Raw genomic sequence first — 56,271 nt, 5'->3', positions numbered from 1 at the left:
TCTATCAAAGGAATGCAAAGGCGAATACCACGTTCAACCCCCACGGGATTCCGGACTGAATTTCCAAGCCGATGAGGACCAAAAGACAGTGAGTAAGTTTGTACATATCACGATATCGTGATAGGTTTGCCGCAACTGATACGTCCAAGAGGCCAACTTCAGGCTCGACGACCAAGGCAGTGTGAACAGGTAGTGCCCGCGCGGAGCAGTGTTGTTTTACGCAGCTTTTCTTGGGGGGCTATCATGACAGAATGGGTTATTCAGGGCGAAGAACTGGCCAATTGTAATTGCAATTTCGGCTGTCCCTGCCAATTCAGCGTTCTTCCATCACACGGAAATTGCGAGGCTGTTGTCGTTTTCGACATCGAAAGCGGGCATTATGGCGATACTGATCTGGCCGGTTTGCGGGCAGCAGGTGTTTATCACTGGCCGGGACCGATCCACGAAGGCAATGGTCAGATGCAACTGATCATTGACGAAAGTGCTAAAGCCGAACAGCGCGCAGCATTGCAGGCCATCATGACCGGCGAAGACACCGATGAAATGGCGACCATGTGGTACGTTTACAGTGCGATGGCCCCGACGAAATATGATACGCTTTTTGTCCCAATCGAATTGAACTGGAACCGCGATGATCGTAGCGGCTACGCCAATGTTCCGGGGGTCTTCGACGTCGAGGTCAGCCCGATTCCACATATCGTATCGGGCGCCGCGCACAGGGCATCGATCCAGTTGCCGAACGGCTTTGAGTACCGCCACGCAGAGGCTGCCTCGGGGTCGGCCAAAACAACGGGCGGCGAAATCAGCCTTACCTTTGATGCCACGCACGCCCATCTCGCACATCTGAACCTCTCGGGTCACGGTGTTCTGGGCGCGTAGCCGGAGACTCTTTCATGACCAGACAGAGTGCGACAGCCCCTGCCGGGGCGATTGAGCGGCTGTTGAAGCAGGACAATGCAATCGTGTTGGGCAGCGTCCTTCTGATCATTCTTGCTGCCACCTGGTACACAGTTGCCGGCGTCGGGATGAAAATGTCTGCGGTCGAAATGACCCGCATGGCAGGGCCGGTTGGGGAGCCCATGCAGATGGGTTCCGCAACCGCCTGGAGCTTCGGTTACACTCTGCTCATCTTCCTGATGTGGTGGATCATGATGATTGCCATGATGACCCCAAGTGCCGCGCCAGCCGTGCTTTTGTTTGCAGCGACAAAGCGCATGGGCCCTGAGAAAGACCGCGCCGCAACGTTCAGCCTGTGTTTCCTGTTGGGCTATCTGGTGACCTGGGGTGCGTTCAGCCTGACTGCAACGGCATTGCAGTGGGGACTGGAACATATCGGGCTGTCGAGCGGGCCGATGATGACAATCCGCTCTGGCCCTTTCGCGGGAAGTGTTCTGCTGGCTGCCGGGTTCTATCAGTTTTCAAGTTTGAAGAATGCGTGCCTTCGTTACTGCCAAAGCCCCGCAAGGTTTCTGGCCGGTCACAACCGGCCCGGACCCTTCGGCGCGCTCAGAACCGGAGCCCTGCACGGCACGTATTGCCTGGGATGCTGCTGGGCGTTGATGCTGCTGCTGTTCGTCGGAGGGATCATGAACCTCTACTGGATCGTTGGCATTGCCGCCTATGTCGCGCTGGAAAAGCTTCTGCCGACAGCCCGGTGGCTGGCGCCGGTGTCAGGTGTGGCGCTTATCGGAGCAGGTCTTTGGCACATCGCGGCACCGTTGATCTCCGGTATCTGACGCAAGACGGCCCCCGGGGCGGCTGACTGAAAGGCCCTGTGATTTCTCGTTAAAAAGGAGGTACCAATGCCTGTTTTCATTACCTACGCAACTTATTCGCAAGCTGGCGTCAAAGGCATGTTGCAAAAGCCCGAGAACCGCACCGGCCCGGTGAAAGCACTGCTGGAGAAAGTCGGCGGCCGACTGCTGTCCTTTTACATGACAACCGGCAGCAATGACGTGGTCGTGATCAGCGAAGCGCCAGACGGAACAGATGCTGTGGCGGTTGGCATGGCAGTCGCGGCATCGGGTGCGGTCACGAACATAGAAACGGTTCGGGCCTGGACTGCGGACGAGTTCGTTTCGGTCACTGAGAAAGCCGCAAGATTGGCGGGGACCTACACGCCGCCCGGAGGATAAGTAGATACGCGCGGAGGGCCTGTAAGCCGGATCTTGTTCCGGGGTTGCCCCCTTCGATGACCATTCCTCTAGGCCGTGCATTGCTGCACGGCTCAAGCTGCCAACCCGGTCCCTCTCGGCCAAGACGCGCTTAGCGGCGGTATCGGCTTGCGCCGACCGGCCCGCGCGGGGACCCTATTTGGCATTGCTCCCGGTGGGGCTTGCCGTGCCGCCACTGTTGCCAGCGGCGCGGTGGGCTCTTACCCCACCGTTTCACCCTTACCCGCGGCCGAGGCTCTGGGCGGTCTGATTTCTGTGGCGCTTTCCGTCGGGTTGCCCCGCCCGGGCGTTACCCGGCACCGTTGTCTTGTGGAGTCCGGACTTTCCTCTCGGGCATACGCCCCAGCGGCCATCCGGCCCTCCGCGCCCGGGCTGGGTAAGCTTTGCGGTCTGCGGCGTCAAGAGCTGACAGGCCCGAGAAGGGGCCAGCCCCTTCTTGGCCTGCGGCCAATTCAACCCCGGGATATTTTTGGCCAGATGAAGAGCGGATCAGGTTGTTGTGTCCGACGGGGTGACCGCATTCATATCCGCCATGTCCAGCGGACCTTTCGCCCAGGGGCGAAATCGCAACCGGACAGCGGCCAGCAGTTTTGCATCGTCCACGGGGGCGGTGAAACCTGCCATCCGAGCAGAGGCGCGAAATGCTTCTGCATCGGGTGACATCGGATCAACTCCTGTGCCGCGCGGTTTGGCCAGCGCCTGCTTTTCGAGCCTGTTCCAGTCAAAGCGCGGCCCAGGGTCGGATTTTCGCCCGGGCGCCATGTCGGAATGCCCGATAACCCCGGACGGAGTAATGGACCAGCGGGTCATGATCAGGGGCAACAACTGTTCCAGCACCGCCATTTGCGGCTGCGAGAACGGATGTTTGCCGGTGTTTTCCAGTTCGATCCCAACCGAGCGCGAGTTGATGTCGTCCTTGCCGTCCCATTCCCCTGCCCCGGCATGCCAGGCGCGATCTTCTTCACGCACCATTTGCCACAGGGTGCCATCACCCCCGATCAGGTAATGAGCCGAAACTTCGGAAGCCGGGTCGCACAGACGATCCAGAGCCGCCTGCGCGCTGTCCATGGCCGTATAGTGGATCACGATCAAGGATGGCAACAGCCCGCCCCGGCGCTTGCCGAAATTCGGAGACGGATGCCAGATCGGCGTAAGGGTGTCAGTTGTTAACGGCACTGCGGAACGGGCTGGGGTCCCAGCCACAGGCATAGCCGTCGCCGTCCGGGTCCAGCCCCTTGCGGTCACGTTGCGGACCGCCGTTGGACAGGAATTCGATCTGAGCCTGATCCGGTGACGGGAATTGCGCGCAGTTCCTCTGTGCCTTGGCTTGCAGGTTGAAACCGGAACGGCTGTAAAGTTGTGTGCCCACCGGATTGGAGGTGCTCAGCGCATATTGTACGATATTCGGTTGGCCGCTCGCCGTGCGCTCAGGCACGGCGGTTGGAGCGACGACTTCGTAGGTCTGGCGGTTTTGCGCAATCCGGGCGGCATCGGATTGGATGCTGCGCCTCTCGGACACGGCTGCGAAGTCCTGCTCGTCAGAGATTGCGCTGCTGTTGGAGCCGGCAGCCGACGACGCGGAGACCGAGGATTGCCCGGACGTGCTGGCCAACGCTGCGGCGGTCTGGTTGGCGATGTCCGCATTCTCACCTGTTGCAAAGGTCGATGATCCCGGTGTGCCCAGTGGTTGCTGGGAAACATCGACCGGAGCCAGCAGCGGATTGACCGCCCCGCCCTGACCCGCCAATTGAGCCTCGCGCTGTGCCTGATATTCAGGCGTGTTGAAACCCGTGCTGGTCAACGGCGCGACATTGGTGCAGGCCGCAGCCAGTGTCAGGGCCGGGACCAAAAGCAAAACACGCATTGATTGGCTCCGTCTTCAGTAATTCACTTGCCCGAAGGCTTACCACCATTTGCCGGGCTTGGCCACAAAACCGGCTGCGTTTTCCAGCGCATAAGCGGTATTGAGCAAGTCACCTTCTTCCCATGGGCGCCCGATCAGCTGCAACCCCAACGGAAGACCTTGTGCATCCAGCCCTGCGGGGACCGAGATACCGGGCAAGCCAGCGAGGTTCACGGTAACTGTAAAGACGTCGTTCAAATACATTTGAACAGGGTCCGCCTCGGTCATTTCACCCAGACCGAAAGCCGCCGAAGGGGTTGCCGGTGTCAGAATGGCATCGATGCCTGCGGCAAACACGTCTTCGAAGTCTTTCTTGATCAATGTCCGGACCCGGCGCGCGCGATTGTAATAGGCGTCATAGAAACCTGCGGACAGCACATATGTGCCGACCATCACGCGGCGCTGCACCTCTGGGCCAAAGCCTTCGGCGCGGGTCTTTTCGTACATCTCGGTGATGCCATCGCCCTGCGCCAGCTGTGCGCGGCGGCCATAGCGAACACCATCATAACGGGCGAGGTTCGAAGACGCCTCGGCCGGGGCAATCACGTAATAGGCGGGCAGTGCGTATTTGGTGTGCGGAAGCGAGATGTCGACAATCTCGGCACCCGCAGCTTTCAGCATCGCTGCGCCATCGGCCCAGAGTTTTTCGATCTCGGCGGGCATGCCGTCCATACGGTACTCTTTCGGGATACCGATCTTCTTGCCCTTGATGTCACCGGTCAGCATGGCCTCGAAATTCGGGACGGACAGTTCGGCACTGGTCGAATCCTTGGGGTCATGCCCGCACATGGTTTCCAGCATGATCGCTGCATCACGTACGTTCTTGGTCATTGGTCCTGCCTGATCCAGCGAGGACGCAAAGGCGACGATGCCCCACCGCGAGCAACGACCATAGGTGGGTTTGATGCCCGTGATGCCGACGAAGGCCGCAGGCTGGCGGATCGAGCCTCCGGTGTCGGTACCTGTCGCAGCCAGGCACAAATCAGCAGCCACGGCAGATGCAGACCCGCCAGACGAGCCGCCCGGTGTCAGTTGCGCATCATCGTTGCCACGGCGCCACGGGCTGACCGCATTGCCATAGGTCGAGGTTTCGTTGGACGATCCCATGGCGAATTCGTCCATGTTCAGTTTACCCAGCATCACCGCGCCTGCATCGGCCAGTTGCTGAGAAACGGTGGATTCGTATTCCGGCTTGAATCCTTCCAGGATTTTCGACGCCGCCTGCGACGGCACACCCTTGGTGCAAAACAGATCCTTGATGCCGATCGGCAGGCCACACATCGACGGTGCGTCGCCACGCTGGATCCGCTCATCCGCGGCCTTGGCGCGCTCCATTGCAAGTTCGGGTGTCTTGTGGACAAAGGCGTTCAGCGCATCTGCCTCGTCAATGGCTTTCAGGCAGGCGTCGGTCAACTCGACAGATGTGACGTCACCGGAACGCAGGGCATCGCGCGCCTCGGCCAGACCCAGTTTGTTCAAATCGCTCATGTCTTACTCCACCACTTTAGGAACAGCGAAGAACCCTTCGCGGGCGTCAGGCGCGTTGGCCAGAACCTTGTCCTGCTGGTTGCCGTCGGTCACCTCGTCCTTACGGCGTTTCAGCCGCATCGGCGTGACCGAGACCATCGGCTCGACACCGTCGACGTCCACTTCGTTCAGCTGTTCGATGAACCCGAGGATGGTGTTGAACTCGGATGCCAGCGCCGGCAGCGCGTCATCCTCGACCTTGATCCGGGCCAGTTTGGCCACTTTGGCGGCGGTGCTTTGGTCAATCGACATCGGCTTCCCTCATCTACGTTATGGGGCGTTTACCTGTCTGTCGCGGCAGTCGCAAGACCGCTGCGCCATGGGCCGTACCGAGTTTAAGTTTCGCCGCGTGACACCCGCCATTCAAAACTGAATGAGTGGTATGCAAAAAAGTAAACTGAATAGTTCAATATTGATCTTGAAAACTGAACTATATTGTTCATTTCTAGTTATGCGACACAACGCAAACCGGAGAAAAACATGAAACCCCTGATGATAGCCGCAGTCTTGTCCGCCACCATTTTGGCCGCACCGGCCATGGCATTGGGTATCGACACAAGCAACCTGACACGTACGTTGACCTTCCCCTCGCCCGTGACGGAACCGGTCACACAGGACAAGGTTAAACCTGCAAAGTGACGCGCAGGTCCCGGCCGGGTTGGATTTCCCCTCTCTGACCCGGCCATAGCGCATATTCGAGGGTGCACAGCCCTAAGCGAGTCGTTAGCATTGCTGCAAATACCAACAGGGAACTGCATAGGTCGCTTGCGGTTCTGACAAGCAAGTGGAGCAGTTGATGAACACGCAAAAACAAGCGGTCCTGGATGCCATCGATGCAGCCAACGCAAATGACCCCAATCGCGATGATGGCCGCCCCAAAGCGCAGCTTTACGGCGAACGTATGAGTGCAGAGCTTGACCGCCTTTTTCCGGGTGCGTCCGACGCCTTGCAGATTGCGGCGCGTGGTCAACATGTGGAGCGGTGGAAACTTGCCCGCAGTGAATTCCCGGAAGGCCGGGCGGGTTATCTGGCCTGGCGAAAGGCGCAGGGTGTACATCACGCGGACGTGGTGATGAGTTTGATGACTCAAGAAGGCTATGACGCCGAGCAGGCCGAAGCTGCGGGCCGCATGTTGCGCAAGCAAGGCATCAAACGCGATGCAGAGGTGCAGGCGCTTGAAGATGTGATCTGCTTTGTGTTTCTGAAATGGTATTTCCAGCCCTTTGCGGCGAAACACTCAGCCGAGAAAATCCAGAGCATTGTTGAAAAGACTGCCCGCAAGATGTCGCCCGAGGGCCGCGCACGGGTTTTAAGCGAATTCGACCTGCCGGATCATCTGGCCGCAGCCTTTCAAGACTGAGAAAAGGCCAACGCCGTTTCATCGACCGAATAATAAGTCTTGAGGTTGGTAACGACAGGCCTCCGCGCCATATTCTCATGACCCATGAGTTTGGGTGACACGACCCCTGATGAGGGCTGCACAATATACTTCGATCATCCAGCCCAACATGATGGCATTCAGGATATGCCACATGAAGTGTGTCCCCACGGGCCATTGACCACAGAGACACATATCGAGGGCACGAAAGATAATCGACAGGATCAGGATCAACGCCCCGATTTTCAGCCCTTTGGCCAGAATCGGATCACGGCCGCTCAAAAGAACAGCATAGATCAGGATCAGCAAAGGGACCGGTGCATAAACCGCCGACCCTTCAAGCCCCGGAACCATTTGGAACAGTGGGACAGCAGCCGTCGCATAGGGAAGAAAAAGAAGCATACCCCCGAACGCCAACCACGAAGGCATCTTCCAGATGTCTTTGTTCACCGCAAAAATATAGACCAATATGAACAACAGTATGGGCGCGACATCCGCCAAAGCCGCCCATACCTGCGCATGCGTGTGGAACAGGTAACTGCCAAACCCGACGATCGCCAGAAGCGCCACCAAAACCTTGGCCAGCGGCATGTTCTGATTGCGCACGCGCCTCCACATGACCCATGCGCAAATCAGAAAAGCAGCGTTTGTGACCGCGTTAACGGGCTCGGCCCAGTAGGCTGGAGACAGCCGCTCGCAGTACCCGTCTATTTCACGAAACCAATCCATGGAAATTTACTTATCCGATGTTAGGCTGCCGCCAACAGAATGATTGGGAGGAAATAATTATGAACATTATCTGGTTGGGCCATGGAAGTTTCCGTATCGAAACCCAGGGACAGGTGCTGCTAATCGACCCCTGGCTGACCGGCAACCCGGTCTTGCCCGAGGAACAGCATGACGCCGCCGTTGGTGGCGCCACCCACATCCTTCTGACCCATACGCATTTTGACCATGTCGTCGACGTTCTGCCTTTGGCCAAACACCTGAAGATTCCGGTTGTGGGACAATATGACCTGATGGGGTACTGGGCCGAAGCCGAAAGCATCGAGACCATTGGTTTCAACAAGGGCGGCACGGTCAACCTGAACGGGGTCATGGTAACAATGGTCCCGGCCTCTCACAGCTCGACCTTTTCGACACCGGACGGCCTGCGCACGGGCGGCAGCGAGGTCGGCTTTATGATCAGTGCCGAGGGGCGCATGCTTTATGTTTCAGGTGATACCGACATCATGGCCGACATGGACTGGTTGGGGGATTACTACAAACCCGATATTGGCATCCTGTCAGCGGGCGGGCATTTCACCATGGATATGAAAGCTGCCGCCTACGCCGCCAAAAGATACTTCAACTTCAAGACGGTAATTCCCTGCCACTACAAGACCTTCCCGATTCTTGAGCAATCCGCTCAGGCTCTGGCAGGTGCTTTGCCGGGTGTAGACGTCATCGAACCGCAGGTTATGCAGGCGATAAAGCTGTAGGGATGATATGACCAGCGACATTGTCCCTTCACCGGAACTGATCGCAGTTGTACGGCGATGGAATCAAGCCGTTCATGACAAGGATCGGGCTGTGCTGGTCAACATGCTGTCATCCTCGGAACACCTGCGGTATCAGGGCTCGGCGGATGAAGAGGCATGGTCCGGGCAGGTGTTTCGGCGTGGCTTCGCCGATCACACCAACGAAATCCCGGACTATGACTGGCAGGAACATTCGCTGGAAGCCTTTGAATGTGGGGATGTAGGCTGGGCATTTTGCGAAGCGACGCTGACCTTTCATTCGAACGGCAATTCAGCCTGGCACCGCTTTACATTTGTTCTGCATCTGGAAGACGGCGTCTGGAAAATGGTGCAGCTGCATGTGTCTAACCCGACCTCGAACATGGAAAAGATCGGCATCGAGCATTCGGTGTTGAATGCACTGATCGAAGCCGCAAAACAGGAGTTCACACAGGATCAGACCGAGGGAACCGCTTCGGTCATGTTCACTGACATTGTCGGGTCGTCAGATATCACCCGGCACTTGGGTGACAAAAAATGGGCCCAGCTTATTTCCGGTCATTTTGATCTGGCTGAACACCTTATCCAAGCCCATCAGGGACGACTGGTCAAATCCCTTGGGGATGGCACGATGTCGATCTTCCCGACGGTCCAGGATGCGATTCAGGCAGCAATCGAGCTGCAAAGAAAGAACGCATTGGCAAATTCCGAAACACCTCTGGGTCTGCGGATTGGAATTCATACCGGCGACGTCATACAGAAAGATGAGGATTTCTTCGGGTCCGTCGTCAATAAGGCCGCGCGCGTGACAGACGTAAGTGGCCCGAATGAAATTCATGTCACCGACGTGACCAGATTGCTGGTCAGCCCGGAGGGCGGTCTGAGGTTCAGCTCGCCAAAATCGGTCGCACTGAAAGGGTTCGGCGGGCAGCAGACAGTGTATCGCCTGGACTGGAACTGACAGTGGCCGTCCTGTCAGATCACGGTCATTTTTCTATTCGTTTTTCCGCGAAAAAATCCAGCAGCAGGTTTTCACATTCTTTGGCGGCTATGCCGTCATAGACCTCGGGCTTGTGATGTGCTTGCGGGTGGGAAAAAACCCGCGCGCCATGGGCCACGCCGCCGGATTTGGGATCGGACGCCCCATAGTAAACGCGCCGGATGCGCGCGGCCGCCAGTGCCGCTGCACACATGGCGCAGGGTTCCAGTGTCACATAGATATCATATCCGGGCAGTCTTTCAGATCCGGCATAGGCACAGGCCGCGCGCAAAGCCAAGATTTCTGCATGCGCAGTAGGATCGTTCAACTCACGCGTCCGGTTTCCTGCCTGCGCCACAACAGAGCCATCCGGCCCGACAATGACCGCGCCAACGGGCACTTCGCCGCGATCCGCTGCTGCGCGCGCCTCACGCAGCGCCTGTTCCATATGCGATTTGAATACCATGCCCCTGACTGCATCAGAAACCTGCCTTTCGCAAGCGCGCGGGATAGGGTATGGCCCAGACATGAACAAGACCCCTCCTCCCGGCGACCGGATCGCCAAAGTCCTGGCCCGCGCTGGCGTCGCGTCGCGGCGCGAGGCCGAGCGCATGATCGAAGCTGGCCGCGTGGCTGTGAATGGCAAGACCATCGACAGCCCCGCCCTGAACGTGACGGCAAAAGACAAGATCATTGTCGACGGCAAACCGGTCTCGGAACCGGAACCCTCGCGTTTGTGGCTGTATCACAAGCCTGCTGGGCTGGTTACGACAACCCGCGACGAAAAAGGGCGCGATACGATCTTCGACAAGCTGCCCGAAGACATGCCTCGGGTGATGAGCGTTGGTCGGCTTGACCTGAATTCCGAAGGTCTGCTGCTGCTGACTAATGATGGTGCTATCAAGCGCAAGCTCGAACTGCCCGCGACCGGCTGGTTGCGCAAATACCGTGTGCGGGTAAACGGCCGCCCGAAAGACGAAGATTTCGAACCGTTGCGCAAAGGGCTGGTGATTGAGGGAGAGCGGTTCCAGCCGATGACCGTCACGCTGGATCGCCAGCAAGGGGCCAATGCCTGGCTGACCATCGGTCTGCGCGAAGGAAAGAACCGAGAAATCCGTCGGGCCATGGAAGATATCGGTTTTAATGTGAACCGTTTGTTGCGGGTTTCTTACGGCCCGTTCCAATTGGGCAATCTGAAGCCGGGCGAAGTCGAAGAAATCCGCCGCCGCGTTATGCGCGATCAACTTGGGCTGGATTCGGATGCCAAACCCGAAGCGGCCCCCAAACGCCCGACGCGACCACAAAGAAAACGCCCGCCCATCGGCAAGAATCCCCGCAAGTGATGCAGGTTCGGCAACCTTCCCCCTAGCGCCAAGCCTGCGTATCCCCTAAATTTTCTGTGATTGCTGCTAATTGGGGAGCGTGATGTCCGGAAGCGGAGTGCAAAAATTCGCCTACGCCGTATTGCTGGCGCTCTTGTTTGGCGTGTGCACAGGCGTGCTTGGGGGCTTGTAACGCATGGCAAAGCGATTTGGCGGCAAGTACAGCCCTCAGGATGATACGTCCGGCGACACTCTTCAGCCCCGTGGACAATTCGATGGCGCGCGGGTCGAACCTGCGGGCGCGCGTGCCAATGTCCTGTTCATACCGGCCATCCCATTGGTATTTCTGTCGCTGAACGACGGCGCGATTGGCATGACCATAGGTCTGATCGCAGCTGGCCTGCTGACGGCAGCTGCGTTCTTGCTGCGCGAAGGTCTGCGGGCCGAAGCCGCGTTTAACGCCCGTAAAACCGCACGCCGGCCTGCGTTTCCGCGTAAAATCTTTGCCAGCCTTTTGACAGGGCTGGGCGCCGGTCTTGCGTCCTACCGGACCGAGTTTCTGAATGCTGAAGCGGTATCGCAAGTCAGCCTGCTTGCCCCTGTCTTGTTCGGCGTGGCAGCAACCGTGCTGCATTCGGCCTCCTTCGGGTTTGATCCGATGAAGAACAAGGGCATGGAAGGAATTGACACCTTTCAGCAAGATCGCGTTGCCCGGGTCGTTGAGGATGCGGAAAACCGTCTTTCCGAGATGACGGACGCCATCAAACGCGCGGGTGATCGCCGGATCGAAGCCCGTTTGGAACGGTTTCAGGACACCGCACGTGACCTTTTTCGAACGGTCGAGGAAGACCCCCGCGATCTGGCGGGCGCGCGAAAATACATGACGGTTTATCTACAGGGCGCGCGTGATGCGACGGTCAAGTTTGCCGATGTTTACGCCCGGACCCGTGATGCCCAGGCGATGACAGACTATGTCGCCTTGCTGGATGATCTGGAACAGAATTTTGCCGCGCGTACGCGGAAAATGCTATTGGATGACCGCAGTGATCTGACGGTCGAAATCGACGTGCTGCGCGAAAGGCTGCAGCGCGAAGGCGTCCGGTTGGACTGACCGGCCATTATTTGAGCGAGGAACATCCCCATGTCCGATGAGATCAAGAACAAGGCGGCTCAGGCCGAAACACTGGTGCAGGAAGTCACCGCAGTTGCCCTGCCCGAACCAAAGGCCGAGGTAATCTCGCTTGAAGAAGCCGACGAACCTGTGAGTGCCGAGATTCGTAAGCGCATGGACGAGATCGACATGAGCAACACCAATTCGATTGTTGCTTTCGGGTCTTCCGCTCAGGCCGAATTGCAGGAAATCAGTCAAGCCATGCTTGCGGATGTGCGCAACAAGGATGTTGGCCCGGCAGGCGACAGCCTGCGCAATATCGTGACCACCATCCGCGGTTTTTCAGTCAGTGAACTGGATGTGCGCCGCGAGCGCAGCTGGTGGGAAAGGCTGCTGGGCAGGGCCGCGCCATTTGCGAAATTTACCGCTCAGTTCGAAGAAGTTCAGGGGCAGATCGACCGCATAACCGACGATCTTCTGGGGCATGAGCATACACTGCTCAAGGACATCAAATCGCTGGACCTGCTTTATGAAAAAACTCTGGGTTTCTACGATGAACTGGCGCTGTACATCGCAGCGGGTGAAGAAAAGCTGACCGAGTTGGACAGCCATGACATCCCCGAAAGGGAAGCCGCCGTTCAGGCCGCGCCAGAAGAAGAACAGGTGATGAAAGCGCAGGAACTGCGGGACATGCGCGCCGCGCGTGACGATCTGGAGCGCCGCGTGCACGATCTGAAACTGACGCGTCAGGTCACGATGCAGTCGCTGCCGTCGATCCGGCTGGTGCAGGAGAACGACAAGTCGCTGGTCACGAAGATCAACTCGACGCTGGTGAACACCGTGCCGCTGTGGGAAACGCAACTGGCACAGGCCGTCACCATTCAGCGCAGCGCCGAAGCTGCCGCCGCGGTGCGCGACGCCAACGATTTGACCAACGAGCTTTTGACTTCGAATGCTGCCAATCTGCGCCAGTCGAACAAGATGATCCGCGAGGAAATGGAACGCGGCGTGTTCGATATCGAAGCTGTCAAAAAGGCCAACGCAGACCTGATCGGCACCATCAACGAAAGCCTTGCCATTGCGGATGAAGGAAAAGCCAAACGTGCTGCCGCCGAGGCCGAGTTGCAGAAGATGGAAGCGGAACTGCGCGACACTCTGGCGTCCGCCAAGGCGCGACGAGACGGGACCGGCGACAACGCTGGAACCGCTGTCCCCGGCTGAGGCTGAACTGGGCGTGCGGGATATTACATATCTGAAACTGGGGTTGGGGATGGCGGCGTTTTTGGCTTTGGCCAATTGCGAAGAAACACTGACATCCTCGATTGCACCACAAGCGCGCCCGGCGCCTGTTTCTGTTGCGGCGAATGCCTATGTACCGCCATCTGCCGCAAGTCAGGATCTGGCGCGGTTTTACCAGCGTGTCGAACGCGACCTTCTGGTCCGGGGGTTATTGCGGACAGACGGGGGCGGCCCCGATACGCCTTATGACGCCCAGGATCTGGCGCGAAATTTCGAAGCGATTGCGTTCTACAGCGAATATCCGACCCAAAACGTTTCCATCGGTTCCCGCCAGACAGACGGGCAACTCAGCCGGTGGTCGGGGCCGGTGCGCATCCAGACCGAGTTTGGGCCTTCCGTGCTGCCCGCTGTTCGGGAACAGGATGCGGAACGGGTTCAATCCTTTGCCACGCGCCTGGCGAGGCTGACGGATCATCCGATTTCCGTGGTCTCCCGAAACGCTAACTTCCACGTCTTCTTCGCGGGCAAGGACGACAGCACCTATGTGGTGTCCCGACTGAAACAGCTGATCCCGAATATCAGTCAGGCTTCGCTTGATCTGGTCGCAAATCCGAGATCGAATTTCGATTGTTTTGTTTTTGCCTCGGCGACAACGGCGTCTCCGTACAAATATGTGCGCGCCGTTGCGTTGATCCGGGCCGAGCTGACCGATCTGGTCCGCCGCAGCTGTATCCACGAAGAAATCGCACAGGGACTGGGATTGTCGAACGACAGCCCGGCAGCGCGCCCATCGATCTTCAATGATGATGACGAGTTTGCCCTGCTGACGAGCCATGACGAAAAACTGCTGACAATGCTTTATGATAAGCGGCTTGAGCCCGGCGTGACAGTCGATCAGGCCCGCCCCATCGTGCATGTCATTGCCCAGGAATTGATGGGGCAGCCGCTCTGACCCCAAGGACAGGAGAACCCAAATGGGAATATTCGATTTTCTGACCGGAGAATTCATTGACGTCATCCATTGGGTTGACGACACTCGCGACACCATGGTCTGGCGGTTCGAGCGTGAAGGCCATGAAATCAAATACGGTGCCAAGCTGACGGTGCGCGAAGGTCAGGCGGCCGTATTTGTGCATGAAGGGCAGTTGGCGGATGTGTTCACGCCAGGTCTCTATATGCTAGAGACCAACAACATGCCGATCCTGACCACGTTGCAGCACTGGGATCATGGCTTTCAGTCGCCGTTCAAGTCCGAGATCTACTTCGTCAATACGACCCGGTTCAACGACCTGAAATGGGGGACCAAGAACCCGATCATGCTGCGCGACCCCGAGTTCGGGCCGACACGCATACGCGCCTATGGTACCTATACCGTTCGGGTCAAAGACCCGGCCAGGTTCCTTGTGGAAATCGTCGGAACCGACGGCGAATTCACCATGAGCGAGATCAGCTTTCAGGTCCGCAACATCATCGTGCAGGAGTTCAGCCGCGTTATTTCGGGGTCAGGTATTCCTGTATTGGACATGGCGGCGAACACGGCTGATCTGGGCAAATTGATCGCGGCTGAAGTTTCCCCGGTGTTGGAAGGCTATGGGCTGGAGATGCCGGAATTCTACATCGAGAATATTTCGCTTCCTCCGGCGGTCGAGGCCGCATTGGACAAGCGGACCTCGATGGGATTGGCCGGAGATCTGGGCAAATTCACACAGTATTCCGCAGCAGAGGCAATGACGGCTGCGGCCAGCAACCCCAGCCAAGGCGGTGGCATGGGCGCAGGTCTTGGCATGGGAATGGGCATGGCGATGGCACAGCAGATGTCAAACATGGCAGCGGCCCAGCCAAGCGGCCCGTGGGGATCGCCCGCCCCCGCTGCCCCACGACCGTCAACTCATGCGGCCCCGCCGCCGCCGCCGGTCGAGCATGTTTGGCATATCGCCGTGGATGGGCAGACCAGCGGCCCATACTCCAAAGCCAGGATGGGCCGAATGGCCAGCGAGGGTGATCTGACGCGCGACACCTTTGTTTGGACCGCGGGCCAGGACGGCTGGAAAAAGGCCGGTGACGTGCAGGAACTGGCGCAACTGTTCACCATTCTGCCGCCACCGCCGCCGGGGGCCTGACCGAAGCGCAAGACTCCTCCATCTGACCTGACACTATTGGGTAACGTATGACAAACGCCCCTGACCTTGCAGAGCACCGCTTTCCCTGCCAGCAATGCGGTGCGGATTATCGGTTCAGCCCTAGCAATGGTACGCTGACATGTGATCATTGTGGTCATTCGGAACCAATCGGATCGGGCCCATGGCAAGGTGCCAGCCTGCGCGAACTGGATTTTGACGCGGCCATTGCGGACCGTCTGCCTGACAGCGAGCTGGAACAGACGCGCGTTCTGTCCTGCCCGAACTGCGCGGCGCAGGTTGAATTCGACCCCAACACGCACGCTGCGGAATGCCCGTTCTGTGCCACGCCGGTGGTAACTGACACCGGCGTGAACCGGCATATCAAGCCAAAGGGTGTTCTGCCTTTTGCTTTCGACGAGCGCGAGGCGCACAAGGCGATGAGCGATTGGCTGGGTCGGTTATGGTTCGCGCCAAACGGGTTGAAGGACTATGCCCGCAAGGGCCGCAAGATGCAGGGCATCTATGTTCCGTACTGGACCTTTGATGCCGACACCAAGTCCGCCTACCGTGGTGAGCGCGGCGTGATCTATTATGAAACCCACACAGTGATGCGGGACGGTAAACGGGTTCAGCAGCAGGTTCCAAAGGTGCGCTGGTCGCCCAAATCGGGTCGTGTTGCGCGGTTTTTTGATGACGTCCTGGTGCTGGCCTCGCAGTCGCTGCCCAAGGCTTACACCGACGCGCTGCAGCCTTGGGATCTGCCTGCGCTGGAGCCTTACCAGCCAGAATACCTCGCCGGGTTTCGCGCCGAAGCGTATACGGTCGAATTGAAAGAGGGCTACAGCGAGGCCCGCGCGCACATGGCGCGCGTGATCGAACGGGATGTTCGTTTCGATATTGGGGGCGACAAGCAGCGTATCCACACGGTAGACACCGAGGTACGAGACGTCACGTTCAAGCATATTCTGCTACCGATCTGGCTGGCGGCATACAAATATCGCGGGCAAACCTATCGATTTGTGGTGAACGGCCGAACCGGGCGGGTTCAGGGGGAACGCCCCTGGTCAGCCATCAAGATCACGATTGCCGTTATTCTGGGCCTGCTCGTAGCCGGGGTTGTCGGGTATCTGGCAGCCAACGGGCAGCAATAGCGGTCTCTTGTACATCTGGCGTGGCATGATCATCCTAAGTGTCGAGACGTAGAAACGAGGCGCCCGTGTCATTTGCAGAACTGAATAACCTTCTGAAAAATCGCCATTCCTGCCGGGCCTTCCTGCCCGACCCTGTACCAAACGAGCAGATCGAACAAATCGTGGCCAGCGCGGCCCGGGTCCCAAGTTGGTGTAACGCGCAGCCGTGGCAATTGGTAATCACAAGCGGCGCAGAGACCGACAGGTTTCGTGCTGCGATGCAAAACGAAGCTGAAACAGGCGTACCGGCCCCCGATCTTCCGTTTCCCGCGTCATACTCCGGCGTCTATCAAGACCGCCGCCGCGCGTGCGGTTGGGCGCTCTATGAAGCCGTCGGTGTGGAACGCGGGGACCGGGCAGGATCGGCCCAACAAATGATGCGCAATTTCGCTCTGTTCGATGCACCGCATTGCGCCATCGTCTCAAGCCCGGCGGAACTTGGGCCATATGGCGCAATGGATTGCGGAGGGTTTGTTACGGCTTTTTCGTTGGCAGCGCAGGCGTTGGGAGTGGCAACCATTCCTCAGGCCGCATTAGCCGCGTATGGCCCTTTCCTGCACAGATATTTTCGGATCCCGGAAGACCGCCTGATCCTGTGCGCGATTTCCTTTGGGTATTCGGACAGAAAGCACCCCGCAAATAACTTTCGCACAGATCGTGCCGCGCTGGGTGACTTTGTCGACTGGCGCGGCTAAACCATCGCTCAGGCAAGATAATCGCCAAGAGGGGGGAACCACGTGCGCGCGTTGCTGCAAAGAGTTTCGCAAGCCAAAGTATCGGTCGATGGCAACGTCATTGGCGCATCCGGTCCGGGGCTTTTGATTCTTGTCTGCGCCATGCAGGGGGACGATGAGGCTCAGGCTGAAAAACTGGCCCGGAAAACCGCCAGACTCAGGATCTTCAAGGACGACGCGGGCAAGATGAACCGCTCGCTTCTGGATGTAAAAGGGTCAGCCTTGGTGATCAGCCAGTTTACATTGGCGGCAGATACAACAAGCGGTAACAGGCCGGGGTTTTCAACTGCAGCACCGCCCGAACTGGGCGAGCATCTGTATAACACCTTCGCAGACCACCTTGCTGCGCAAGGTGTAGCGGTGGAAACTGGACAATTCGGGGCCGACATGGCCGTTGAACTTGTCAACGACGGACCGGTCACAATCTGGGTGGAGACTTGATGGATACTGAAAAGCAAGCCGTTCAACTTTGGCGCGCCGGGGTTGAGGCCGTTGATGGATACACCGCCACCGAGGCCGCCCTGCACGACATCCCGAAACCGGACCGTATTCTGGCCGTAGGCAAGCCCGCCGCCGCCATGGCACGGGCGGCCTTGGCGCGGTTCGGCACGGTTCCCACGCTTGTTGTGACCAAGGACGATCACGGCCGTGACTTGCCGGACACTGTCGAGGTGATCGAAGCTTCGCACCCGGTTCCGGACAACCGCAGCCTTGAAGGCGGGCGTGCTCTGCGTAAGGCGCTGGAACAGATGGACCCCGGATCACATGTGCTGCTTCTGGTGTCGGGTGGCGCATCTTCGCTGGCCGAAGACCTTTTGCCCGGAAAATCACTGAGCGATCTCGAAGCATTGAACCGCAAGTTGCTTTCAGAGGGGATGGATATCGGTGCGATGAACGCTGAGCGGCGCAAACTGTCCCGCATCAAAGGCGGGGGGTTACTGTCGCACTTTGCGGGCGCGCGCGCGACCGTTCTGGCCATCTCGGATGTACCGGGCGACGACCTCAATGTCATTGGATCGGGTATCGGCGCTTTGCCTTCCAGCCACACATTTGGGGCCACCACTCGGATCGTGGCCTCAAACGCCCATGCCCGCAATGCGGTTGTGCAAGCCGCCGAAGCAGCTGGGCTAAAGGTTTGGGCCAATGAAGAGGCGCTGCATGATGACTATCTGAAGGTCGCCGCACATCTTGGCCAACTGCTGCGCGGAATGGAAAAAGGCGTGATGGTCTTCGGTGGGGAACCGACTGTGGTCTTGCCGGATCACCCAGGGCGCGGTGGACGAAACCAGGCACTGGCACTTGCGCTGGCGCAGGAGATTGCCGGGCAGTCAAACCTGACAGTTGTTGTCGGCGGAACGGACGGCACAGACGGACCGACCAATGCGGCAGGGGGAATCATTACCGGTGCAACATGGAACGACAGCGGGATGACTGCGCTTATAAATGCTGACAGCGGGTCGTTTTTGGACAAAGCCCAAGCCTTGCTGACAACCGGGCCAACTGGCACCAATGTCATGGACTTGGTTGTCGCAATACGTGGATGAACTGACGCATATCACACCACCCCAGACCGTAAAGGCCCGGAAACTGGCCTGAAACAGAACTGTATCATAATATTCTTGTGGAAAGGGCATCGCGCCAAACAAAGTTACTTGCGCTTCGGCCTTCGGCATCAAGGAGAAATATCCTTGCCCGGTCCGCCGAAATAAGTCAACGTTGACTCATGCGTCAACAAAAACCCGAAAAGGGTTAAAACCACTCGATAGGGAGAATACTCGATGAACGAACAAATCACGCATATGGCCGGTCAGGTCACAGCCGGAAAAATGACCCGCCGCGAATTCATGGGGAAAGCCGCGGCGCTGGGTGTTTCGGCTGCGATGGCCAGCACAATGTTCGCAGACGCCGCTCGGGCTGCTGGCCCGAAAAAGGGTGGTGACCTGAAGCTGGGTCTGTTTGGCGGTGAATCCACAAACTCACTGGACCCGGCAACCTATGCCAGCTCGGTCCCATATATGAACGGCCGTCACTTTGGCGACACGCTGGTTGAGGTCGCGCCTGATGGCTCGATCGAGCCTCGTCTGGCGGAAAGCGTCGAAGGCAGCGCAGATGCCAAGGTTTGGACTTTCAAGTTGCGTCAGGGTGTCGAATTCCACAACGGCAAGACCTTGACCAGCGAAGACGTGCTGAAAACCATGCAGCGTCACTCGAACGAGGACTCCAAGTCTGGTGCTCTGGGCGTCATGAAGGGCATCGAGTCCATGAAGGCAGATGGCGACACTTTCCAAGTGACGCTGGTCGAGGCGAACGCAGACCTGCCCTATCTGATGTCGGATTACCACCTGGTCATTCAGCCTGATGGTGGCATCGACAATCCCGCGGCGGGTATCAGTACTGGCCCCTATCAGCTTGAGGTCGATGAACCTGGGATCCGCCACGTGTTCACCAAGTTTGCGAACTATTGGAACGATGACGCGCATTTCGACAGTGTCGAAAACGTGGTGATCAACGACGCAACCGCCCGGACAGCCGCGCTGCAAGGTGGTCAGGTCCATCTTGCGAACCGGATCGAGCCCAAAGTTGCCGACCTGCTGGGTCGTGCACCCAATATCACCGTGAACTCAACTCCGGGTCGTGGCCATTATGTGTTCATCATGCATTGCGACACCGCGCCGTTCGACAGCAACGAACTGCGTTTGGCTTTGAAATATGCCATCAACCGGCAAGAACTGGTGGACAAGGTTCTGCGCGGCTATGGATCGGTCGGGAATGACATGCCGGTAAACGCGGCCTACCCGTTGTTCGACGCCTCCATCGCCCAGCGCGAGTTCAGCGTTGAAAAAGCGGCCGAGCACTACAAAAACTCGGGCCACGACGGATCGCCGATCATCCTTCGAGTAGCAGACGGGGCCTTCCCTGGCGCAGTAGACGCTGCGGCACTGTTCCAACAGACGGCCGCTCAGGCTGGCATCCCACTGGAAATCAAGCGCGAGCCCAATGACGGCTACTGGTCCGAGGTCTGGAACGTACAACCCTTCTGCGCCTCGTATTGGGGTGGCCGTCCGGTGCAGGACCAGATGTATGCAACCGCATACCTGTCAACCGCAGACTGGAACGACACACGCTTCAAAGTTCAAGCCTTTGATGACATGCTTTTCGCGGCCCGTGCCGAGTTGGACACGGAGAAACGAAAAGGTATTTACAGTCAGATGGGCCAAATGGTCCGCGATGAAGGTGGCCTGATCTGCCCGATGTTCAACAACTTCGTCGATGCATCCAGCAATGTTCTGGCAGGCTGGGAAGAAGATCCCAACGGCGAGATGATGAACGGCCAGGTGTCGCGCAAGTTGTGGTTCGCGTAAAGCAGGCCACGGATCATGCATCCTATCATCAAACTGGTTTCCCAGCGCTTAGCGCTGGGACTCCTATTGCTGTTTGGCGCTTCGGCCCTGATTTTTGGCCTGACCGAAGCCCTTCCCGGAGACGCAGCGCAAGCCGTCCTGGGGCAGTCCGCAACCCCCGAGGCCCTTGCAAACCTGCGCGAAGAAATGGGCCTGAACCGGCCTGCCCTGACCCGCTATTTCGAATGGCTGGGCGGTATCGTTCAGGGTGATCTGGGTCAGTCCCTGACCAACAAGCTCGACATTGCTGAAAGCATTGGCAAACGGTTGGGCAACACATTGTTTCTGGCATGCGCCGCGGCCGTGGTTTCGGTTCCCCTTGCCATCTTTCTGGGCCTGCTGGCAGTCCGCTACCGCAACCGCTGGCCAGACAAGCTGATCTCTGCCATCACATTGACAACGGTTTCGATCCCCGAATTTCTGATCGGTTATGTGGTGATCTACTATGTCTCGGTAAAGCTGGGCTGGTTTTCCTCGCTTGCGATGATCAACGACTCGATGTCATTCGGGCAAAAACTCAATGCGATCGCGTTGCCCGCTTTCGTGCTGACGCTGGTGGTCTTGGCGCAGATGATGCGCATGACCCGCGCGGCGATCCTCAACCTGATGCAGTCGGCCTATATCGAAACGGCGGAACTGAAGGGGTTGTCAAACTTTCAGGTCATTGCGCGACACGCCTTTCCGAACGCGATCTCGCCCATTGTAAACGTGGTGATGCTGAACCTGGCCTATCTGGTCGTGGGCGTTGTCGTGGTCGAAGTGGTGTTCGTTTATCCCGGCATGGGGCAATACCTGGTGGACTCGGTGACCAAACGTGACGTGCCGGTCGTACTGGCGTGTGGTGTGGTCTTTGCCGCCGTCTATATCGGGCTGAACATGGTGGCCGATATCGTATCGATCCTGGCCAACCCAAGACTGAGGCATCCGAAATGATGAAAAATATTCCAATTTCGGCAATGATCGGTCTGTTGTTCACAGGTCTCTATTTCTTTGTCGCCTTGGCTGCACCGCTTATTGCGCCCTACGGTATGGCCGAAGTGGTTGGCGATGTGTGGGAGCCATCAAGCGCAGAACATCTGTTGGGCACAGACAATATTGGACGGGATCTGCTCACACGCATGATCTACGGCGGGCGCACGACGATCTTCATTGCGGCTGCGGCTACGATCCTCAGCTTTGTAACCGGCACGTCGCTGGGTTTGCTGGCTGCGGTTCTGGGCGGTTGGGCTGATCAGGTTCTCAGCCGGGCGGTTGACCTGGTCATGTCGATCCCGACGCTGATCCTGGCACTTGTCATTCTTGCCATCGTCCCGGTGACGGTCCCGATCCTGATCCTGGTGATGGGCCTTCTGGACGCGACACGCCCGTATCGCCTGTCGCGATCGGTTGCTGTCGACATCAACGTGATGGATTATGTCGAGGCCGCCAAATTGCGCGGCGAAGGCCGTGCCTGGATCATCTTCCGTGAAATCCTGCCGAACGCCCTGTCACCGCTGGTGGCCGAGTTCGGGCTGCGGTTCATCTTTATGGTCCTCTTCATCTCGACCCTTTCGTTTCTGGGGCTGGGCGTCCAGCCCCCGCTGGCCGACTGGGGCGGCATCGTGAAAGAGAACAAGGATGGCATCGTGTATGGCATTGGCGCAGCTTTGTACCCGGCTGTTGCCATCGCGACGCTCGCGATCTCGGTCAACCTTGTGGCTGACTGGATCCTGAACCGAACCACATCGCTGAAAGGAGGCCGGGGATGAGTGATACCCTTCTCAAGGTCCGTGACCTCAAGATCGGTGCAACGGTCTATCCACCGGGTGAAAAACCCCATGACATCGAAATCGTGCACGGGGTCAGTTTTGACCTCGAACGCGGCAAGGTGCTGGGGCTGATCGGAGAATCCGGTGCCGGTAAGTCCACCATCGGCCTCGCTTCCATGGCCTATGGCCGGGGTGGTGTTGAAATCACCGGCGGCGAGGTTTGGGTAAATGGGCGCGATATCCTGAAATCGTCACATGGCGATATCCGCAACCTGCGCGGGGGTGAGGTTGCGTATGTGTCGCAATCCGCTGCCGCGTCGTTCAACCCGGCCAAGAAGATCATGGATCAGGTTGTCGAAGCTGCGGTCGAGCACAAGAAGTTTTCGCGAAGAGAGGCCGAAGGCCGCGCGCGGGAACTGTTCGCCAAACTAGGCCTACCCGACCCGGATAATATCGGTGACCGCTACCCGCACCAGGTTTCAGGCGGACAGTTGCAGCGATGCATGACTGCGCTGGCGCTGTGCCCCGAACCCGATCTGGTGGTGTTCGATGAACCTACCACGGCGCTGGACGTGACCACGCAGATCGACGTGCTGATGGCGATCAAAGAAGCCATTCGCGATACCGGTGTTGCTGCTCTTTACATCACGCACGACCTTGCGGTCGTGGCGCAGGTCAGCGACGAAATCATGGTTCTGCGGATGGGAAATACGGTTGAATACGGGTCAACCGATCAGATCATCAACAACCCGCAGGAAGAGTACACGCAAGCTCTGGTCTCGGTCCGTTCGATCGAGCACGAAGAAAAACAGCCCACAGCGGAACCACTGTTGAGCGTTGACGGTATCACCGCGCGCTACAAGGGATTGAATTTCGACGTGCTGCACAACGTCAATGTCGAGCTTCATCCGGGGCAGACGCTGGCAGTTGTGGGCGAATCCGGTTCTGGTAAGTCGACACTCGCCCGGGTGATCACCGGCCTGTTGCCGCCGCGCGATGGCGAGATTACGTTTGCCGGACGCAAGCTTTCGCCTGATCTTGCCGGACGATCCCGCGAGGACCTGCGCGAGTTGCAGATGATCTATCAGATGGCTGACGTGGCAATGAACCCGCGCCAGACCGTCGGCACGATCATCGGGCGCCCGCTGGAGTTCTACTTCAACATGCGCGGTGCCGAAAAACGCAAACGGGTTGTCGAGTTGCTGGACGAGATCGAGTTGGGCGAGAAGTTCATCGACCGTTACCCAGCCGAGTTGTCCGGTGGCCAGAAGCAACGCGTGTGTATCGCGCGGTCTTTGGCGGCCAAGCCCAAGATGATCATTTGTGACGAGGTGACATCGGCACTCGACCCGCTTGTGGCGGACGGTATCCTCAAGCTGCTGCTGGATTTGCAGAAGATCGAGGATGTGGCCTACCTGTTTATCACCCACGATCTGGCGACGGTTCGGGCGATCAGCGACAGCATTGCGGTGATGTATCAGGGACGCGTGGCGCGCTATGGCCCAAAGAGCCAGGTGCTCAGCCCGCCATTCGACGACTATACAGACCTTCTGCTGAGCTCGGTGCCCGAGATGCATCTGGGCTGGCTGGAAGAGGTCGTTGCCCATCGCAAAATGGAAAGCGCGGGGAACTGATCTCTGCGCCTGTAACATCACTTTGAAGAAATGGATTCCCGGCGTTTGCATCTTGGCTGACGTCGGGAATTTATTATTTGGGACGCGATTTGGCGGGCGCATGGTTTCAACTCGCGTATCGTCCGCATGAAATACTCAGATCAAAAGGCCGAACCATGGACCGTAAACTACTATTGATCATCCTGGACGGAGTACCATACCGGAATTTCCGCCGCCTGTTCGGCAACCTGGAAGGTTGGGTCGACAGCGGCGAAGCTCGGGTGTGGAAGCACCGCGCGGTGCTGCCTTCAACTTCGGCCAGTTGCTATGCATCGATCCATACGGGCGTAACCCCGCAAGAACACGGCTGCACCGGAAACGGCAACGTTTTTCGCCTGAGCCACAAGGATATCTTTAGCCAGGTACGTGAGGCCGGCGGCGTGACTGGGGCAGTAACGCACAGTTTTTGGTCGCAGTTCTTCAACCGCCACCCGTTCGACTATGTCCGCGACGTCGAATATGACGAGCCAGAGAGCCAGACCATCAATCACGGTCGCTTTCACAGCATGACCGGTTACGGCAAAGACAATCAGATGACCCCGTCCGACGTCGATCTATTTGCGACCCTGACCAATCTGTGTCTGCGCTTTGGGTTGGACTATGGCATCCTGCACACCTGCACATTGGACAGCATGGGTCACCGTTTCTATCACGACTGCGAGGAAATGGATCATGCCTGTTTTGTTGCAGACGAGATGCTGGCCCCGTTCATCCCACGCTGGCGCCAATTGGGGTATGAGGTGATCGTCACCGCCGATCACGGCCAAGACGAGCGCGGACACCACGGAGGGCGCAGCCCACTGCAACAGGAAACCGCGCTGTATTACTTCGGTGATGCCGACGGGCCTGACACGGAAACCGTAATCGACCAGATCCAATTGGCCCCGACCATTCTGAACCGTTTGGGTGCACCCCTCGCAGAGACGATGAAGGCTAAGCCTTTCCTGAAGTAGCTGGCTGGCGTCAGTCGTAGGGCCAGATTTCTTGCCCAAGTGCTTCGATTGCGATCGAGATCCGTTCGAAACTGTCTGCTGCGCGCTTTACCGAGGTTCGCGCGCGTAGGTACCCATGGACAAGGCCAGGTTCGTTGATCCAATGGGCCAGACCACCAGCTGCGCTGATCCGCTCGCAATAGTCCTTCCCGTCATCACGGAGCGGATCACAATCAGCAGTAATCACAACAGTAGGCGGCAGTTTCGAGAAATCATTGTCCTGTAAGGGCGCGTAAGTCGGATCGCCCTGAGGCGGGGTACCTGCGTATCGGACGGTTTCGTAGAATTTAATATCGTCCAGTGTCAGTAAAGGAGCATGGGCGTGCTCAAGATATGAGCCGCGCGATTGGTCTCCGCCAAAACCGGGGTAGATCAGCACCTGCCCCAGTATATTGTCCAGCCGCCCGCGCGCATGGTGGGCGATAGCTGCTGCCAGATTTCCTCCCGCACTATCCCCGGCCAGAACAAGCGGGTCGCCATACTCAGCCGCCGCCCATTTCACAGCCGTCCAGCAATCCTGGAACTGCGCCGGATGCACATGTTCAGGGCACAGCCTGTAGTCAACTGAAACGACGCGGTATCCCGTTTGGGCACAGAACTCGGCACAGACATCATCATGGCTGTCCAGCCCGCCAACAACAAAGCCACCACCATGAAAATAGACGACCGTTCTGGTCGGATGTCCGGCGGTATAATGGCGGACCGGCACGCCATCGGCGTACAGGTCCTGGGTTTCGACACCGGCAGGGCGCGGTTGGCGAAACTGCTTGCACATCGTGTCATAGACCCGACGCTGGTCCTCGATGGACAAATCGACCGCATCATCCGGATAGCTTTCGGCCGTGCGGCGTATGAACGCCCAGGTTTCTTCGTCGATCAGGCGTTCATAGTCCATTGTTCCTCCGGCTTATTTGGACCACTCCCAGGGCCGGGTAAATGCGCCCAGGACTTTCGCGACATCGTCTTCCGAAGATCCGTTCGCGTCAAGCTGCGCGACAAGGCCACGCTTTTTATCGTCGATCACCAGAACAACCCGCGCAGCAAGCCCCGCAGCGTCAAGAGCACCGTTGTAAATGCGGGTGATGGCCTGTTTGCGCAGGTCCGGCTTGAACACCTTGCCGACGGCAGTTTTCGGCAACTCGTCAAGAATGGTTATATGCTTGGGTTGCGCGGCACGCTCATGCACGTGAACCTTGCAATACTCCAGCAGCTCATTTTCAGTGACCGAAGCCCCATCGACCAATTCAACAAAGGCACAGGGCACTTCGCCCGAATGCGCGTCCGGCTGACCGATCGCCCCCGCGAAGGCAACTGCATTATGACCCAGCAGCGCCTCTTCGATTTCAGCAGGATCGATATTGTGACCACCGCGAATGATCAGGTCCTTGGCGCGACCGGTGATCCAAAGGTAGCCGTCTTCGTCAAACCGTCCCAGATCGCCCGTACGCAGGTATTTGTCAAAGTGATAAAGACCAATGTTCTTGTCGGCCTCAGTATACGTGTTGCCTGCGTACACACCGGGGTTCGAGATGCAGATCTCACCAATCTGATCAGTGCCGCACTCTGTCGGCCCATCCGGCCCATCCAGCAGGATTTTGACATCCGTATAGGGGAACGGAATACCGATCGAACCGATCTTTTTCTCGCCATCCACGGGGTTGCACGAGACCAGACAGGTGGCCTCGGTCAGGCCGTAGCCTTCGACGATGGTGACGCCCGTCGCCTCTTCGAAGCGGCGGAACAACTCCACCGGCAGCGGCGCCGAACCCGAAAAGGCGGTTTTCACACTTGAGATATCTGCGTCCACCGGGCGTTGCATCTTGGCTGATATCGCGGTTGGAACAGTGATGATAAAGCTCACCTTCCAGCGCTCGATCAGCTTCCAGAAATTGTCGAATACACCGTCACCGCGATAACCTGCAGGTGTCGGGAATATCACATGCGCACCCGACGACACGGCGGCCATAACGATCACATGCACTGCAAAGACGTGGAACATCGGCAGCGGGCACATGATGACGTCATTCTCGTCAAACAACAGTGTTTTGCCCAGCCAGCCGTTGTAGATCAGGCCCGAGTATTTATGCTGCGCCACCTTGGGCATCCCGGTGGTCCCACCAGTGTGGAAGAAACAAGCAACGCGATCGTCCTTGCTGTCCTCGAATGTCAGCGTCGTTGGTTGCTTAGCGAGTTCCTTGTTGAAACTCTTGTAGTCCGCATGTGCCAGTTTTTCCTTTTCGCCCATCTTGGGGCGCAGGAAGGGAACCAGCCACGATTTGGGCGGCGTCAGGTACCGATTCAGGTCAATTTCCAGAATGGTGTTGACCTTGGGCGCGTGGCGCACCGCCTCTTCCACCTTCTGGGCAACATCCGTTTTCGGGAAAGACTTCAATGTAACAACCACTTTGGCGCCTGTCTCACGCAGGATCGCCGCAATCTGCTCGGGCTCCAGCAGCGGATTGATCGGGTTCACAATCCCCGCAACTGCACCGCCCATCATGGTAATCAGTGTTTCGTTACAGTTTGGCAGCACATAGGCCACCACGTCTTTTTCACCCACACCCAGCGAACGAAACAGGTTTGCCGCCTGATTGACCTTGCCCAGGAGTTCAGACCAGGTCAGGGTTTCGGCTTTGTCATTGGGGCCAGAAAAAAGCTGAAAACTGATGGCATTGTGGTTCGGGAACTTCCCCGCCGTGCGCGACAGGAGCTGATGGAAGGTGACAGGCAGATCCCGATCCTCCCACGACATTTCCTGTTCCATGCGCGTCTTGTCTTCCAATCCCACAAAGGCCATGTGGTTCCTCCCGTTTTTCTCCCGTGTTTTTGCACGAGCTTGTTGTTCGCAACCAAGATGGAAGCAAAACAACCCTCGCGCAAGCGAGGCCTTAGCCTTCAAAGGGGGTAAAATGTAGAATGACGCTACGGCGAATTGACAAATGCCCGCGCGTCACTCCTATTCTGCCGCAACGCCATCTGTGAACTGCAGTCGTGCAAGGCGTGCATATAGCCCATCTTGGGACACCAGATCATCATGACTGCCCTGCGCCACGATACGGCCTTCTTCCAGCACGACAATACGGTCGGCTTTCTTTACGGTCGCCAATCTGTGCGCAACAATCAGGGTCGTGCGGCCGGCACGCATCTGATCCACGGCGCCCTGCACCGCACGCTCACTCTCCGCATCAAGGGCCGAGGTCGCCTCGTCCAGCAGCAGCACAGGTGCGTCGCGTAAAATGGCGCGAGCGATTGCGATACGCTGTTTTTGCCCACCCGACAGCATGACACCGCGTTCGCCGACAAAACTGTCATACCCATCGGGCAAGGCGGCAATGAAATCATGTGCGATGGCGGCACGGGCTGCGGCTTCTACTTCGGCATCCGTTGCGTCCAGACGACCGAAGCGAATGTTTTCGCGGGCTGAGGCGGCAAAGATCACCGGATCCTGCGGCACCAAAGACATATACTTCCGGAAATCTGTGCGATCCAATTCCCGCAGATCATGGCCATCCAACATCACCCGGCCTGAGTTCGGGTCATAAAACCGTTGAATCAATTGAATGATCGTCGTCTTGCCCGCCCCTGACGGCCCGACAAAGGCAACGGTCTCGCCCGGGTTTACCTGAAGCGACAAGTGATCCAGCGCGATTGTATCAGGGCGCGCGGGATAGCGAAAACTGACATCTTCGAACCGGATTTCGCCTCGGACGTCCTTTGGCAAAGGAGCGGGGTTAACGGGGTCCGAAACCGTATCTTCGGCATTCAGCAATTCGACAAGACGCTCGGTGGCTCCGGCTGCGCGCTGAAGCTCGCTCCAAATCTCGGACAGGGCCGCAACAGAACCCGCCATGATGATCGAGTAGATCACGAATTGAATCAAAACGCCTTCGGTCATCACACCGTTGCGCACGTCATTTGCACCCATCCACAGAACGCCGACGATACCTGAAAATACCAGAAAGATCACAATCACCGTCAGCACTGCACGGGTCTGAATCCGACGCAGTGAAACAGTATAGGACATCTCGGTCATCTCATCGAATTGCTGGCGGCTGGCTTGTTCGTGGGTAAAGGCCTGCACCGTCTGTACCGCCCCCAATGCCTCGCCCGCGTTTCCGGATGACGCCGCAATCCAATCCTGGTTTTCGCGGCTGATCACGCGCAGACGCCGACCCAGAATCAATATCGGCACCACCACCACGGGGATAAGCAGCAAGACAAGCCCGGTCAGCTTGGCCGAGGTCAACAGCATCAGAACCAGCCCGCCGATAAACATCAGCATATTGCGCAGCGCGATGGAAACAGATGAGCCAAGAACCGATTGGATGAGGGTCGTGTCGGTGGTAATCCTGCTCAGCACTTCACCGGTCATAATACGTTCGTAGAATTCGGGGCTCATGCCGATCACGCGATCGAACACAGCCTTGCGGATATCGGCAACCACACGTTCCCCCAACCGTGTGACCAACGCATATCTGATACCGGTTCCCGCAGCCAGAACAGCGGCAATGCCCAACGCTGCCAAAAAGTACCAGTCCAGCAATTCACCGTCCTGAATGCGGAAATTGTCAACCACGCGTCGCACGGCCAATGGCAGGGTCAACGTCATGCTGGCCGTCAGGATCAGAGCCAGTGTCGCCCCGATCATCAATAACCTGTAAGGCTTCATAAAGGGCCAGAGCGACCCCAGCACCCCGATCTTCCTTGAGCGGGCCCGCTCTTCGCTAGCGCCAGGAGCCGCTGATTGTGCTGGTTTATTGGCGGTCTGTCTTGCCATGTCCGGCCCTTGTGTATTGAACGCTACAAAGTGAACGCTTTCTTGGCCCCAGCCGCCGTTCCGGTCAAGCATTCCTGCCAGAAACAGCCAACCATAAGGGCCATTTGACGCAGAAATCAGTGGGGATTGGAGCGGGTAGACGGAATCGAACCGACATAGCCTGCTTGGAAGGCAGGGGCTTTACCATTAAGCTATACCCGCAAATGGTTTGCGCTGGTTAAGTCATGCGCCGGGGCGCGTCAAGCGGGAAGTGTGAAAATTCGCGCGACCAAAACCGTGATATTTCCCGGTGGATGTACGGCCTTCAATCGTGACTGCGGAATATCCGCGTCGAGGAGAAAAACCGCTCAAGTTCCTCGATGCGTTCCTTGCTTTCTTCCCACCGTGCCTCTTGCACTTCAGCGATCAGGGTCTCCGATATCAGCTGTAGCGCTATTGTTGAATCCCAGCTGGATGGTGCCTCGACCAGTGCGTGAAAGGTGTAATTGGCGGTCTTGCCTATCGGTGATCCCCATTGGTCGGTGAACAGGATAACCGTCACACCGCGGCTTGATGCGACCTGCGCCAATTTCTCGAGATAGGCCTCGTATCGGCGGATATCAAAAATCACCAGAACCGAGGTTTCATCCATATCAAGCAGGTACTGCGGCCAAACGTTTGCCGAATTGCCCAGCATCGTCACATTGGGTCGAATAATCTGCATGTGATTGAACAGATAGTCCGCATTTGAACGCGTGATACGCCCGCCCACGACGTAAAGATGGCGATCCGTATTTGCCAGAAGCTGGGCAACGGTGTCGAACATCTCTTTGTCCAGACGTTCCAGCGTGTGGCGCATATTTGTCCAAACAGCCTGCGCAAACCGCGTTGTGGGATGCTCCGCCGCGTCATCCACAACCCAGGCATCCCGTTTCGAGATCGGCTTTTTGATCTGTGCCGCCACCTCTTCTCGCAGGGCGTCCTGCAGGGCGGGAAAACCGTCGAAACCCAGCTTGCGTGCCATACGTATGACCGTCGGGGTCGAGACCTGCGCGGCAGCGGCCAGCTTGGTGATCGATTGCAAGCCGGTCATTGGATAATCCTGCAAAAGTACCGAGGCCAGCTGCCGTTCTGACCGTGTCAGATCGTCAAGCTCTTCCTGTATCCGCTGTTTGACAAGTTTCGCAACGGTGGCCATCGGCACCTTCATTTCTCAAATTTTTTACAGGATATGATTGTTTGTAATTTTGTCTACAGTAATTTTCTTGACAGGTCTGAGGTTGCTGTAACAAATGCTTCTTATGCACCACGATTCCGAGACACCAATGCTACTACCAACCGAAGCTCCGGCAGCCCGCGTGCAGAACGCCAACGGCCGGGCACAATGCGTTTTGGTATGCGAACATGCTAGCCGATTCATCCCAGCGTCACTGAACGGATTGGGCCTGACTGAAGACGCCGCATTGTCTCATGCAGCTTGGGATATCGGCGCATTGGCGCTTTCGGTCGAACTGACGAAGGCCTTGGACGCGCCGCTGGTTCATTCCTGCATCAGCCGACTTGTTTACGACTGCAACCGCTCACCTGAACGTGCAGATGCAATGCCGCAGGTAAGCGAAGTGTTTTCCATCCCCGGCAACGAAAGCCTGACGGACGCTCAACGTGCCCAAAGGATCCGCGAGGTTTATGAGCCGTTCAAACAACTGTTGTCGTCTACTCTGGACGCACGGGAGCGGCCGCCTGTCGTAGTCACGATGCACAGCTTCACGCCCGTCTACAATGGAAAGACCCGATCAGTCGAACTGGGCATTCTTCATGACGAAGACGACAGGGCGGCCCAACTTATGCTGCGCTGTGCCAAGGGCTCGGGTCTGAAAGCCGCGTTGAACGAACCTTACTCTGCCACGGATGGCGTCACGCATACATTGCAGGAACATGCGATCAGTCGGGGGCTTCCGAATGTCATGGTCGAGGTTCGAAACGATCTCATCGACACTCCAACGGGAGTCGACCGCATTGCCGGGATCCTGACGCCGATCCTGCAAACGGTAATTGATGCGTATTCGCACACAGAGGCGAAACAATGAGAGCTGGGGTATCGAGATGAAGTTCTTGCGGGGCTACGTGGCGGTCATTGATCGAACGAACCGCTGGATCGGGCGCGTCGTCATGTACGGCATATTCGTCATGATGGGTATTCTGTTCTGGTCTTCGGTCTCGAAAACTTTTTTCGTGCCGTCCCTCTGGACGCTCGAGATGGCTCAGTTCGCCATGGTGGCCTACTACATGCTTGGTGGCCCTTATTCGATCCAGATGGGGTCAAACGTGCGAATGGACCTGCTTTATGGCGAATGGTCTCATCGCCGCAAGGCCTGGACGGATGCCTTCACAGTCGTATTCCTGATCATCTATCTGGTCATCTTGCTGTGGGGGGGATGGGACAGCCTGATGTATTCCTTCCAATATGGTGGTGAGCGCAGCGCGACCATCTGGCGACCCTACCTTTGGCCGGTCAAGCTGATCATGGTTATCGGTATTTCCTTGATGCTGCTGCAAGCCATATCAGAATTGTTCAAAGATATTCTGCGCCTGTGCGGCGACGATATCCCGCGTGAGGTAATCTGATGTCATACGAGATGATTGCCTTGCTGATGTTCGCATCAATGATGCTTATGATGCTGACCGGCCAGCGCGTCTTTGGTGCAATCGGCTGTGTCGCTGTGGTTTCAGCCTTGTTCCTATGGGGGGATAGGGGCGGCTACGACTTGGGTTTTGCCGCTGCGATCAAAGTCATGAAGTGGTACCCGCTGCTGACACTGCCCATGTTCATCTTCATGGGATACATCCTTTCCGAAAGTCGGATCGCAGATGACCTTTACAAGATGTTCCATGTCTGGATGGGCGGCTTGTCCGGTGGTCTGGCTGTCGGAACCATCGGGCTGATGGTTCTGATCTCGGCAATGAACGGGCTGTCCGTTGCAGGAATGGCAATCGGCGCTACGATCGCCTTGCCGGAATTGCTGCGCCGGAACTATGACAAGCGCATGGTGACCGGCGTCATTCAGGCCGGATCATCCCTTGGGATTCTGGTGCCACCATCCGTTGTTCTGGTTCTTTATGCCATGATCGCGCGGCAACCCGTTGGCCAGCTATGGCTTGCCGGAGTGATACCCGGGCTGATGATGGCGGCCATGTTCATCATCTACATTGTCATCCGCTGCCGCATCAACCCGTCGCTCGGCCCGGTCCTGCCCGCGGAAGACCGCGACATTCCGTTGCGAGAAAAGCTGCTGCTGTTGCAAGCCGGATTGTTACCCTTGGGCATTTTCATGGTGATGATGGTCCCTTTTGTTAACGGCTGGACTTCGTTGGTGGAATCCTCCGCCATCGGCGCCACTACGGCCATGCTGGCTGCCTTTCTGAAAGGGCGGCTGACACGCACGGTTTTCGAGAATTCAATTCGGCACACCCTGGGCATCTCGTGTATGTTCATGTGGATCATTCTGGCGGCTCTGGCTTTTGGCGCTGTCTTCGACGGGTTGGGTGCGGTCAAGGCAATCGAAAGCCTGTTCACCGAAAAACTGGGTCTTTCCCCGTGGATGATCCTGGTTCTCATGCAGCTCAGCTTTATCCTGATGGGTACGTTTCTGGACGATACTGCCATGCTGGTTATCGTCGCACCGCTTTACGTTCCGCTGGTGGGTGCGCTTGGTTTTGATCTTATCTGGTACGGCGTGCTTTATACGATCACCACGCAGATCGCATACATGACGCCGCCATTCGGCTATAACCTGTTCCTGATGCGCGCGATGGCCCCCCCGGAGATTTCGCTGCGCGATATCTACAGTTCGATCGTTCCTTTTGTTCTGGTGATGGTCTGCGCCTTGGCCATAATCATCATCTTTCCTGAAATCGCGCTTTGGCTGCCGAATTATGTCTATGGAAATTAAGTCACAAGACCCCGGCAAGGGGCGAAGTTCAGCAAGACTAAACAGAGGAGAAAGACAATGACTACAAGACGCAGATTTCTAAGTTCCGCCGGTCTGGCGGGGGCCGCCACATTGGCCTCTCCTGCGATCGTCAAAGCGCAATCCGCCATCAAGTGGCGGTTCCAGACCTATGCCGGTGGCGCATTGGGCGAACATGTGACCAAGCCAGCCATCGATTACATCAACGCCAATGCCAATGGCGAACTTGAGATCGAACTGTTCTATGCGGACCAGATCGTTCCGACAGGTGAACTGTTCCAGGCCCTGCAACGCGGCACGATTGACGGTGTGCATTCAGACGACGATTCCATGGCTTCGCCTACTCCGCTGCGTCAGTTCGGTGGTTATTTCCCCTTCGCCACCAAGCATATTCTGGACGTTCCGGTGCTGTTCAACCAGTACGGTCTGGCTGATATCTGGCGCTCGGAATATGAGAAGGTTGGCGTGACGTGGCTGTCGGCAGCGGGTCAGGACCCCTGCAACTTCAACACCAAAAAGGAAATCAAGAGCCTTGGCGACCTGGATGGGCTGAAGCTCTATACCTTCCCGACGGCCGGGCGTTTCCTGGCCAAGTTTGGTGTTGTGCCGGTCAATATCCCTTACGAAGACGCGGAAGTGGCGGTACAAACCGGTGAGTTGGACGGAATGGCCTGGTCGGGTATCACTGAAGATTACACTGTTGGCTGGGCCAATGTGACCGACTATTTCCTGACCAACAACATCTCAGGCGCGTGGATCGGATCCTGGTTTGCAAACCAGGAACGCTGGGCCGAGTTGCCTGACCACCTGAAATCGGTTGTGATGGCAGGTGTCGAAGCAGGCCACACCTATCGTAACCAGTGGTATTGGGGCGGCGAAGCGGCCTTACGCGCGAATGGCGACAAACTGCAGTTGCGACAGGTTCCGGCGGCAGAATGGAAAGAAGTGGAAAATGCCGCTATCGAATTCTGGGACGAGGTCGCACAGGAAGGCGAAATTCACCAGAAGATCGTTGGCATCTTCCGTGAGTACAACTCGGTCATCAACCAGGCCGGCGCTCCTTACACTTTCGATTGATATCAAAACAGGGGCGCTGTCATGCGGCGCCCCTACTCAACGCATGAGGTTTGTTTCATGACCGCAACTCTGACTTTCGAAACCCTGAAATCGCTTGTCGCAGACGGCGCGATCGACACTGTATTGGTTTGCATGGTTGACATGCAGGGTCGGTTGATGGGCAAGCGTTTTCATGCAGGTCATTTTGTGGCTGGCGCGTGGGAAGAGACCCATTGCTGTAATTACCTGCTGGCCACGGATCTCGAGATGGCGACGCCGGATGGGTATGCCTCGACCAGTTGGGAGCGGGGTTATGGCGACTATGTGATGAAGCCAGACCTGAGCACATTGCGCCCGGTGCCCTGGCTGGAGGGCACCGCGATGGTGATGTGCGATATGCTGGATCACCACACCCATGAGGAAGTGCCACATGCGCCGCGCTCGATCCTGAAAAAGCAGGTGAACCGCCTGAAGGCGATGGGGTATGAGGCGATGTGCGCCACCGAGCTGGAATTCTTCCTGTTCGCGAAAAGCTTTGATGCGATCCGCAAGGAAGGGTTCCGCGATCTGGAGCCGATCTCGGGGTATAACGAAGATTATCACATTCTGCAGACCACCAAGGAAGAGCATGTGATGCGCCCGATCCGGAACCACCTGTGGGATGCGGGTATTCCGGTCGAGAACACCAAAGGTGAAGCCGAGGCCGGACAGGAAGAACTGAATATCAAATACGCGCCTGCGATGGACACGGCAGAGTATCACTCGATCGCCAAGAACGCGGTGAAAGAGATCGCCTGGCAGCAGGGTCATGCGGCGACCTTCCTGCCGAAATGGCATCATGAAAGGGTTGGCAGCTCGTCGCATGTGCATCAGTCGCTCTGGGCGGATGGCAAACCAGCCTTCTATGATGCCGGGGATGAACTGGGCATGTCGGCGCTGATGAAAAGCTATATGGCCGGCCTGCTGAAATACGCCGCTGATTACACGTATTTCATGGCGCCGTACATCAACAGCTACAAGCGGTTCATGAAGGGCACCTTTGCGCCGACGCGGATCATCTGGTCGGTAGACAACCGTACGGCAGGGTACCGCCTGTGCGGGGATGGCACCAAGGCGATACGGGTCGAGTGCCGTATTCCGGGATCGGACATGAACCCTTATCTGGCGATTGCAGGGATGCTGGCGGCCGGGATCGCGGGGATCGAAGAAGGGCTGGAGTTGCAGCCGCCGACCAAAGGCGATGTCTATCAGGGCGAGACGGGAAAGATCCCCGGCACCCTGCGTGCGGCGCGGGATGCCCTGCACGGCTCGGCCATGTTGCGCGCGGCCATTGGCGATGACGTTGTCGATCACTATACCCGCGCGGCTGAGGTCGAAATCGAGGAATTCGAACGCGTGGTAACCGATTGGGAAATTGCCCGCGGGTTTGAGCGGGCTTGAGATGGAGGAAGCGAGGGGCCGGCCCCTCGCGCACCCCGGAATATTTATGGCCAGATGAAGCAGGGATCCTGCTCTCTTTAGAGATGGAGTGACTATGGGGCAGATGTTGCAATGTGTCTCGCCGATCGATGGATCGGTATTTGCCGAACGAGAAGTACTGTCTCGGGATGCTGCGTTTGAAATTGCTGACCGTGCGCGGGCGGCGCAGGCCGGATGGGCAGCGCGTCCGTTGCAGGAGCGGATTGATCTGGTGATGGCGGGCGTCGCGGCGGTCGGCGCGATGAATGATGAGATTGTTCCGGAACTGGCCCATATGATGGGCCGCCCGGTGCGCTATGGCGGCGAGTTTGGGGGATTCAACGAACGCGCCAGCCATATGGCAAAGATCGCCGAGACGTCACTGGCCGATATTGCCGTGGGCGAGGATGAAACCTTCAAACGCTATATCAAACGTATTCCGCATGGGGTGGTCTTTGTAGTTGCCCCTTGGAACTATCCTTACATGACGGCGATCAACACGGTGGCGCCCGCGCTGATCGCGGGCAACACGGTTGTTCTGAAGCACGCGACCCAGACCTTGTTGGTTGGTGAGCGGATGGCGCAGGCGTTCCATTCGGCGGGTGTGCCTGAAGACGTGTTCCAGAACGTGTTCCTCAGCCACGACGTGACCAATGATCTGATCGCGGGCAACGCGTTCGACTTTGTGAACTTCACCGGTTCGGTTGGTGGCGGTCAGGCCATGGAGCGTGCGGCGGCGGGGACTTTTACAGGCGTCGGCACAGAATTGGGCGGCAAGGATCCGGGTTATGTCATGGACGACGCCGATCTGGACGCGGCGGTTGACACGTTGATCGACGGCGCGATGTTCAATTCGGGCCAATGCTGCTGTGGGATCGAGCGGATTTACGTTCACGAAAGCCTTTATGACGACTTTGTCGCCAAGGCCGTAGAAATCGTGAAAGGCTACAAGCTGGGCAATCCGCTGGACACCGAAACCACGATAGGCCCAATGGCAAATGTCCGTTTCGCTGACGAGGTGCGCGCACAAATTGCCGAAGCGGTTGAGGACGGCGCGGTCGCGCATATCGACCCCTTCCCCGAGGATGATGGCGGCGCGTATCTGACGCCGCAGATCCTGACCAATGTCACCCATGATATGCGGGTGATGCGGGACGAAAGCTTTGGCCCAGTTGTGGGCATCATGAAAGTGTCCTCGGATGCCGAGGCCATCGCGCTGATGAATGACAGCGAATTTGGCCTGACTGCCAGCCTTTGGACCCGCGATGTGGATCGCGCGGCGCGTGTGGGCGACCAGATCGAGACCGGCACCGTCTTCATGAACCGGGCCGACTATCTGGATCCTGGGCTGTGCTGGACCGGTTGCAAGAATACCGGACGCGGCGGTGGTCTTTCGGTCATCGGCTATCACAATCTCACCCGTCCAAAATCCTACCACCTGAAGAAGGTCACGGGCTAAGGACGACGGCCTGCTCGGGTCTGACCCCCTCGCCCGAGCAGGTCTCAAATCACAAAGGAAACCTGACATGTCACTTGTTGGAAACTGGTCCTATCCGACCGCAATCAAATTTGGTGCCGGGCGCATCAAGGAAATGCCCGCAGCCTGTGCCGCAGCCGGGATGAAGAAACCCCTGCTGGTCACGGACAAAGGGTTGGCCGATCTGCCGATCACATCGGCGACGCTGGATATCATGGAGGCGGCCGGTCTGGGCCGCGGTGTATTCAGTGATGTGGACCCAAACCCAAATGAGAAAAACCTCGACGCGGGCGTTGCGGCATACAAGGCCGGTGGGCACGATGGTGTGATTGCCTTTGGCGGCGGCTCGGGGCTGGATCTGGGCAAGATGGTCGCCTTCATGTGCGGCCAGACGCGCCCGGTATGGGACTTTGAGGATATCGGTGACTGGTGGACCCGCGCCGACGCGGATGCAATCGCGCCGATCATTGCGGTTCCAACGACTGCGGGGACCGGGTCCGAGGTTGGTCGTGCCAGTGTCATCACCAATTCCGAGACCCACGCCAAGAAGATCATCTTCCACCCCAAGGTCCTGCCAACGGTGGTGATCTGCGATCCTGAACTGACGGTTGGGATGCCCAAATTCATCACCGCAGGCACCGGCCTGGACGCCTTCGCGCATTGTGTCGAAGCCTATTCGAGCCCGCATTATCACCCGATGAGCCAGGGCATCGCACTGGAAGGCATGCGTTTGGTGAAAGACTATCTTCCGCGCGCCTACGCAGATGGCAGCGACATTGAGGCCCGCGCCCAGATGATGAGCGCGGCGGCCATGGGCGCGACCGCGTTCCAGAAGGGACTGGGTGCGATCCACGCCATGAGCCACCCGGTTGGCGCGCACTTTAACACCCATCACGGCACCACAAACGCGGTCTGTATGCCTGCCGTGCTGGACTTTAACGCCCCCGCCATCGCCGACCGGTTCCAGAACGCTGCCGCCTATCTGGGCATCAACGGAGGGTTCGATGGCTTCCGCGCCTTTGTGCAGGAATTCAACGACAGCCTTGGTATCCCGCGAAAGCTGGCAGACCTCGGCGTGACCGAAACCTCAGTCCCAACCCTCGTCGAAGGCGCAATCATCGACCCTTCATGCGGCGGGAACCCGATTGAGTTGACCAAAGAAAACCTGACACAGCTGTTCAAAGCAGCACTGTAAAAAAACAAGCGCCCGGCAAGGAACCTGCCGGGCGCTTTAAGAACTGTTCTACTGGTGCCGGATCAATGCCCGGTCAGTACCAGAGTGTTGACCGGCATCAGGATCAGGCGCAAACGCAAACCTGCCGCATGGACCACGCCAATTGTGTCAACCACATGCAGGAAAGCAGCTTGCCAAAAGCCCAAATCCTCGTGTTCCAGACGGTCATGGTTGTCGGTGTAGACATTGGCCAGACAGTTGCTGCCTGGAGGAATGTCATCGGCCATACCTTTATACAGCGGCTCCATAAAGACCAGAATTGATCCGGGATTAGTATTGTTCTGTACATCCCGCAATTCATCTGATGGACGGATCTGGCCGGACGGTATGACATCCTGCACCTCGACCACCACAGTGGGGATAACGGTGAAAGGCTTGGTCATGCAGCCCAACTCACCGATCATACCTGGCTTGATCACCTGAGCAGACAGTTGGTTGAAAGCCGCCTGAAAACGGTCATGTCCGGTATGCGATGGAACGAGGATGCCAGCAGGGCGCAACAAGGGGCTCACGTAATCACCGACTTGCAGGCTAAACTGCTCGACCCGTCCGGTAACACCGGCGACAATCAGTGTTTTGTCCAACTCGGTCTGCGCGGCGTCCAGCTGTGCAATGGCACTGGCCAGTTGCGCGGGGATCAGCTCCTCGATCTGCTGTTCAACTGCCGCACGTCTGGATTCGGCCGCAACAACCTGCGCCTCACGCTCGGCAACAAGGTTTTCCAACCGCTCAATCTCGGTCAGTCGGACAGCGCTTGAACCTTGGTCGCGCAGGGTCGTATTTCTTTCAAGATCGTCCAAGGACTGCGCCAAAGCCGCCTTGGCACCGGCAATACCGGCATCAGCCTCGGCCAGATCAGTTTCAGCCACGCGCAGCGAGGCCTGAACCTGTGCAATCTGTGCATTTGCCGCCTGAACCTGCGCTGCCTGGCTGAAATCTTCGATCCTGAAAATCGGCTGACCAGCGGTTACCAACTCGTTATTCTTGACGAATATTTCCGAAACGCGCCCGCCAAGTTGCGGCAGGATCGTCACGGTTCGAAAATAGGACGCTGCGGTTTTACTGGCTGGGTGAAAATAGAACAGCGTGGTGATTACCGTCAGCGCCAGAATGGCACAGGTCGTAAGGCCCCAGCGCAATTCGTACCACATGGTGAAAAGGGTGATCTCGTGACCGATACGTTTGCCCTGAACAAACCGGCGGAACAGATAATCGGGCAGCACCGTGATCAGGGCGCAAAGCAGAGTCTCAATCATGTGTTTTGCTCCTGCACGTCGGTGACTTCTGAAACGCCAGGGGTTGGAGCAGGTGCCTCGGGCACCGGTTCCGGAGCAATTGCACCTCCAAGAGAACGAATGGCATCGGCGATGTTTCTAAGTGGGGAGGCGAAATCCGGAAACTGGAATCCTGCGACCAGTACAGCGGCAATCCAGAATATCCCGTTATGTGTAAACAGGGCCAGCAGTGCCAGAATGCCCACCAACTGAAATTGCGGATGGTTGTTCTCGTGCGCCATTTTTTCCGGAACCGAATGAAGCGTCAGGTACCCAACACCGATCAGCACCACGAGAATGACAAAGAAGACGACCATAGCCGAAAAAAGGTAATCGCTTCCGTCAGCTGCGACGACGTATCGGGGAATGTGCCCAGTGGCCATTGGATGAAGATCTGCTGCGGTCACCTTGCCCTCCTGTTCGTTTTGATACTTCTTTGAACGGGTTGAAGCCCAAATTCAAGGCTGCATATATTTTGGAGATTCTTCGAAATGCCAAGTGCTTGACCCAGAGAGCTAAATGAAACCCAGAAAACTTGTGGCGAACCTGCTGCGGAAGGAACACAAATAATGATCGATTTCCTCGTCATCGGGGGCGGAATTGCCGGGTTGAGTGCGGGCGCGCGCTTGTCGGAACATGGAACCGTGATGGTTTTGGAGGCCGAAGACGCCTTGGGGTATCACGCGTCGGGTCGCTCGGCAGCCCTGTTTGAGCAAAGCTATGGTCCGCCATCCGTGGTGGCGCTGAACACGGCTGGGGCCGCGTTCCTGCACACACAGAACGGTGGGTACCTGACACGGCGCGGACTGATGTTGATCGGTTCGTTTGACCAAAGCGAGGTTTTCGAAGCCGACCGCAAGGATCTGAACATGGAAAGAATTCCCATCGATCAGGCGGTTTCGAACGTTCCGATCCTGAACCTGGCCAAGGTGGGTTTCGCGGCTATCAGTGAAGCTGCGTTTGACATCGATACCGATCGCCTGTTGCAAGACTTCGCGCGGGCCATTCGCCAGAACGGAGGAACCGTTGCAACGAAAAGCAAAGTAACCGGTATTCGAAAAGAGCGGCATTGGCTGGTCGAGGCCGGGCAAATCTTCGAAGCCCGCAATTTGGTGAATGCGACCGGTGCATGGGTGGACGAGATCGCCAAGCTTGCCGGGATACCACCTATCGGCATCTCTCCTCGCCGCCGATCCATGGCGCGGCTGCCCGCCCCCGGGGGCCATGATGTATCCGGATGGCCCATGATGCTGGGCACGGGTGAAACATGGTACGCCAAACCGGACGCGGGCAAGCTGCTTGTTTCGCCTGCCGAAGCCGACCCGGTACCACCTCAGGACGCCTATGCCGACGATATGGTGCTGGCCGAAGGTCTGGCGCGCTATGAAGAATTGATGACCGAACCAGTAACACGCGTCGAAACAAACTGGGCAGGATTGCGCAGTTTCGCACCAGATGGAACCTTGGTGCTTGGGCCTGACCCGATTGATCCATCGTTCATCTGGTCTGCGGGTCAAGGCGGGTATGGTTTCCAAACAGCACCGGCAGCTTCGCAGTTGTTGTGTGATCTGGTGGTTGGAAACACGCCGGTGCTGGATCCAGACAGTGTTAAGTCGCTGACCCCAAACAGGTTGAACAGATGATCAAACGCAATCTACCGCCCTCCGCGAGTGTCGCCAACGCGGGTGAGGATGGAAAACTGGTGGCCCCGGCAGCGACCCGAAACTTGGATGCGCTTTGTGTGTTGCTACAAGACTGGGCACCGCGCCGCGGGCACGCGCTGGAGATTGCAAGCGGAACCGGTCAGCATGTCTGTGGATTTGCTGATTTGCTGCCCGATCTGACGTGGCATCCCACCGAACCTGACCCTGAGCGCCGCAATAGCATCGACGCCTATGCCAGCGCCTTACCCAATGTGGCAGGCGCCGAACATCTGGACGCAACGAATTCGGGCTGGCATACGCGCTTTCCTTCGCAGGACCTGATCGTCTTGATCAACCTGATACATTTGATCAGTTGGCAGGACACCAGAACCATTTTCGCCGAAATCGCTCAGTCCCTGACTGAAAATGGGCGGTTCGTTTTGTACGGCCCATTCAAACGCTCGGGCCAATTGACAAGCGACGGGGACAAAAGGTTTCACGAGGCTCTGATCGGGCAAGATCCAGACATTGGATACAAGAACGACGAAGATATGCTTGGCCTGTTTCAGGACGTAGGGTTGCGCGTGCTGAAAACCATCGACATGCCCGCAAATAACCTTGCATTTGTTTCCGAGCGCCCGGCCAACTGATCGAGATCAAAGTCAAATTACCACTGCCTGCACATATTCCCGTTATCTTATATGAAAAAGGCACTCAATATGGCTTGGCAAGAAAAGCTCTCGGCGACGCGCACCAGTTTGCGCAACCTCAACGGGGCCATTCCCGACACTTCGCGCGCATTCGGCGCGCTTGGGAAGGCTGTGAAGGAAGGCGGAACGCTCGACTATAAAACCAAGGAATTTATTGCGTTGGGCATGTCGGTGTCGCTCCGCTGCGAGCCCTGCATTACTCTGCACACCGATGCGTTGGTCAAAGCGGGCGCAACGCGTGAAGAGGTGTCCGACGTTTTGGGTATGGCTATTCAGATGGGTGGTGGACCAGCCATGATGTATGCTGCCAAGGCGTTGGAATGTTTCGACGAACTATCCGCGTAACCAACAGAAAAGGCCCCGGAAATTCCGGGGCCTTAGATTGATCAGCCGTCCTTGCGGATGGTTTCGTTTTTCGGATCATAGGGGCTGTCGCATGTCACGACAGCATCCCACAACTTGTCCTGCATCTTGACCTTCAGCTTGGTGCCTTCGACCGCCAGATCAGGCTTCACATAGCCCATCCCGATCGACTTCTCGAACGCGACAGAATAGCCGCCCGAGGTCAGTCGACCTACACGCTCGCCTTCCGGCGTATACAGCGCCTCGCGGCCCCACGGGTCAGCATCGGCCGGACCGTCGATCAGCAAGGTGCAGCACTTGACGCGCACACCGGTCTCTTCCAGCTTGGCCTTGCCGTGGAAGTCCTTGGACAGGTCGACAAAGCGCGGCAGGTCGGCTTCCAGCGGGGTCGCATCGCGGCCCAGCTCGGTGCCAAAGGCGCGATAGGATTTCTCCTGACGCAGCCAGTTCTGGGCACGGGCACCGACCAGTTTCATGCCGTGCTTTTCACCGGCTTTTTCCAGCAGGTCGAACAGGTAGTTCTGCATCTCGATCGGATGGTGCAGTTCCCAGCCCAGCTCACCGGTATAGGCCACGCGGATCGCGTTCACGGGGCACATGCCCAGTTCGATCTGACGGGCCGACAACCATGGGAAGCGCTTGTTGGACAGTGCGGTTTCCGGATCGGCGTCCTTGATGACTTCTTTCAGAACGTCACGCGACTTGGGTCCGGCGATGGCGAAGACGCCCCATTGCGTGGTCACGTCCTGGATTTCGATGTAACCGAACTCCGCCATCTTGTCCTCGGCCGCTTTACGCAGGTAGTCGGCGTCGTACTCAGTCCATGCACCGGCAGAGACGATGTAGTAGTTGTTCTCGCCATTGCGGACGATGGTGTATTCGGTGCGGGTGGTGCCATTCGAGGTCAGCGCGTAGGTCAGGTTGATACGACCGACCTTGGGCAGCTTGTTGCAGGTGAACCAATCCAGGAACTGCGTGGCACCGGGGCCTTTGACAACATGCTTGGTGAAGGCCGATGCGTCGATCAGGCCAACGCCTTCGCGGATCGCTTTGGCCTCTTCGACGGCATATTGCCACCAGCCGCCACGGCGGAACGAGCGTGCTTCCTTGTCGAAATTCTCGGGCGCGTCCAGCGGGCCGTAATAGTTCGGGCGTTCCCAGCCATTCACCCAGCCGAATTGAGCACCGCGGGCTTTCTGGCGATCATAGGCCGGAACGGTCCGTAGCGGACGGCAGGCTTCACGCTCTTCATCCGGGTGGTGCAGGATGTAGACATGCTCGTAGCATTCTTCATTCTTGCGTGCCGCGAACTCGGTGGTCATCCAGTTGCTGCTGTAACGCTTAGGGTCCAGCGATGCCATGTCGATCTCGGCTTCGCCATCGACCATCATCTGTGCCAGATAATAGCCGGTGCCGCCCGCAGCGGTGATGCCAAAGCTGAAACCCTCAGCCAGCCACATGTTGCGCAAACCCGGAGCCGGACCAACCAGCGGGTTGCCATCCGGTGTATAGCAGATCGGGCCGTTGAAATCATCCTTCAGTCCGGATTCGGCACAGGACGGCACGCGCTCGGCCATTGCCATGTACTGCTCGGCGATCCGGTCCAGATCCAGCGGGAACAGGTCGGCGCGGAAGCTGTCCGGAACGCCGAATTCGAACTGCGCAGGGGCGCCGTGTTCGTAGATACCAAGAATCCAGCCACCGCGTTCTTCACGTGCATAGGATTCGTTGTCGGCATCGCGGACAACGGGGTGCTCTGGGTTGCCTGCTTCGCGCCATTTGACCAACTCGGGGTCTTTGTCCATGACGATAAAGGTGTGTTCGACCGGGATTGCAGGCATTTTGATGCCCAGCATCTTGGCAGTGCGCTGCGCGTGGTTGCCCGACGCGGTCACAACATGTTCGGCGGTGATTACGACCTGCTCGTCGGAAGGCACCAGGTTGCCGCCCTTTTCGACCATCTTGGTGCAGGTCACTTCCCAGTGCGTGCCGTTCCAATGGAAGGCGTCAGCCTGCATCTTGCGCACGATTTCGACGCCACGCTGACGGGCCCCCTTGGCCATCGCTTGGGTCACGTCGGCAGGGTTAATATAACCGTCCTCGGTGTGATAGATCGCGCCCTTCAGATCCGATGTCTCGATCAGCGGCCAGCGTTCCTTGATCTGGTCCGGGGTCAGCCACTCGTATTTCACATCACAGGTTTCGGCGGTCGAGGCATAGAGCATGTATTCGTCCATACGCTCTTGCGTCTGTGCCATGCGCAGGTTGCCCACAACCGCGAAGCCCGCATTCAGGCCGGTTTCTTCCTCAAGCGTCTTGTAGAAATCCACGGAATACTTGTGGATATGGGTCGTCGCATAAGACATGTTGAACAGCGGCAACAGGCCCGCGGCGTGCCAGGTGGACCCGGACGTAAGTTCGTCCCGTTCGATCAACATCACATCGTCCCAGCCTGCTTTGGCCAGGTGATAGGCAATCGAGGTCCCAACGGCGCCGCCGCCTACGACCAATGCTTTGACTTGGGTTTTCATAACCGGGCGTCTCCCCTTGAAATCAGTTGACACCATATGGCGTACTTAAGGGGGATAGCGCGACATTCATCCGACCAGTGATATGAAAAAAACGACCCGAATATCGAAAGCGGGTCGCAATTCATTCGTTGGACCGCTGCCCTCAACCACCGGAACGGCAACGTTTGCTTGTTCCGACCGAGACGCAAACTAATTTGCCACTCTCTTCCGAGGGATTCTTCACCGCCGGTTCCTGTGATGGCGAAGGCTGCGCCTCTGCCGTGAACCAGCCGTCAGAAAGACCGACACGCGAGGAGACCGAGGCAAGATATTCTTTCACGCCCAAACCACTTTCCGATGCTTTGGCTTGCTGAACATAGTCCAGCCCTACAACGGCCAACCCGCAGATGGCTACAAACCCCGCCAGATATTTTACGCTCATGTCGACCATCCTCTGTCATCAACCCTTTGAAACCATGACATGTGGACGTTTTGAGGGCGCAAATACGGACCAGGGGGTGAATATGGCTACGTGTCATCCGACAAGATCTTGCCGGGATTCATGATATTGTCTGGGTCCAGCGCGGCCTTGATCGCAGCCATGTATCGCGTGGCGGCGCCCAGTTCCCTGGTCAGATACGGTCTCTTTCCCTGCCCGATGCCATGTTCACCGGTACACGTGCCTTCCATGGATATCGCCATGTCGTTCAGCCAGCCGACAAACGCCTCGGTCTTGGCAACTTCTTCAACGTTTTCCATGTCGATCAGCAGCAGCGTATGGAAATTGCCGTCCCCCACATGGCCCACGATGGGGGCCAACAAGCCGAGGCCGGTAGCCTTCTTCTGCGTCTCGGTCACACACTCGGCCAGGCGCGAGATCGGTACGCAGACATCGGTTGAAATACCCCGCGCACCGGGGCGCAATTGCAGACACGCCCAATACATATCGTGCCGCGCCTGCCAAAGTTTGTTCCGTTCTTCGGTGGTCGAAGTTGCTGCAAAATCCGTGCCGCCAAACTCTTCGGCGATCTGACCAAAGGTTTCAGCTTGCTCTGTGGCACCGCTTTCCGAGCCGTGAAACTCCAGCAACAACAACGGTGTATCCGGCAGACTCAGCCCGGAATAGGCGTTGGCGGCCTGAACCGACAACTCGTCCAGCAACTCGATCCGGGCAACCGGGATGCCATACTGAATCGTCATCATCACCGCACGGCACGCGGCATCGACAGTCGGAAAGGAACACCGGGCCGAACTGATCGCTTCGGGGATACCCTGCAACCGCAATGTCAGCTCGGTGATGATTCCCAGCGTGCCTTCCGCCCCGATCAGAAGACGGGCCAGATCATAGCCGGCCGAAGATTTCTTGGCCCGGTGCCCGGTACGGATGATCTGACCGTCTGGCATCACGGCTTCAAGGCTGAGAACGTTGTCCTTCATCGTCCCATAGCGCACCGCATTGGTGCCCGACGCGCGAGTGGCAGCCATCCCACCCAGCGACGCATTCGCCCCGGGATCAATCGGAAAGAACAGGCCCAGATCGCGCAGATGGGTATTCAACGCTTCGCGCGTGACACCGGGCTGCACGACACAATCCAGATCCTGGGCATGAACTGCAAGCACACTATCCATTTGTGTCAGATCGACCGAGACGCCCCCCGCCGGCGCATTTACATGCCCTTCCAGTGATGTTCCTGTTCCGAACGGGATCACTGGCACCCGGTGCGCCGCGCAGGTTTTGACGATGTCCGAAACATCCTGCGTCGAATGCGGGAAAACCACGGCATCGGGGCTTTGGTTTTCGATCCAGGTCGTGGTGTGCCCATGTTGTTCACGGACAGCGGCACCCGTTTGCAACCTGTCGCCAAAGCGCTGCTTGAGAATGCTTATGACGGTTTCAATACCAGCTTCATTCCTTGGCAATGCGGTTGCCTGCACCATTGTCATCCTCCCCTGCCCCAAAACATTTCGGGCCTTTCAGCCTATGACTAAAAGGCCCGTTGAAAGCAGGCAATCCCCACTAATACCGAGGGTCTATTCGCCCAGCGCAATCCCTTCGCGGCGCGGGTCGGCACCACCGCTCAGCCCGTCACCGATTTCGATGGCGTGCAGCCCCGAAGTCAGGTCGCGCGCGTTGACTTCGAAACCCAGCTGAGCAAGCGCGTCCGTAAATCCTTCTGCCGAAGTCGCAGCCTCGACATCATATGTTCCGAACCGGTTGACCAAATGAGGCAGGGAAACCGCCTGCTGCACGTCCATTCCCCAATCGGCCCAGGCGATGATGGACTTGGCGACATAGCCGATAATCCGGCTGCCGCCCGGAGACCCGATAGCCAGAACCGGCTCGCCATCCTGCAACACGATAGTCGGGCTCATGGATGAGCGCGGACGCTTGCCAGGCTCCAGCCGGTTGGCAATCGGCACACCGTCGCTGTGTGTCTTGAACGAGAAATCAGTAAGCTCGTTGTTCAGCAGGAACCCGTTTGTCATCAGGCGCGACCCAAAACCATTCTCGATCGTCGTCGTCATCGACAGCACATTGCCATAGCTGTCCACGATCGAGATATGCGAGGTTGACGGCAGCTCCAGCGACACGTCGTCTGCCCAAATCAAAGCATGGTCAAATTCCGGTTGGCCCGGTGCGACCTCGGACAAGGCCATTTCGCCTTCCAGCAATGCCGCCCGCTGGGTCAAATAACCCGGATCAACCAGCCCCTTGGTGGGCATGGGTATGAAATCGCTATCGGCCATGTACCGCCCACGATCCGCAAAGGCGAGGCGCGAAGCATCGCCGATCAGGCGCCATGCCTCGGCGCTCTCAGCGCCCATTGCTGCAAGATCATAGCTGTTCAACATCCCCAGAATCTGCCCGACGGTCAGCGCACCCGACGACGGCGGGCCCATGCCGCAAACCTCGTAGGCGCGGTATTCGGCACAGACCGGTTCACGTTCGATCACCTGGTAGAGCGCCAAATCCACCCCTGCAAGAACGCCGGGATTTCCTGGGGCATTGCGAACAGTTCGCACGATATCCGCAGCGATCTCACCTCCGTAAAAACCGGCAGCGCCATCGCTGGCCAGCACGCGCAATGTTTCGGCATAATCCGGGTTCATCAACCGCTGCCCCTGCTGCAACGGCTGACCGTCAGGCAGGAAATATGCGGCTGTTTCGGGAAAGCGCGACAGGCGGTCAGCATCGTTTTCTACAAGGCTGGCCAGACGCGGGGAAACCAGAAACCCTTCATCCGCCAATCGGATTCCGTCGGCAAACAGTCCGGGCCAAGACGCGCGCCCCCATCTTCGATGCGCCTCTTCCAGCAGTGCAGGCGTACCCGGTGTACCCACCGACAATCCGCCCACCACCGCATCGAAGAATTTCAGCGGCTCGCCGTTTTCATCCTGAAACAGCGTCGGGGTAGCGGCAAGGGGGGCCGTTTCGCGCCCGTCCAGCGTTGTCATCTGCCCGCTGGCCGCGTCGTACCAAACCAGAAACGCACCCCCGCCCAGACCAGAAGATTGCGGCTCGACCAGCCCCAGCACGACCTGCACGGCAACCATCGCATCCGCGGCAGACCCGCCCGCGCGCAGCACTTTGGCCCCGGCCTCGACCGCCAGCGGATTGGCCGCAGCTATCATCCAGTTTTCGGATGTGACCGGGACTCCCTCAAGCTTGGCTTCGAGGGCCGCAATAACCTCGTCGGTCATCGCCTGAACCTGCCCTTCTGTCGCGGCTTCGGGTGCAACGGCATCGGCTGTTTCCTGCGCGAACCCCGGTGTCGAAATAGCAAGTGCGGTAGTAAGCAGCAGTGCTGAAACATGTCTCATCTGTTCTAACCCTCCAATACAATCTTTATTTTCAATCCTGTAAGGATTTTGCCCCCTCTGCAACGATCAGGCATGGCAGCGTGTTATCACAGCGAAGTTTCGCCATTTCCCCTACGGTTCGGTTTCTTCGGCGCGACGATCCTGATCATAGCGGGTTGTCTCGGCAAATTCGGGTAGCCACGCCTCGCGTCGTTTGGTCCAGCATTCATATGTCGGTATGAATTGGTCAGGCGCGTCAAGACAGCCCAGATGCACTTCGACTTCGGCACCGCTTCGGGCAAATACCGGAGATCCGCAATCAGGGCAAAAGTACCGGTCGGAATAACCTTTCACATTTCCGGTGATCTTAACCGCATCCGCCGGAAAAATAGCCGCCGCATAAAACAACGCGCCGTGGTGTTTGCGGCAGTCCAGACAATGGCAAATCCCGACGCGAAGAGGACAACCCGAAGCCGTGACGCGCAGTTTTCCACAACGGCATCCCCCTTCAAACACGTCCATCCATGATCCTTTCCGACGCGTCAGAGCATCGCAGGCACAACCTGATCCGGTGGGCGGTGGCCATCTTCGAAGGTTTTGATGTTGATGATGACTTTTTCACCCATCTCAACCCGGCCCTCCAGCGTGGCCGACCCCATATGCGGCAGTAGAACCACGTTCGGCAACTGCCGCAAGCGCGGGTTCACACCGGTTCCCTGTTCGTAGACATCCAGCCCCGCGCCCGCAATTTCCCCCGCGCGGATCATCCGGGTCAAAGCGTTCTCGTCAATAACCTCACCCCGCGAAGTATTCACGATCACTGCCGAGGGTTTCATCAGCTTTAGGCGGCGCGCGTTCATCAGGTGGAAGGTAGACGGTGTCGATGGGCAGTTGATAGATATCACATCCATACGCGCCACCATCTGATCCAGGCTTTCCCAATAGGTCGCCTCTAGTTCTTGCTCAATCTCTGGGCGCAATCTGCGGCGGTTGTGATAATGGATCTGCATACCAAACGCCTTGGCGCGGCGGGCCACAGCCTGTCCGATCCGGCCCATGCCCAGAATACCCAAACGCCGCCCGCCAATGCGACCACCCAGAAACGCGGTGGGGGCCCACCCGGTCCAGTCGCCTTGCTGCATGACGCTCAACCCTTCGGGAATGCGCCGTGTGACAGCGAGAATCAGGGCCATGGTCATATCTGCCGTGTCGTCGGTCAGCACACCGGGCGTGTTGGACACCAATATGCCGCGCTGCCGCGCCGTCGCCACATCGATATTGTCGACACCGGCCCCGTAATTGGCGATCAGCCGCAGTTTTTCACCTGCCTGACCCAATAGCCCGCCATCAATGGTATCGGTCACCGTAGGCACCAGAACATCGGCATCCTGCACCGCTGCTACTAATTCTTCACGCGTCATTGGGGTGTCGTCGTCGCGCAGGCGCACGTCAAACAATTCGCTTAACCGGGTTTCTACTGCCTCAGGCAACCGTCGCGTAACGACAACACTTAAACGTTCTCTTGGCACCTCGGCTCTCCCACTGCTTTGCAAACGGACGCGCGCCATGGCATCGTGGCGCAGGATAAGGCGGGGCACAAGAACCCCAATGGCATTGAGTCGACCTTTTTTCAAAACCGGATCAACAGGCATAAGAGCGGGCAGTCAGTGAGTGGTATTCGACCGGTAAAACGCCGATCTCTGGCGGTAGTTTCCGCATTTCTGGTCATGTTCGGTGCCTGCGCCGCACATGCCGAAGTCAAACGCGGATCGGTCACCAACCTGCCCCTGCCCCGATATGTGTCGATGAAGGCAGCCGAAGGGAACGTGCGACGCGGACCATCCCTAACCCACCGAATCGATTGGGTATTCAAAAGGCGTGGCATGCCGCTGCAGGTCACTGCCGAATACGGCAACTGGCGCAAGGTCCAAGACCGCGACGGCGCGGGTGGCTGGGTTCACTATGCCTTGTTGTCTGGCGTCCGAACGGTGCTGATCGAATCCGAGATGCTGCCTGTTTATGCCCGCCCCGACCCGACCTCGCCCGTGAATGCCCATTTCGAGACCGGAGTGGTGGCGCGCCTTGGAGCCTGTTCGCTGGACTGGTGCAGGATCACCGCCGGCGGATACCGTGGCTGGACACTGAAATCGAACCTTTGGGGCGTCGATTCTTCCGAAATTCGGGAATAGGCGAAAGACAATTTCCGGTATCCGCGGTTGCGCATCGCCCCGAAAAAGCGCGACAAGCTGTTTGAGTTACCGGCCCAATCGCCGCTTAACTCGACCTAAACGGAGGACCCTATGCGCGCAGTCACCTATTCAGCCTTCGGAGACGCTGTCGATGTCTTGCGCATACAGGATATTCCCCCAGTTCCGCCTGGACCGGGTGAAGTCACGGTCGAGTTGTCTTATTCCGGCGTAAATCCCTCGGACGTCAAGGCCCGCGCGGGAACCCGACCGGGTGTCACAGAACCTCCGTTTCCGCTGATCGTTCCGCACAGCGACGGGGCTGGAGTCATCACAGCGGTTGGCGATGGCGTACCCGCGACGCGGATTGGTCAGCGCGTGTGGATTTGGAACGGGCAATGGCAACGCGCGTTCGGTACAGCTGCCAGCCACATCACCCTGCCTGAATCTCAGGCTGTAGAACTGCCCGAGACGGTGTCACTTGAAACCGGAGCGATTCTTGGAATTCCGGGCCTTACCGCAAGCCACGCAGTGTTCTCGGGCGGCACGCCGCGCGGGCAAACCATTTTGATCCATGGTGGGGCGGGTACTGTCGGGTATCTGGCTGTCCAGCTTGCCAAATGGGCCGGAGCCAAAGTGATCGCAACGGCCAGCACCCGCAGCTTTGACCGGGTCAAGGCAGCTGGTGCAGATGTCGTTCTCGACTACTCCGGTGAACACCTTTCGGATCAGATTCTCGACGCAAATGATGGACGTGCAATTGGTCGAATCGTCGATGTCGAATTTGGACAGAACCTTGACACCAACATTGCCGTCATCGCCGAAAACGGCCGTATCAACGCATATGGATCTGCCCGGAATATGACACCCGTCTTTCCCTTTGGACCCATGATGTTCAAGGCAGTGACACTCGAGGCGGTCCTGATCTACCTGCTGCCCGTAGACTTGCGCGCCGCCGCAATAAAGACACTCCACAAGGCACTGGCTGATGGCGCATTGATCTGCCCCGTACATAAGGTCTTTACACTGGAAGAATGCGCTGCCGCCCATGCGATGGTACAGGAAGGCAACCGTTCCGGAGCGGTGTTGATCGACACCAAATGAGAGGCCCTCAAAAAAATTTTACGGCGCTCGTTTTTTTTGCAAAACGCTCTTGAACCCTGCCATCAACAATCGTAGATAGCCGCTCACCGTTGGGGTGTAGCCAAGTGGTAAGGCAGCGGTTTTTGGTACCGTGTATCGTAGGTTCGAATCCTACCACCCCAGCCATGATTTTCCCTAATATCACACACTATGAATCTAGGTCCGGATTTTGGCGCGTTCTCAGCGGCTTTTCTGATATCAGCGCCATGTTGAGACGCGCAGGTGCATGCTCTTGCGAGAAAATAGGAAAGACCCCGGAGTTTTTTCTTGCCGCAGGGTAAGTGTTAAGGTACCCGCGTTTTACCGGTCCCGATGTGGCTAAGAGGGAATCCGAGGTGCCTTTTGGTGCCAACCGGAACTGCCCCCGCAACTGTAGGCGGCGAGCGCTGTCCATTTCCGTCACTGGGCCATTTTGGTCTGGGAAGACAGGACAGACAAAGACCCGTCAGTCAGGAGACCTGCCGGTATGAAACCGAAACACACCGGGCGGGGTTGTCCGGGGAGGTTGCCGAAGAAACGCGCCGGGCGGTCTATTTTCTACCCTGCGCTCACGGCAGGCAGTAAAGCGTCTGTTGCTTCGGTAAATGCCCATTCACCCGTTCTCTGGTCATTGACACATGGAGATCGATTGTCATGTTTCTACGCACTGGCCTGATTGGCCTTTCCTTGCTGGCTACCAGCGCTGCCTCCGAAGGAAACTTTCCCCTAACTATCGAAAACTGCGGTCACTCGGTCACGTTTGACGCGCCAGTGACGTCGTCAGTCACGGTCGGCCAAGCCGCGACCGAGGTGCTTTATGCGCTGGGTCTGGGCGAGCAGGTTCTTGGAACCTCGGTCTGGTTCAACGAGGTGCTGCCTGAATATGCCGAGGTGAATGCCAAGGTAGAGCGTCTGGCAGACAATGATCCCAGCTTTGAAAGCGTTGTTGCCAAGCGGCCGGGACTGGTCGCAGCGCAATATGAGTGGCATGTCGGACCCGAGGGCATCGTCGCCACGCGTGAGCAATTTCACGAACTGGGCATTCCAACGTACGTAATGCCTGCAGATTGCATCGGCAAAGACAATACAGTCGGCGGCGATGGCACCCGCCTGCAAGCGTTCTCGACCGATACGCTGTATCAGGGTATCGAAGAACTGGCGGCAGCCTTTGATGTATCCGAACGCGGCACGGACCTGGTTGCCGAGTACAAGGCCCGCGAAGCCGCAGCCGTCGCCAAGGCGCAAACCGTGAAGCTGGACGATGTGTCAGCCGTATTCTGGTTTTCCTCTCCTGAAATGGAAAGCGACCCGTTTGTGGCCGGACAGAAAGGCGCACCGGGATACATGATGAGTAAATTGGGTATCCGCAACGTCGTCGAGACGGATGAAGAATGGCCAACAGTGGGCTGGGAAACCATTGCCAAGGCCAATCCGACGGTGATTGTTATCGCCAAGATGGACCGCCGTCGCTTTGCTGCGGACGACTACCTGAAAAAGCTGGAGTTCCTGCGCACTGATCCGGTGACCAGCCAGATGGATGCGGTCAAGAATGACCGGATCGTCATTATGGATGCGCAGGCCATGGACGCCACCATCCGCGCAATCCCGGCGCTGGAGGATCTGGCCGAGAAGCTGGATACCATCGGAAACAACCTGTGAACGAGGTCGCCGCAATCTTACGGCAGGGTTTCAAGGCTGCGTGCCTTACCGTGCCATTGTTGATTGCGGCGGTTCTTGCGGGCGCGATGATCGGGGAAACCTCTCTGTCGCCCGATTTGGTTCTCTCCGTTCTGGCCAACAAGCTGGCCGGAGCGGACTTTCCTGTCGACCCAATTGATCAGGGTATTATCTGGAGCTACCGGATTCCTCGCGCTCTGGTCGCTGCGTCCTGCGGTGCCGGTCTGGCTGTCGCAGGGGTCGTGTTGCAGGCTTTGCTGCGAAACCCGTTGGCCGACCCTTACATTTTGGGCATTTCTGCCGGGGCCTCGACGGGTGCCGTGGCTGTAACCATCGCTGGTTTGGGTGGGGGGGCTTTGTCGCTGTCTTTTGGCGCGTTCAATGGCGCGCTTTTGGCTTTTGGTTTTGTCGCGTTGCTGGCCCGAGCCGCTGGCGCAGGGGGCGGACGGGTTGCGACGGCACAGATCGTCCTGGCGGGAATTGCCGGGTCTCAGTTGTTCAATGCGCTGACGGCCTTCATCATCGCCAAATCCGCCAATGCCGATCAGGCGCGCGGGATCATGTTCTGGCTGATGGGAAACCTCAGCGGCGTGCGCTGGCCGGATGTGTATCTGGCCATTCCGGTGGCCCTTGTCGGTTGGCTCATTTGCCGCTTTCACGCCAGAGCACTGGACGCCTTTATTTTCGGCTCTGATTCAGCGGCCTCGCTGGGCATATCGGTACGTCGGGTGCAGGCAACCCTGATCTTTGCGACCGCGCTCACGACAGCTGTCATGGTTTCTATCGTCGGATCCATTGGCTTTGTCGGGCTGGTCATCCCTCATGCTGCCCGGTTCCTTGTGGGACCGGGGCATCGCAGGCTTATCCCAACCTCCGCCTTGATCGGAGCGGTCTTCCTGATCGGCGCAGATATCGTGTCGCGCATCATCATCCCGGGTCAGGTTCTGCCGATTGGGGTGGTCACCGCTCTGATCGGTGCGCCTGCCTTTGCCGTAATTTTGGTGCGCGGCCAGAGGAGCGCCCGATGAAGATCGAGGCGCAAAACCTGACATATTCCGTTCGCGGCAAGACTTTGCTGTCAGACGTATCCTTTGTCGTGGAGCCCGGCGAAACACTTGCTTTGGTCGGACCTAACGGTTCGGGAAAATCAACGCTGATGCGCCTGCTGGCGGGGTTGGTACGTCCGGTTTCAGGAAAAGTCGTCATAGCGGGTCATCCCGTTTCGCATTTGTCGCGCAGACAAATTGCCCAACGGATTGCCATCGTTGAACAACAGGCTGATACGGCCGAACGCGTGACTGCACGATCCGTGGTCGAACTGGGCCGCACGCCCTGGCTGTCGGCCTTACGGCCGTGGCGCGCCGAGGACACCTGGCAAGTCGACAAAGCCCTGCAAACCGTGGAAATGGCCGATATGGCACACAGAGAATGGGCGACATTGTCGGGAGGAGAGCGCCAGCGACTGCACATCGCACGCGCTTTGGCTCAGCAACCGGGACTCTTGCTTTTGGACGAACCGACCAACCATCTGGACATTCATCACCAACTGTCGATCCTGAACTGTGTTCGAATTCTAAAAGTGACGACAGTGATGGCGCTGCACGATCTGAATCAGGCGATGGCCTGTGACCGGGTGGCTGTTTTGTCAAAAGGGCGGCTGGTCTCTCTTGGCCCGCCCGAACATGCCCTGTCTTTGGAAACCGTTTCAGAAGTTTTCGGTGTTAAAGCACAGTGGGGGTATAGTGCCGGCGGGACAGAACGATTTCTGTCCTATCATCTGGACTGACGGATTCCGATCGCTTCTGGTCGTACAGGATATCAGTGTCGTCAGCGCAGCATGTCAGATACGTACAATCTACGGCCTCAAAGCCATATTCCAACGGCGCGCAATCTTGACTTGGGTTTCCTCACAACCCGTCAAGTTGCCCGTCGAATGCTGTCTTGATTCTGACCTGGATTGGATTCGTTCGTATTTTTGCCTTCAAAGATGATCAGCAGGCGCGTTGTCCGAGCGTGGGTCGACCAAACCTCAATGATATGTTCACT

At 57.7% G+C, this 56,271-nt stretch carries 53 protein-coding genes, 2 tRNA genes, 1 other RNA gene, 1 pseudogene and 1 riboswitch; of the genes and pseudogenes, 37 read left to right on the top strand and 20 right to left on the bottom strand.

What is annotated here, in order from left to right; translation table 11 throughout:
* Window positions 1-243: 243 nt before the first annotated feature.
* The 3 genes from ACR0EK_RS05340 to ACR0EK_RS05330 all read left to right on the top strand — a co-directional run bounded on the left by ACR0EK_RS05340 (window position 244) and on the right by ACR0EK_RS05330 (window position 2,135).
* Window positions 244-879: a DUF1326 domain-containing protein gene (locus ACR0EK_RS05340; protein ID WP_480899138.1), complete on the top strand. Its 636-nt coding sequence runs from the start codon at window positions 244-246 to the stop codon at window positions 877-879.
* Between the two features lie 14 nt (window positions 880-893).
* A complete protein-coding gene (locus ACR0EK_RS05335; protein WP_480773146.1) occupies window positions 894-1,736 on the top strand; it encodes a DUF2182 domain-containing protein in 843 nt (280 codons plus the stop codon).
* A gap of 66 nt (window positions 1,737-1,802) precedes the next feature.
* Complete coding sequence (locus ACR0EK_RS05330) at window positions 1,803-2,135, top strand: GYD domain-containing protein (RefSeq protein WP_209504623.1); 333 nt, start codon at window positions 1,803-1,805, stop codon at window positions 2,133-2,135.
* A gap of 6 nt (window positions 2,136-2,141) precedes the next feature.
* Here ACR0EK_RS05330 and rnpB read toward each other — a convergent pair.
* The 5 genes from rnpB to gatC all read right to left on the bottom strand — a co-directional run bounded on the left by rnpB (window position 2,142) and on the right by gatC (window position 5,856).
* Window positions 2,142-2,539, bottom strand: an RNA gene (gene rnpB, locus ACR0EK_RS05325) — RNase P RNA component class A.
* Window positions 2,540-2,663: 124 nt separating this feature from the next.
* Window positions 2,664-3,377 carry an N-acetylmuramoyl-L-alanine amidase gene (locus ACR0EK_RS05320; protein WP_480910004.1) on the bottom strand — a complete coding sequence of 238 codons (714 nt, stop codon included), beginning with the start codon at window positions 3,375-3,377 and terminating at the stop codon, window positions 2,664-2,666.
* On the bottom strand, window positions 3,334-4,038 hold the full coding sequence (locus ACR0EK_RS05315; RefSeq protein ID WP_480910003.1) for a hypothetical protein: 705 nt from the start codon (window positions 4,036-4,038) through the stop codon (window positions 3,334-3,336). Before ACR0EK_RS05315 ends, ACR0EK_RS05320 begins: the two co-directional genes overlap by 44 nt.
* Before the next feature lie 39 nt (window positions 4,039-4,077).
* Window positions 4,078-5,565, bottom strand: coding sequence for an Asp-tRNA(Asn)/Glu-tRNA(Gln) amidotransferase subunit GatA (gatA, locus tag ACR0EK_RS05310; RefSeq protein ID WP_209597905.1), 1,488 nt, complete (start codon window positions 5,563-5,565; stop codon window positions 4,078-4,080).
* A 3-nt stretch (window positions 5,566-5,568) separates the two neighbouring features.
* Window positions 5,569-5,856 (bottom strand): Asp-tRNA(Asn)/Glu-tRNA(Gln) amidotransferase subunit GatC, encoded by a 288-nt coding sequence (gatC, locus tag ACR0EK_RS05305; RefSeq protein WP_209504627.1) that lies wholly within the window; start codon window positions 5,854-5,856, stop codon window positions 5,569-5,571.
* A gap of 228 nt (window positions 5,857-6,084) precedes the next feature.
* Between gatC and ACR0EK_RS05300 the strand changes: the two genes are divergently transcribed.
* Complete coding sequence (locus tag ACR0EK_RS05300) at window positions 6,085-6,243, top strand: hypothetical protein (RefSeq protein ID WP_480899513.1); 159 nt, start codon at window positions 6,085-6,087, stop codon at window positions 6,241-6,243.
* Window positions 6,244-6,400: 157 nt separating this feature from the next.
* The gene (locus tag ACR0EK_RS05295; RefSeq protein ID WP_480899511.1) at window positions 6,401-6,964 is read left to right on the top strand and encodes a DUF4202 domain-containing protein; all 564 of its coding nucleotides are present in this window, start codon (window positions 6,401-6,403) and stop codon (window positions 6,962-6,964) included.
* Between the two features lie 75 nt (window positions 6,965-7,039).
* Here the strand turns inward: ACR0EK_RS05295 and ACR0EK_RS05290 are convergent, their stop codons facing one another.
* Window positions 7,040-7,711 carry a ceramidase domain-containing protein gene (locus tag ACR0EK_RS05290; RefSeq protein WP_480899509.1) on the bottom strand — a complete coding sequence of 224 codons (672 nt, stop codon included), beginning with the start codon at window positions 7,709-7,711 and terminating at the stop codon, window positions 7,040-7,042.
* A 59-nt stretch (window positions 7,712-7,770) separates the two neighbouring features.
* Between ACR0EK_RS05290 and ACR0EK_RS05285 the strand changes: the two genes are divergently transcribed.
* Window positions 7,771-8,463 (top strand): metal-dependent hydrolase, encoded by a 693-nt coding sequence (locus ACR0EK_RS05285; protein WP_480773143.1) that lies wholly within the window; start codon window positions 7,771-7,773, stop codon window positions 8,461-8,463.
* 7 nt (window positions 8,464-8,470) lie between these two features.
* Window positions 8,471-9,442, top strand: a complete 972-nt coding sequence (locus ACR0EK_RS05280) for an adenylate/guanylate cyclase domain-containing protein (protein ID WP_480899507.1) — start codon at window positions 8,471-8,473, stop codon at window positions 9,440-9,442.
* Between the two features lie 25 nt (window positions 9,443-9,467).
* Here ACR0EK_RS05280 and ACR0EK_RS05275 read toward each other — a convergent pair whose 3' ends face one another.
* The gene (locus tag ACR0EK_RS05275; protein ID WP_480869736.1) at window positions 9,468-9,926 is read right to left on the bottom strand and encodes a nucleoside deaminase; all 459 of its coding nucleotides are present in this window, start codon (window positions 9,924-9,926) and stop codon (window positions 9,468-9,470) included.
* A gap of 61 nt (window positions 9,927-9,987) precedes the next feature.
* Between ACR0EK_RS05275 and ACR0EK_RS05270 the strand changes: the two genes are divergently transcribed.
* From ACR0EK_RS05270 to ACR0EK_RS05205, 14 genes are all read left to right on the top strand, one after another.
* Window positions 9,988-10,803, top strand: a complete 816-nt coding sequence (locus ACR0EK_RS05270; RefSeq protein WP_480967644.1) for a pseudouridine synthase — start codon at window positions 9,988-9,990, stop codon at window positions 10,801-10,803.
* Window positions 10,804-10,978: 175 nt separating this feature from the next.
* On the top strand, window positions 10,979-11,893 hold the full coding sequence (locus ACR0EK_RS05265; RefSeq protein ID WP_480967643.1) for a 5-bromo-4-chloroindolyl phosphate hydrolysis family protein: 915 nt from the start codon (window positions 10,979-10,981) through the stop codon (window positions 11,891-11,893).
* A gap of 30 nt (window positions 11,894-11,923) precedes the next feature.
* Window positions 11,924-13,114 carry a toxic anion resistance protein gene (locus ACR0EK_RS05260; protein WP_209504635.1) on the top strand — a complete coding sequence of 397 codons (1,191 nt, stop codon included), beginning with the start codon at window positions 11,924-11,926 and terminating at the stop codon, window positions 13,112-13,114.
* Between the two features lie 49 nt (window positions 13,115-13,163).
* On the top strand, window positions 13,164-14,084 hold the full coding sequence (locus ACR0EK_RS05255; protein WP_480967680.1) for a DUF2927 domain-containing protein: 921 nt from the start codon (window positions 13,164-13,166) through the stop codon (window positions 14,082-14,084).
* A gap of 22 nt (window positions 14,085-14,106) precedes the next feature.
* Window positions 14,107-15,252, top strand: a complete 1,146-nt coding sequence (locus ACR0EK_RS05250) for an SPFH domain-containing protein (protein WP_480506192.1) — start codon at window positions 14,107-14,109, stop codon at window positions 15,250-15,252.
* A 47-nt stretch (window positions 15,253-15,299) separates the two neighbouring features.
* Window positions 15,300-16,403 carry a TFIIB-type zinc finger domain-containing protein gene (locus ACR0EK_RS05245; protein ID WP_480506191.1) on the top strand — a complete coding sequence of 368 codons (1,104 nt, stop codon included), beginning with the start codon at window positions 15,300-15,302 and terminating at the stop codon, window positions 16,401-16,403.
* A 65-nt stretch (window positions 16,404-16,468) separates the two neighbouring features.
* Window positions 16,469-17,137, top strand: coding sequence for a nitroreductase (locus ACR0EK_RS05240; protein WP_480899499.1), 669 nt, complete (start codon window positions 16,469-16,471; stop codon window positions 17,135-17,137).
* A gap of 42 nt (window positions 17,138-17,179) precedes the next feature.
* Window positions 17,180-17,617 carry a D-aminoacyl-tRNA deacylase gene (gene dtd, locus ACR0EK_RS05235; protein ID WP_480831460.1) on the top strand — a complete coding sequence of 146 codons (438 nt, stop codon included), beginning with the start codon at window positions 17,180-17,182 and terminating at the stop codon, window positions 17,615-17,617.
* Window positions 17,617-18,720 carry a glycerate kinase type-2 family protein gene (locus ACR0EK_RS05230; RefSeq protein ID WP_480967642.1) on the top strand — a complete coding sequence of 368 codons (1,104 nt, stop codon included), beginning with the start codon at window positions 17,617-17,619 and terminating at the stop codon, window positions 18,718-18,720. Before dtd ends, ACR0EK_RS05230 begins: the two co-directional genes overlap by 1 nt.
* Before the next feature lie 234 nt (window positions 18,721-18,954).
* Entirely contained in the window at window positions 18,955-20,538 is a 1,584-nt protein-coding gene (locus ACR0EK_RS05225; protein ID WP_267364865.1) for an ABC transporter substrate-binding protein, read from the top strand.
* A 15-nt stretch (window positions 20,539-20,553) separates the two neighbouring features.
* Window positions 20,554-21,510: an ABC transporter permease gene (locus ACR0EK_RS05220; protein WP_209504642.1), complete on the top strand. Its 957-nt coding sequence runs from the start codon at window positions 20,554-20,556 to the stop codon at window positions 21,508-21,510.
* The gene (locus ACR0EK_RS05215) at window positions 21,510-22,325 is read left to right on the top strand and encodes an ABC transporter permease (RefSeq protein ID WP_267364877.1); all 816 of its coding nucleotides are present in this window, start codon (window positions 21,510-21,512) and stop codon (window positions 22,323-22,325) included. Before ACR0EK_RS05220 ends, ACR0EK_RS05215 begins: the two co-directional genes overlap by 1 nt.
* A complete protein-coding gene (locus tag ACR0EK_RS05210; RefSeq protein WP_480506186.1) occupies window positions 22,322-23,959 on the top strand; it encodes an ABC transporter ATP-binding protein in 1,638 nt (545 codons plus the stop codon). The genes ACR0EK_RS05215 and ACR0EK_RS05210 overlap by 4 nt, the downstream gene beginning before the upstream one ends.
* Before the next feature lie 155 nt (window positions 23,960-24,114).
* Complete coding sequence (locus tag ACR0EK_RS05205; RefSeq protein WP_480545784.1) at window positions 24,115-24,951, top strand: alkaline phosphatase family protein; 837 nt, start codon at window positions 24,115-24,117, stop codon at window positions 24,949-24,951.
* Between the two features lie 10 nt (window positions 24,952-24,961).
* Here the strand turns inward: ACR0EK_RS05205 and ACR0EK_RS05200 are convergent, their stop codons facing one another.
* The 5 genes from ACR0EK_RS05200 to ACR0EK_RS05180 all read right to left on the bottom strand — a co-directional run bounded on the left by ACR0EK_RS05200 (window position 24,962) and on the right by ACR0EK_RS05180 (window position 30,944).
* A complete protein-coding gene (locus ACR0EK_RS05200) occupies window positions 24,962-25,885 on the bottom strand; it encodes an alpha/beta hydrolase (RefSeq protein WP_480899494.1) in 924 nt (307 codons plus the stop codon).
* Window positions 25,886-25,897: 12 nt separating this feature from the next.
* The gene (locus tag ACR0EK_RS05195; RefSeq protein WP_480899492.1) at window positions 25,898-27,787 is read right to left on the bottom strand and encodes an acyl-CoA synthetase; all 1,890 of its coding nucleotides are present in this window, start codon (window positions 27,785-27,787) and stop codon (window positions 25,898-25,900) included.
* Window positions 27,788-27,946: 159 nt separating this feature from the next.
* Window positions 27,947-29,767: an ABC transporter transmembrane domain-containing protein gene (locus ACR0EK_RS05190; protein ID WP_480773135.1), complete on the bottom strand. Its 1,821-nt coding sequence runs from the start codon at window positions 29,765-29,767 to the stop codon at window positions 27,947-27,949.
* Window positions 29,768-29,894: 127 nt separating this feature from the next.
* Window positions 29,895-29,968, bottom strand: a tRNA-Gly gene (locus ACR0EK_RS05185).
* Between the two features lie 103 nt (window positions 29,969-30,071).
* Window positions 30,072-30,944, bottom strand: coding sequence for a MurR/RpiR family transcriptional regulator (locus ACR0EK_RS05180; RefSeq protein WP_480482048.1), 873 nt, complete (start codon window positions 30,942-30,944; stop codon window positions 30,072-30,074).
* A 127-nt stretch (window positions 30,945-31,071) separates the two neighbouring features.
* Here ACR0EK_RS05180 and ACR0EK_RS05175 point away from each other — a divergent pair, with 127 nt between their 5' ends.
* The 7 genes from ACR0EK_RS05175 to ACR0EK_RS05145 all read left to right on the top strand — a co-directional run bounded on the left by ACR0EK_RS05175 (window position 31,072) and on the right by ACR0EK_RS05145 (window position 38,900).
* Complete coding sequence (locus ACR0EK_RS05175) at window positions 31,072-31,833, top strand: N-formylglutamate amidohydrolase (RefSeq protein WP_480967641.1); 762 nt, start codon at window positions 31,072-31,074, stop codon at window positions 31,831-31,833.
* 16 nt (window positions 31,834-31,849) lie between these two features.
* Complete coding sequence (locus ACR0EK_RS05170; RefSeq protein WP_480967640.1) at window positions 31,850-32,371, top strand: TRAP transporter small permease subunit; 522 nt, start codon at window positions 31,850-31,852, stop codon at window positions 32,369-32,371.
* A complete protein-coding gene (locus tag ACR0EK_RS05165) occupies window positions 32,371-33,696 on the top strand; it encodes a TRAP transporter large permease (protein WP_267367377.1) in 1,326 nt (441 codons plus the stop codon). Before ACR0EK_RS05170 ends, ACR0EK_RS05165 begins: the two co-directional genes overlap by 1 nt.
* Window positions 33,697-33,753: 57 nt before the next feature.
* Entirely contained in the window at window positions 33,754-34,791 is a 1,038-nt protein-coding gene (locus ACR0EK_RS05160) for a TRAP transporter substrate-binding protein (protein WP_209504652.1), read from the top strand.
* Window positions 34,792-34,848: 57 nt separating this feature from the next.
* Complete coding sequence (locus ACR0EK_RS05155) at window positions 34,849-36,210, top strand: glutamine synthetase family protein (protein WP_480899488.1); 1,362 nt, start codon at window positions 34,849-34,851, stop codon at window positions 36,208-36,210.
* A gap of 94 nt (window positions 36,211-36,304) precedes the next feature.
* Window positions 36,305-37,687, top strand: coding sequence for an aldehyde dehydrogenase family protein (locus tag ACR0EK_RS05150; RefSeq protein ID WP_480831446.1), 1,383 nt, complete (start codon window positions 36,305-36,307; stop codon window positions 37,685-37,687).
* Between the two features lie 67 nt (window positions 37,688-37,754).
* Window positions 37,755-38,900, top strand: coding sequence for an iron-containing alcohol dehydrogenase (locus ACR0EK_RS05145; RefSeq protein ID WP_480773132.1), 1,146 nt, complete (start codon window positions 37,755-37,757; stop codon window positions 38,898-38,900).
* 62 nt (window positions 38,901-38,962) lie between these two features.
* Here the strand turns inward: ACR0EK_RS05145 and ACR0EK_RS05140 are convergent, their stop codons facing one another.
* Window positions 38,963-40,195 carry an HlyD family secretion protein gene (locus tag ACR0EK_RS05140; protein ID WP_480506169.1) on the bottom strand — a complete coding sequence of 411 codons (1,233 nt, stop codon included), beginning with the start codon at window positions 40,193-40,195 and terminating at the stop codon, window positions 38,963-38,965.
* Window positions 40,192-40,596, bottom strand: coding sequence for a hypothetical protein (locus tag ACR0EK_RS05135; protein ID WP_480773258.1), 405 nt, complete (start codon window positions 40,594-40,596; stop codon window positions 40,192-40,194). Before ACR0EK_RS05135 ends, ACR0EK_RS05140 begins: the two co-directional genes overlap by 4 nt.
* A 186-nt stretch (window positions 40,597-40,782) precedes the next feature.
* Here ACR0EK_RS05135 and ACR0EK_RS05130 point away from each other — a divergent pair, with 186 nt between their 5' ends.
* The 3 genes from ACR0EK_RS05130 to ACR0EK_RS05120 all read left to right on the top strand — a co-directional run bounded on the left by ACR0EK_RS05130 (window position 40,783) and on the right by ACR0EK_RS05120 (window position 42,911).
* The gene (locus ACR0EK_RS05130) at window positions 40,783-41,856 is read left to right on the top strand and encodes an NAD(P)/FAD-dependent oxidoreductase (RefSeq protein ID WP_267364707.1); all 1,074 of its coding nucleotides are present in this window, start codon (window positions 40,783-40,785) and stop codon (window positions 41,854-41,856) included.
* The gene (locus ACR0EK_RS05125; protein ID WP_480967639.1) at window positions 41,853-42,506 is read left to right on the top strand and encodes a DUF938 domain-containing protein; all 654 of its coding nucleotides are present in this window, start codon (window positions 41,853-41,855) and stop codon (window positions 42,504-42,506) included. The genes ACR0EK_RS05130 and ACR0EK_RS05125 overlap by 4 nt, the downstream gene beginning before the upstream one ends.
* A 69-nt stretch (window positions 42,507-42,575) precedes the next feature.
* A complete protein-coding gene (locus ACR0EK_RS05120; protein ID WP_209504659.1) occupies window positions 42,576-42,911 on the top strand; it encodes a carboxymuconolactone decarboxylase family protein in 336 nt (111 codons plus the stop codon).
* Between the two features lie 41 nt (window positions 42,912-42,952).
* On the opposite strand, the gene ACR0EK_RS05115 is transcribed toward ACR0EK_RS05120, so the two are convergent.
* From ACR0EK_RS05115 to ACR0EK_RS05090, 6 genes are all read right to left on the bottom strand, one after another.
* Complete coding sequence (locus tag ACR0EK_RS05115; RefSeq protein ID WP_480486434.1) at window positions 42,953-45,460, bottom strand: GcvT family protein; 2,508 nt, start codon at window positions 45,458-45,460, stop codon at window positions 42,953-42,955.
* A 142-nt stretch (window positions 45,461-45,602) separates the two neighbouring features.
* Window positions 45,603-45,881 (bottom strand): hypothetical protein, encoded by a 279-nt coding sequence (locus ACR0EK_RS05110; protein WP_480482071.1) that lies wholly within the window; start codon window positions 45,879-45,881, stop codon window positions 45,603-45,605.
* Between the two features lie 86 nt (window positions 45,882-45,967).
* On the bottom strand, window positions 45,968-47,377 hold the full coding sequence (locus ACR0EK_RS05105) for an FAD-binding oxidoreductase (protein ID WP_480899483.1): 1,410 nt from the start codon (window positions 47,375-47,377) through the stop codon (window positions 45,968-45,970).
* A gap of 93 nt (window positions 47,378-47,470) precedes the next feature.
* Window positions 47,471-49,261 (bottom strand): gamma-glutamyltransferase, encoded by a 1,791-nt coding sequence (ggt, locus tag ACR0EK_RS05100; protein ID WP_480482075.1) that lies wholly within the window; start codon window positions 49,259-49,261, stop codon window positions 47,471-47,473.
* A 111-nt stretch (window positions 49,262-49,372) separates the two neighbouring features.
* Window positions 49,373-49,762: a GFA family protein gene (locus ACR0EK_RS05095; RefSeq protein WP_480482077.1), complete on the bottom strand. Its 390-nt coding sequence runs from the start codon at window positions 49,760-49,762 to the stop codon at window positions 49,373-49,375.
* A gap of 20 nt (window positions 49,763-49,782) precedes the next feature.
* Window positions 49,783-50,769 (bottom strand): 2-hydroxyacid dehydrogenase, encoded by a 987-nt coding sequence (locus tag ACR0EK_RS05090; RefSeq protein ID WP_480482079.1) that lies wholly within the window; start codon window positions 50,767-50,769, stop codon window positions 49,783-49,785.
* 198 nt (window positions 50,770-50,967) lie between these two features.
* Here ACR0EK_RS05090 and ACR0EK_RS05085 point away from each other — a divergent pair, with 198 nt between their 5' ends.
* The 6 genes and pseudogenes from ACR0EK_RS05085 to ACR0EK_RS05060 all read left to right on the top strand — a co-directional run.
* On the top strand, window positions 50,968-51,429 hold the full coding sequence (locus ACR0EK_RS05085; protein WP_480482350.1) for an SH3 domain-containing protein: 462 nt from the start codon (window positions 50,968-50,970) through the stop codon (window positions 51,427-51,429).
* Between the two features lie 111 nt (window positions 51,430-51,540).
* A complete protein-coding gene (locus ACR0EK_RS05080; protein ID WP_480967638.1) occupies window positions 51,541-52,530 on the top strand; it encodes an NADPH:quinone reductase in 990 nt (329 codons plus the stop codon).
* 90 nt (window positions 52,531-52,620) lie between these two features.
* A tRNA-Gln gene (locus ACR0EK_RS05075) sits at window positions 52,621-52,695 on the top strand.
* A gap of 161 nt (window positions 52,696-52,856) precedes the next feature.
* A riboswitch (cobalamin riboswitch) is annotated at window positions 52,857-53,049 on the top strand.
* A gap of 153 nt (window positions 53,050-53,202) precedes the next feature.
* Window positions 53,203-54,207, top strand: a complete 1,005-nt coding sequence (locus ACR0EK_RS05070) for an ABC transporter substrate-binding protein (protein WP_480537371.1) — start codon at window positions 53,203-53,205, stop codon at window positions 54,205-54,207.
* Between the two features lie 14 nt (window positions 54,208-54,221).
* Window positions 54,222-55,253: a FecCD family ABC transporter permease gene (locus ACR0EK_RS05065; RefSeq protein ID WP_480538224.1), complete on the top strand. Its 1,032-nt coding sequence runs from the start codon at window positions 54,222-54,224 to the stop codon at window positions 55,251-55,253.
* A pseudogene (locus ACR0EK_RS05060) lies at window positions 55,250-55,759 on the top strand (ABC transporter ATP-binding protein); the annotation flags it as partial. The gene ACR0EK_RS05065 and the pseudogene ACR0EK_RS05060, both read left to right, overlap by 4 nt.
* Window positions 55,760-56,271 lie beyond the last annotated feature (512 nt).

This window comes from Ruegeria sp. AE4 (genome assembly GCF_056542185.1).
The sequence above is the reverse complement of the archived record's forward strand: the minus strand, read 5'-3'. Positions and strand labels throughout refer to the sequence as shown.

What these genes read in the sequence shown, in the direction of transcription:
- ACR0EK_RS05340 (WP_480899138.1), top strand. Translation starts at nt 244, where the DNA reads ATGACAGAATGGGTTATTCAGGGCGAAGAACTGGCCAATTGTAATTGC.
- ACR0EK_RS05335 (WP_480773146.1), top strand. Translation starts at nt 894, where the DNA reads ATGACCAGACAGAGTGCGACAGCCCCTGCCGGGGCGATTGAGCGGCTG.
- ACR0EK_RS05330 (WP_209504623.1), top strand. Translation starts at nt 1,803, where the DNA reads ATGCCTGTTTTCATTACCTACGCAACTTATTCGCAAGCTGGCGTCAAA.
- ACR0EK_RS05315 (WP_480910003.1), bottom strand. Translation starts at nt 4,038, where the DNA reads ATGCGTGTTTTGCTTTTGGTCCCGGCCCTGACACTGGCTGCGGCCTGC.
- gatA (WP_209597905.1), bottom strand. Translation starts at nt 5,565, where the DNA reads ATGAGCGATTTGAACAAACTGGGTCTGGCCGAGGCGCGCGATGCCCTG.
- gatC (WP_209504627.1), bottom strand. Translation starts at nt 5,856, where the DNA reads ATGTCGATTGACCAAAGCACCGCCGCCAAAGTGGCCAAACTGGCCCGG.
- ACR0EK_RS05300 (WP_480899513.1), top strand. Translation starts at nt 6,085, where the DNA reads ATGAAACCCCTGATGATAGCCGCAGTCTTGTCCGCCACCATTTTGGCC.
- ACR0EK_RS05295 (WP_480899511.1), top strand. Translation starts at nt 6,401, where the DNA reads ATGAACACGCAAAAACAAGCGGTCCTGGATGCCATCGATGCAGCCAAC.
- ACR0EK_RS05290 (WP_480899509.1), bottom strand. Translation starts at nt 7,711, where the DNA reads ATGGATTGGTTTCGTGAAATAGACGGGTACTGCGAGCGGCTGTCTCCA.
- ACR0EK_RS05285 (WP_480773143.1), top strand. Translation starts at nt 7,771, where the DNA reads ATGAACATTATCTGGTTGGGCCATGGAAGTTTCCGTATCGAAACCCAG.
- ACR0EK_RS05280 (WP_480899507.1), top strand. Translation starts at nt 8,471, where the DNA reads ATGACCAGCGACATTGTCCCTTCACCGGAACTGATCGCAGTTGTACGG.
- ACR0EK_RS05275 (WP_480869736.1), bottom strand. Translation starts at nt 9,926, where the DNA reads ATGGTATTCAAATCGCATATGGAACAGGCGCTGCGTGAGGCGCGCGCA.
- ACR0EK_RS05270 (WP_480967644.1), top strand. Translation starts at nt 9,988, where the DNA reads ATGAACAAGACCCCTCCTCCCGGCGACCGGATCGCCAAAGTCCTGGCC.
- ACR0EK_RS05265 (WP_480967643.1), top strand. Translation starts at nt 10,979, where the DNA reads ATGGCAAAGCGATTTGGCGGCAAGTACAGCCCTCAGGATGATACGTCC.
- ACR0EK_RS05260 (WP_209504635.1), top strand. Translation starts at nt 11,924, where the DNA reads ATGTCCGATGAGATCAAGAACAAGGCGGCTCAGGCCGAAACACTGGTG.
- ACR0EK_RS05255 (WP_480967680.1), top strand. Translation starts at nt 13,164, where the DNA reads ATGGCGGCGTTTTTGGCTTTGGCCAATTGCGAAGAAACACTGACATCC.
- ACR0EK_RS05250 (WP_480506192.1), top strand. Translation starts at nt 14,107, where the DNA reads ATGGGAATATTCGATTTTCTGACCGGAGAATTCATTGACGTCATCCAT.
- ACR0EK_RS05245 (WP_480506191.1), top strand. Translation starts at nt 15,300, where the DNA reads ATGACAAACGCCCCTGACCTTGCAGAGCACCGCTTTCCCTGCCAGCAA.
- ACR0EK_RS05230 (WP_480967642.1), top strand. Translation starts at nt 17,617, where the DNA reads ATGGATACTGAAAAGCAAGCCGTTCAACTTTGGCGCGCCGGGGTTGAG.
- ACR0EK_RS05225 (WP_267364865.1), top strand. Translation starts at nt 18,955, where the DNA reads ATGAACGAACAAATCACGCATATGGCCGGTCAGGTCACAGCCGGAAAA.
- ACR0EK_RS05220 (WP_209504642.1), top strand. Translation starts at nt 20,554, where the DNA reads ATGCATCCTATCATCAAACTGGTTTCCCAGCGCTTAGCGCTGGGACTC.
- ACR0EK_RS05215 (WP_267364877.1), top strand. Translation starts at nt 21,510, where the DNA reads ATGAAAAATATTCCAATTTCGGCAATGATCGGTCTGTTGTTCACAGGT.
- ACR0EK_RS05210 (WP_480506186.1), top strand. Translation starts at nt 22,322, where the DNA reads ATGAGTGATACCCTTCTCAAGGTCCGTGACCTCAAGATCGGTGCAACG.
- ACR0EK_RS05205 (WP_480545784.1), top strand. Translation starts at nt 24,115, where the DNA reads ATGGACCGTAAACTACTATTGATCATCCTGGACGGAGTACCATACCGG.
- ACR0EK_RS05200 (WP_480899494.1), bottom strand. Translation starts at nt 25,885, where the DNA reads ATGGACTATGAACGCCTGATCGACGAAGAAACCTGGGCGTTCATACGC.
- ACR0EK_RS05195 (WP_480899492.1), bottom strand. Translation starts at nt 27,787, where the DNA reads ATGGCCTTTGTGGGATTGGAAGACAAGACGCGCATGGAACAGGAAATG.
- ACR0EK_RS05190 (WP_480773135.1), bottom strand. Translation starts at nt 29,767, where the DNA reads ATGGCAAGACAGACCGCCAATAAACCAGCACAATCAGCGGCTCCTGGC.
- ACR0EK_RS05180 (WP_480482048.1), bottom strand. Translation starts at nt 30,944, where the DNA reads ATGGCCACCGTTGCGAAACTTGTCAAACAGCGGATACAGGAAGAGCTT.
- ACR0EK_RS05175 (WP_480967641.1), top strand. Translation starts at nt 31,072, where the DNA reads ATGCTACTACCAACCGAAGCTCCGGCAGCCCGCGTGCAGAACGCCAAC.
- ACR0EK_RS05170 (WP_480967640.1), top strand. Translation starts at nt 31,850, where the DNA reads ATGAAGTTCTTGCGGGGCTACGTGGCGGTCATTGATCGAACGAACCGC.
- ACR0EK_RS05165 (WP_267367377.1), top strand. Translation starts at nt 32,371, where the DNA reads ATGTCATACGAGATGATTGCCTTGCTGATGTTCGCATCAATGATGCTT.
- ACR0EK_RS05160 (WP_209504652.1), top strand. Translation starts at nt 33,754, where the DNA reads ATGACTACAAGACGCAGATTTCTAAGTTCCGCCGGTCTGGCGGGGGCC.
- ACR0EK_RS05155 (WP_480899488.1), top strand. Translation starts at nt 34,849, where the DNA reads ATGACCGCAACTCTGACTTTCGAAACCCTGAAATCGCTTGTCGCAGAC.
- ACR0EK_RS05150 (WP_480831446.1), top strand. Translation starts at nt 36,305, where the DNA reads ATGGGGCAGATGTTGCAATGTGTCTCGCCGATCGATGGATCGGTATTT.
- ACR0EK_RS05145 (WP_480773132.1), top strand. Translation starts at nt 37,755, where the DNA reads ATGTCACTTGTTGGAAACTGGTCCTATCCGACCGCAATCAAATTTGGT.
- ACR0EK_RS05140 (WP_480506169.1), bottom strand. Translation starts at nt 40,195, where the DNA reads ATGATTGAGACTCTGCTTTGCGCCCTGATCACGGTGCTGCCCGATTAT.
- ACR0EK_RS05135 (WP_480773258.1), bottom strand. Translation starts at nt 40,596, where the DNA reads ATGGCCACTGGGCACATTCCCCGATACGTCGTCGCAGCTGACGGAAGC.
- ACR0EK_RS05130 (WP_267364707.1), top strand. Translation starts at nt 40,783, where the DNA reads ATGATCGATTTCCTCGTCATCGGGGGCGGAATTGCCGGGTTGAGTGCG.
- ACR0EK_RS05125 (WP_480967639.1), top strand. Translation starts at nt 41,853, where the DNA reads ATGATCAAACGCAATCTACCGCCCTCCGCGAGTGTCGCCAACGCGGGT.
- ACR0EK_RS05120 (WP_209504659.1), top strand. Translation starts at nt 42,576, where the DNA reads ATGGCTTGGCAAGAAAAGCTCTCGGCGACGCGCACCAGTTTGCGCAAC.
- ACR0EK_RS05115 (WP_480486434.1), bottom strand. Translation starts at nt 45,460, where the DNA reads ATGAAAACCCAAGTCAAAGCATTGGTCGTAGGCGGCGGCGCCGTTGGG.
- ACR0EK_RS05110 (WP_480482071.1), bottom strand. Translation starts at nt 45,881, where the DNA reads ATGAGCGTAAAATATCTGGCGGGGTTTGTAGCCATCTGCGGGTTGGCC.
- ACR0EK_RS05105 (WP_480899483.1), bottom strand. Translation starts at nt 47,377, where the DNA reads ATGGTGCAGGCAACCGCATTGCCAAGGAATGAAGCTGGTATTGAAACC.
- ggt (WP_480482075.1), bottom strand. Translation starts at nt 49,261, where the DNA reads ATGAGACATGTTTCAGCACTGCTGCTTACTACCGCACTTGCTATTTCG.
- ACR0EK_RS05095 (WP_480482077.1), bottom strand. Translation starts at nt 49,762, where the DNA reads ATGGACGTGTTTGAAGGGGGATGCCGTTGTGGAAAACTGCGCGTCACG.
- ACR0EK_RS05085 (WP_480482350.1), top strand. Translation starts at nt 50,968, where the DNA reads ATGTTCGGTGCCTGCGCCGCACATGCCGAAGTCAAACGCGGATCGGTC.
- ACR0EK_RS05080 (WP_480967638.1), top strand. Translation starts at nt 51,541, where the DNA reads ATGCGCGCAGTCACCTATTCAGCCTTCGGAGACGCTGTCGATGTCTTG.
- ACR0EK_RS05070 (WP_480537371.1), top strand. Translation starts at nt 53,203, where the DNA reads ATGTTTCTACGCACTGGCCTGATTGGCCTTTCCTTGCTGGCTACCAGC.